Origin of the sequence: Maribacter sp. MJ134 (genome assembly GCF_003970695.1) — a bacterium.
Classification (GTDB): domain Bacteria; phylum Bacteroidota; class Bacteroidia; order Flavobacteriales; family Flavobacteriaceae; genus Maribacter.
This window is the reverse complement of sequence record NZ_CP034570.1, coordinates 576,713-634,383: the sequence shown is the minus strand read 5'-3', so window position 1 is coordinate 634,383 and position 57,671 is coordinate 576,713. Positions and strand designations below refer to the sequence as shown.

Here is a 57,671-nt window from a genome sequence, read left to right as displayed (position 1 = left end):
TTTTGTCGTAGGCCTGTCCTGTGCCCTATTAATTTTTATGCTATCGCTTGCTTTATAATATCGTAGAGGGTGCTATAAATACAAAACGCTCACTTATAGAAGTGAGCGTTTTATCAATCATTAAAAGGGTATTTTCCTATCGAAAGATTAATTACCCTTCTTGTAGTCTTCCAAAAACTTAGCCAGACCACTATCCGTAAGAGGGTGTTTCAATAATCCTTTAATTGCTGATAAAGGACCGGTCATTACATCTGCACCAATCTTCGCACAATCCAAAATATGCATGACGTGTCTAACGGAAGCCGCAAGTATTTCCGTCTCAAAACCGTAGTTGTCATAAATTAATCGGATATCGGCAATCAAACCTAATCCGTCCGTAGAAATATCATCCAATCTTCCAATGAAAGGAGAAACATAGGTCGCGCCGGCTTTAGCAGCCAATAGCGCTTGTCCCGCAGAAAAAACTAAGGTTACGTTTGTCTTGATACCCTTATCCGAAAAATATTTACAAGCTTTCACCCCATCCGCAATCATTGGAAGTTTCACAACGATCTGTGGATTCAATGCAGCTAATTTTTCACCTTCAGCGACCATACCCTCGAAATCTGTGGAGATAACTTCCGCACTAACGTGCCCATCAACCACACCGCATATTTTCTTATAATGCTCTAAAATATTATCCGCACCGGTAATCCCTTCCTTCGCCATAAGCGAAGGGTTTGTAGTTACGCCATCTAAAACACCCATATCTTGGGCTTCCTTAATGTCCTCTATATTTGCTGTATCTATAAAAAATTTCATTTGTTATCTTTTTAAATTGATTCAATTATTTTAAAAACTCCGTTACTTGTTGGTAAACTTGATCTCCCGTGAAACCGAACTTTTCATCCAAGACTTTCGCTGGAGCTGAGTATCCGAAATGTTCTAGACCGAACACGTTTCCATTGGGTCCTGCCAAACCTTGTAAATTTACCGGTAGGCCAGCAGTTAAACCAAAAATAGGCTTGTCGGAAGGTATTACCTTTTCCTGATATGCCTTTGTCTGCTGTCTAAAGATTCCCTCGGAAGGGATTGAGGCGATATTCACTTTAAGTCCGTCTTTCTCCTCGAGCAGTTTTGTCGCGTCAACTAAGGTAGCGACCTCGGAACCGTTTGCGATAAGAACTATATCTGGGTCAGCTACTTCTTGTACCAAATAGCCTCCTTTTTCTGCACCCAAGGCATCTTCATATCGGTTACCTTTGGAGGGTATATCCTGAATACCCTGTCTAGAAAGAATTAAACCCGTCGGAGTTTTTGAATTCTCCATTGCCATTTTCCAAGCCACATTGGTCTCTTGGGAATCTGCCGGTCTTAAAGCTACAAAACTTTGTTCGTGACTATGGTTCTTTAATTTTTCCAATAAACGTATTTGCGCTTCTTGCTCAACGGGCTGGTGTGTAGGTCCGTCTTCCCCTACCCTAAAAGCGTCATGTGTCCATACGAATTTAACGGGAAGTTCTTGTATACAACTTAATCGTATCGCGGGTTTCATATAGTCAGAGAACACAAAGAATGTAGCGACTACAGGGATAATTCCGCCATGTAACGCAATACCGTTAGCTATAGTGGCCATAGTGAGTTCCGCAACACCTGCCTGCAAAAAGGCGCCTGAGAAATCACCCTTTTTAAGCACTGTGGTCTTCTTAAGGAAACCGTCCGTTTTATCACTGTTGGATAAATCCGCAGAGGAAACGATCATGTTCTCAACGTTTTCCGCTAAATATCCGAGAACATTGGAAGAGGCCGCTCTCGTGGCCAATCCGCCTTTATGTTCTATGCTGTCAAAATCCAAATCAGGTAAATCTCCTGAAAGGAACATATCTAATTTGGACGCTAATTTTTCATTGTCGTTTCTCCAAGACTGTATTTCAGCTTTCTTAGCATCTACAGCTTTCTTTTTAGCATCCTTAACGCTGTTATAAAAATCGGAGACCTTAGCGTAGATATCAAAAGGATTGTTCACATCGGCACCGAGGTTGTCCATGGTCTTCTCATAATCGGCTCCGGTATCTCCAATAGGTTTCCCATGAAGTTCGGTATAACCTTCGTACATTTCACCATCCGCGGTTACACAACCTTTCCCCATAATGGTTTCACCAATTATCAGTGTTGGCTTTTCAGTTTCCGCATTGGCGTCCTTAAGCGCTTTCCTGATCTGCTCGTGGTCGTGACCATCAATAGTCACCACTTTCCATCCCCAAGCTTCATATTTTTTTGCCGTATCCTCCGAAGTTACCTCATCCGTTTTTGAAGATAACTGAACGTCATTGGAATCGTAGAACATAATAAAATTGTTCAAGCCTAAATGGCCCGCAATTCTTCCTGCTCCTTGGGATATTTCTTCTTGGACGCCACCATCGGAAATAAAACCGTAAACCTTATGGTTTATCCAATCGCCAAAACGAGCCTTTAGAAATTTTGCCGCTATGGCAGCTCCGACTCCCATGGTATGTCCTTGTCCAAGCGGTCCAGAAGTATTCTCGATTCCCCTGGCAACATCCACTTCTGGGTGTCCTGGAGTAACGGAACCCCACTGTCTAAAATTAGCAATATCATCTTTCTTGAAATTACCGAGCAGATAATACTGAGCATACATCAAAGAGGACAAATGACCGGCATCCATAAAGAAACGGTCCCTGAAAGGCCAATGCATATCAGATGGGTCATAATTGAAAAATTCCGAGTACAGAATATGCATATAATCCGCTCCACCCATTGGACCTCCCGGATGTCCAGATTTAGCTTTTTCTACCATGGCTATGGCCAAGGCTCTGATATTATCTGCGGCTAGTTGATCTAATTCCTTGTTCATTCTATGAAATTACTTAATTTTTAATATGAAAATTGAATATCTATCCTGATGAAATTCAGTTTCAAATATACCTGATTTATCACGCTATTGAAAATTTAAATTCAATTTGAAGTGCCGTTCTTCCTTGTCGTTTAAAACCATTGACCGATTGCGCTTAGGTGTTTCTACCGAAAGGGCTTTCGGAACTAATTTCACGCGACAGAACAAATACTAGTTTTTGCTCTGCCACATAGGTTATCTTAAATAAAATCAGCCCGTGAATTTAGTATCCATCATACTTCTGGAATGGATGAAAATATAGGCTTTTCCATAATATTCATTCATGAAAAATTCAGGTCCGAAAGGTGCTAAAATAATGAATGAATTATTCTCTTTTTTTACTGTTTCAGGGTGGAACAAAAACCTATTCTAGCCCTGCAATTCATTAAGAGTTATAGACCAAATCACAACATTTTGTGTATTACCAACACCTTAATGGCATTTGACAACAAATAATTGTAAACCAATGGTAGTTATTCTTTTTTTGGATTTGGGCTAAACATCCCGCTTTTTAAAATACCACCTTAATGAACCAAAAGTTACTATTTTTTATTCTTGCCATCGGGTTTAGTTTTTCTATTAAAGCGCAATTAAGTGACCTTCATTATCTCCCTCCGATGAAACAGGGTCAGAATAATGCCGGTATCAGGGAACAGGCAGTATATCTATCCACCCCAGAACCAGTGACGTTCACCGTAAATGCTTACAGAGGTACTAATAATACTCCAGTGGCGACTTTCAATATTTCTAATGTAAACCCCGCTGTTTTTAATATGTCCAATGGGGATAACAATATTATCCTTGTAAATAATGCCAATACTGGCGTTGTGTTGAACAATAGCGGATTACGTTTTGAAGCGCCTAGCGGTAATCGTTTTTATGTAAACTATCGTGGAAGTAGTAGTGCTCAATCCGCTTCATTGACCTCAAAAGGTAGGGTGGCCATGGGAACGCGTTTTAAATGGGGTGGTGTTCCAAATAGAGGGTCGCATCCTTCCAAATCCAATACTTTAGGTATTATGGCCACTGAGGACAATACTACCATTGACCTTTTTGGGTACGACCCAGGTTGTGAATTTAGGGTGGGTAATAACAGAGCCGGTATTACGGCGAACTCTCACCAAATTACACTTAATGCCAATGAATCTTTTGTATATGAAACATATATTGGCAATACCCCAACACAAGCCCACGAAGATGGTTGGATAGGGGCATCCATAGTTGCTGACAAAAACATTGTAATTAGTAACGGGTCCATGAATTTTGGTCGCCAAGTTGGTGCGACCAATAGGGATGCAGGAATTGACCAACCGGTACCAGAGAATCGTTTGGGCAAGGAATATGTTTTTGTTCGAGGAAATGGTAATGCTAATGGCTGGACGGAGTTTCCGCTTCTAATTGCCATCTCGGATAATACACAGATTTTTGTGAATGGTTCCGCAACGCCTATAGCAACAATAGACAACGGAGAATTTTTTGAAATACCGAGTAATCTGTATTCCTCAAATACCGTAGGTGCAAATATGCTAGTTCAAACTTCAAAAGATGTCTACGCCTATCAATGTATGGCCGGTGCATCCACCCCTTACACGCAGGGGCTGAACTTTGTAGCTCCCGTAAATTGTTTACTACCAGATGTCATGGACAATATTCCGGACATTAGAAATATGGCCGGGACAACCGTGAGTGGAGGACTCACAATTATAGCAGCGGTAAATACGCCGGATGCAAATATTTCCGTTACCGATGGAAACGGACCGGTTACGCTGCCTGCATCAAATGCAGTAGCGGGTTCAACGGATTGGAAAACTTTTTACATTCCCAATCTTAACGGCAATGTAAGTGTGCAATCAACAGGTCCAATGGCCGTGGGCTTTTTTGGTTACAATGGGGCTAGAGGTGTTGCCGGTTATTTTTCAGGTTTCGATACCGTGCCAGAGGTTACTTTGGAAATAAGAGGAGGATCAGGTTGTTTTGTGGGATCGGAAATCTTCGAGGCCACCGGAAATTTTGATGCCTATCAATGGTTTGAAGACGGTGTGCTGATACCGGGAGCCAATTCTCCAAGCTACGCCCCTTCAGGAGCAGGAGAATTTTTCGTTAGAGGAACCAAGGGACCCTGTACTTATGATTCGCAATCTATCAATGCTTTGTATTGTGACCCAGATGTTGTTGTAGAGAAAACCGTGGACAAATCGGAAATAACCGAAGGCGAAACTGCGACTTTCACCATAAAAGTGAGAAACCTAGGGGTTGGTCCGGTTACAAACCTTCAAATAACGGATAATATTCCTGCAGGATTATCCTTAATCTCTAACTTCACTATAACTGGTAATTGGATCGGAAACAATTGGAATATTGGTACTTTGAACGGTGGAGAAACAGCGTTCTTAGAACTTGAGGTACAAGCCGATGAAATTGATACGCTTCCTCTGTTGAGTTTAACAAATACAGCTACTAATAGTCAAGACCAAGTAGATGCGAATATAACAACGGACACGCCTGCTGCAAGGATAGTGGTCCATAATGATTTTGATAATGACGGTGTTAGGGATATCTCCGATATTGATGATGATAATGACGGGGTTTACGATACTGACGAATGCAACTCCTTAGATGTAAATATTTCAAGCGGAAATCCTTTTAGCGCAACTATAACCAGTACTCAAAATTATCTCGTTTACGATATCTACCGTTTAGATAACTCGTTTAACTTAAATATAAACGGCATTGATATAGCCGGTGAGATACAATTCTATATTCCTGGTACTGGGAACCGTGTACGTTTTGAAGACGGGTTTGGGTATGGACAAAACGGAAACCCTAACATCTGGACCATTACAGGAAGCGCTTCAACCCCTATTATAAGACTAGTCATTGATGAGACGGGCATATTGAGCCTTTACGGTTCAACATCCAGCAACGGACCTCTTAAACCCCTGTTTTTAGAGACACCGGCCAGTACTGTAAATTGGAATACATCAGGAAATAATGCAATAGTCATTGGTCAAGAAGTAGTTGGACCAACAAACATGCGCGGAAATTTCCTGACCGCCAATTGTGATACGGACAGTGACGGAATTCCTGATCATTTAGATCTTGATCGCGACGGTGATGGTTGTACCGATGCCAACGAATTTTACAAGGATGAAAATGCTGATGGTGGAGATGGTGGTGAATACGGTACAGGAGTACCCGTAGTAAACCCATCTAACGGTTCTGTGAACGCAGCCTCGTATGCTCAAGTTTTCGCTCCGGTCATTGCGCTCGGTAATACCACGGAAGATTTAGGAGGTACCGATATTAATGGGAATGATGTAAGTCTAGGCCAAACCATAGAATATGTATTACGTTTTCAGAATACGGGAGATGATAATGCAACCAACTACGTTATCAGAAATGTTTTACCGAATAATATCACAGTAGATAATATCGACATTACCAACGCACCGAATACTGTAATCGATCACGATGTCTCTAACGGGATCATCAGTTTCGAAGTACCGGATAATTTGGTTGAAGTAGGTGATCCTGAATACAGTATACGGATTACCGTTACCATTGATTTAAATTGTTCAAGTTTTATAGACGCTTGTTCTTCACTATTGGAAAACAGGGCATATTCTACTTATCAGGGTATTTTGAACCCTACGGTCTTCTCGGATGAAACGGGAGGTACTACGGCAACACCTTGTGCCGTTACTCCAGAAGTTGCGAGCAATAGTATCTTCAATGACTTGGCCAATTGTAGTCAATCTAGGACGGTACAACTCTGCGGAGACAATGTTATTCTATCAGCAGGTGCAGGCTTTACCACTTATACCTGGGCTTTGGATAATAACAATGATGGCCAAATAGACAGCGGTGACACCGTTATGAACGATGGAGACCCCGATAACGATAGTAGCACATTGTTGGTTACCGCAGTCGGAAATTATATTGTAGAAAAAACATCTAATGGATCCTGTCCTGATCTAACCGAACGCATCACAGTTGAGCGTTTTGGAACCACACAAACCAATCCTATAGTAGACTATTTTAACTCCGTGAACGGTGATGTAAATCCCGATAACAACATACAGGGCGAAATTCTTACCGATTGTACCGATGGAACCACTCAATTTCCCGAAATATTCTTATGTGGTGCTACGGATACCGCTCTTTTACAAATGAATATTTCTGACGGACAGTTATTCTGGGAAAAGTTAGATGAAGCGAGTTGTACAGCTCAACCGGACGACTGCTTGAACAGAAATCTAAGTTGTACTTGGAACCAAGTGGGTACGGGAAGTGATTATACCGTTGATACGGCTGGCAAATACCGACTTTCCATCACTTATTTGAACGGTTGCGTAAGTCGTTTCTATTTTAATGTTTTTAAGAACGACTTAGCCATAACCTATAATACTTCGGATATTTTATGTGACACACCCGGTAATATTAGAATTACCAATATAGGAGCAGGTTACGGTTTTCAGTTATTAGATGCTATAACGAACAATATCGTAGTTCCTTTTTCCGATAACAATGGTCCTAACTTTGATATTACCAATAATGGCTCATACAAGGTACAGATAACACAATTGAACCCTGCTGACAATACGCCCATTACCAATAGTTGTGTTTTTGAAACTGAAGATATTGGTATCGTAGAACAATTGTTCGATGTGGATGTCACGACTACACCTGCAGATTGTAATGAGTTAGGCACGATATCTATTGCTGCACTGAACGCACTGCCAAACTATAGCTACGAGCTCTTTATAGACGACGGAAGTAATGGCGGGGCAGGTTCTTTTGTAACGAGCCAACTTGCCGTCAATGATAATACATATACTTTTTTGAACGTAAACCCTGGGAACTACAAGGTAGTGACCAGTACACAAGATGGTTGTTCAGAATCACGGGATATTACTGTGGCAGCCATACCGGAACTTACTTTAAATGCCGTAACTTCAGAAAACATTACCTGTAATCCAGGAATTGTGAACTTAACGCCTGAAGGTGGATTACCGAGCCCTAACTACCAAATGGCCATTTGGAGTATAGACGGTGTAACCAGTTATACTGATGTAAGCTCCGTTCCAGATTCAGAATTTCGGACAACGGCAAGTTTCCTTTTTGGCGATACCGGAAACCCTAATGGAGAAGGCGATTATGTGTTCATTGTCAAAGATGGCAACGGTTGTGATGCGCTTTCAAATAGTGTACGCGTAGAAGATTTGGGCACCATTACCATCTCAGCATCTGATTCTGGAATTGTTTGTGCCGATAGTGCTACGGCATCGTTGACGGTCACCGCAACTGGAGGAAATGCACCTTATCAGTACAGTTTAGATGGCGGCACCACGTATCAGAATACGGATACCTTCTTCAATTTAGCAGCAGGTATTTATACTATCACGGTTATGGATTCCAGCGGGACTACGGCAACCGGATGTATAGAAAATTTCGATTATGAAATTGTACAACCTTTTAGACTAACCGCATCGGCAACTATTATAGAAGACGCTTCATGTAACCCAGCAGGTGCATTGGTGAAAATCATCAATACTAACGGGGGTCAAGCACCTTATGAATATAGTATTAACGGTGGTACGTTCAGTGGAGTGAATACCACAAATCTCTTACCTGGCAACCATCAATTCACCGTAAGAGATGCTTTGGGTTGTGAATACGATATGGAGTTAACCGTGCCTAGCGCAGCAGCAGACCCAAGTTTTAGCAATACCGTAGAATATGCATGTGATGGTGCTGGGACCATAACCGTGACCCCATCAAACACCAGTGATTTTACGTACACCTACGCTATGAACGGAACGGCAAATGCTCCGATAGCTAATAATGTGTTCACTAACGTTACCTCGGGAACCCAAAATATTACTGTGGAATACTCCAGTAGTATCACGCCCGGCCAAACAACACTTTTCTTTGAGAATTTTGGAGCCGGACCTACCACCCAAATCGGTGAAGTCGGTCCCGGTTACTGTTATGAACCTCAGAACGGAAGCGAAACTACATGTAATCTAGGTCCTGCCGGTATATTGGTAGATGGAGAATATGCTGTGACGAATAATGTTACAAATCCAATTCCTGCCTATAGAAATCCTAATGATCATTCTGCACTGGCGAACGGACGTTTCTTCGCTATAAACCCAAGTAATAATTTGGTGGGCACTACGAGTATCATATGGGAAAGAAATAATATTGAAGTGCTTCCCAATAGGGATATAGAAATCTCTCTCTGGGCCTATAATTTACGATCAACGGGTTCTGCAGGGAATAACCCGGAAATTCAGATTGAATTAGTAGATGGTTCCGGCACTGTAATAAACAGTACTGTATTTCCAGAAATACCTAAGAACAACGATGCGGATGACTGGCATAACAGAACAATCATCTTTAATCCCGGCACAAATACAAACGTTGCTATTGTCCTAAGAAGTTTCCAAGCAAGTGATGATGGAAATGAGCTGATTCTAGACGACATCCAAGCTACACAATTACCGGAGATTTGCGAGAAAACAACAACCTTTGCCGTAGTCGTCGAGGACAATAGAGAATTTTCTGCAAGTATTCTGGGTACTACAGACCCAAGTTGTAGTGGTGCTGCTGATGGTGCCATACGATTTGAAGTGTCCAATTTTGATGCTGCAACCGGTTTCGAATATAGTACGGACGGAACAACTTGGTCCTCCTCATTGGTTTCACCGGTCACCACAACAGCGAACTTAGCCGATGGTACCTACAACGTAGAGGTGCGTAGATTAAATGATACTTCCTGCTCAGTGAATTTTTTTGCCACACTGACCGAACCAACCGCAATAGTACCTTCCTTAAGCCAAACTGCAGATTTCACCTGTTTCAATACAGGAGGGACTTTGGAAGCTTCAGCAACAGGCGGTTCGCCTGGATATTCCTATCAGTTAGAAGATACATCTGCGAGTATAATTGCAGCATTTCAGTCCAATAGTACGTTTCCAAATGTTCCTGCTGGAGATTACGTGGTAAGAGTGCGTGATCAAAAAGGATGTGAAGTGGTTTCAACCGTACCCGTGACCATTACGGAACCCGAGATTATAGATTTTGATCTTGCCGCTACGGCCTGTTACGATGACTCTAATAATGCTAGCATTACCGCCACTGTAAATGCAGGAAATGGAGGATATCAATTTCGAATAGATGGAGGGCCATGGAGAACACCTGCCATTGCAACGGATGTTACCTATACATTTACAGGATTATCCAACGGTAGTTATGATATTGAAGTTACGGATGCGTTTGGTTGTATATCTACCGTAGCATCTACTACCATACAGGCCAATCTTAATGCCACCGTAGATGTTGTGGATATCAGCTCTTGCGCGGACGGTCGTATTACCGTGAACGCAACGGGAGGAGACGGCGATTTTGTATACGCGTTCATGCCTACAGGAAACGTTCCCGTCCTCGCGGACTTCGGAGCTTCCAATACGTTTGCCGTTACTACGGGTAACGATGGGGATTACGATGTTTATGTGTGGGACAATAACGGAATAGACCCACATTGCCAGTATATGGTTACAGAAACGGTTGAACCAGCTGTTACCTTAGCGTACACGGCAACCCCGACTGCTCCAGAATGTCATGATGGATCGGGTTCCATTGCAGTGAACATCACTGCTGGCAATAGTCCGTATACCATTGAAATTATCGATTTGGACAACGGTGGGGCATCCGACCAGACCAATACGAACGTGGTGGCCACTACCCAGAACTATTTTAACCTTGGCACGGGCAACTATACGATTATCGTTACCGATGCAAACGGTTGTGACAGAACAGAAACACCAGTAACGATTACCAATCCCGATGAGCTTACAGCGGATATCATAGCTATTTTACCTGCCAACTGTGACCCTGACCCCAACCTCTATGGTTTTGAGCTAGACAATTATCCGCTGACCTTAGGCACATTAGAATTTAGTGCCGACGGTGGTTCAAACTGGCAATCTAGCGATACGTTCGTCGGAGCCGCCTATGCTTCCGGAACCGAAGTAGAACCATCTATTCGAGTTGTAGGCACCAATTGCCAGACCGATTTACCAAGGTATACCATCCCTTATCCTTTGGACGATTTGGGGATAGATATATCCGCTATAGTTGTAGATTGTAATGACCTACAGGTCACCGTTCAAGGTACGGAGGGCCTAGCACCTTACGAATATACGTATACGGACAATCCGGTCGGGTTTGATCCAAATGATGTTACTACCGTATGGACAGCGGCTACAGCTGGAAACCATGTATTTACCGGACTTGTACCTGGAAGAACCTATGTGTTTTATGTACGTGATTCTAGTCCATGTATTAGACAGAGTAGTGTTAACGTAAATGATTTGGCCCCACCACCAATACAAATTGATGGTGTTGCCGTACCGACATGTGACGGCCTTAGTAATGGGCAGTTAACCTATACGGTAACCGAAAACAACATAGGAGAACTGGGAGGTACATTTGACTGGGATCTATATCGCGTTGCGAATACTTCCGCAGTGGCCCCTACCCTAGTAACTTCTGGTACCGTAGCAACCTTCACCTCTGGAGATTCCTTTGTTGTGCCTACTCCAGCAAGTTTGGTGGAGGGAGATTATTTTATTGAAATAAGTGGCGCAGCACCTAATAATTGTGCTATCGGTAGTGAAAACCTACGTTTAGAACAACTAGACCCCATTACCTTTACGCCTAACGTACTGTCTCATATTACCTGTGCCAACCCGGGATTGGTTGAAATCCAGAACCCACAAGGTGGTGGCGGAACATATACCTATACCTTAAGTAGCGTTAATTTCATTGCGGATATTGTAACAACTGACATGATGGTTGAAGTTCCTATTGCTAACTTAGTCGATGTAACGGCCACACCCTTCAATGTTCTTGTAACTATTGCAGACCAGTTCAGTTGTCCGGTAACCACATTACCGTCTCATACAGTATCCATGGATATTTCGCAAAGCCCTGCGATTGCCAGTGTTACCACTTCCAATTGTGCAACACCCTTTGGAATTACCGTGAACGCAAGCGGTGGTAGTGCACCATATTTATATTCCATTGACGGGGGAACAACATATGTTGATAATGGTGGTACGTTCAATAATGTCGCGGTAGGCTCCTACAGCATTTCTATATTAGATGCTAACGGTTGTACGGCTGTAGATACGGCTGAAATATACCCCACCTTACAAGCCTCCGCGGTACAGACAAAAGCGTTGGATTGCAGCATAGTCACCGTACCAAATCCCTTTGGTCCTGATGCCGTAATCACTATCGAGGCTAATAGTGGTTCAGGATCTTATGACTATGAGATTACCGGGCCGGAAAACGAAACGAGAACAACCCTGACCTCACCGGAAGAATGGACAACGTCTACACCGGGAACGTATACGGTATTGGTGTATGACAACAATAGACCATCATGTCCCGCAAGAACTTTTACTGTGGACGTACCAGATGTGATCAATCCAAATTTCACTTATACTCCTTCGGATGTAACTTGTTTTGGAGGTTCGGACGGTAGCATTTCAATCTCAGAAATAAATAACGGAAATAATCCATTAAGTTATGCTCTGAGTCCTAACGTTTCTCCATTCAATACAAGTACCAATTCGTTCGAGAACCTTCCACAAGGAACTTATGAAATAACAGCAACCGGTCCTAATGGGTGTATCACAACATTTAGCAATATTCCAGTAAGTGAACCAATTGCCATTTCGTTTGATATTCCCACGGTAACACCATTTGGTTGTTCTAGTGACAATACCACCAATAATGCCACAATTACTTTAGATTCTGGCAGTATAGTAGGTGGTTCAGGAAATTATGTTCGCTTTGAATTTGAGGATGATGTTAGCGGAAACATACTTCAAAATGGAACTACAGCGAATTATATTTATACAGATTTTGCCGGTGGAGATGTCATCATAAGAGTTTATGATGATATGGGATGTACGGGAGAAGTAACGGTGACGATACCTGCATACGACCAATTAAATGTTGCTACGGTTCATATTGATGAAGCTATTAGCTGTACTAATTTAGGCGAAGACATTACTATTGATGTAACGGGCAGCCTATCCGATTACACGACTAACCCCGGTAATTATGAGTTTAGAATGTTACCCAGCGGTATTGCCCAAGCTTCGAATATTTTTACAGATTTACAACCCGGTAATTATTCCTTCGTTGTCAGAAATGTAAATACAGATTGCGAAATAATTGCGAATCATATTGTTGATGAACCAAACACTTTCGATTTAATAGTGGAAAAACTTTCGGATGCCATTTGTTTTGGTGACGATGGAAGGATAAGACTTACCATAGTAGATGCAACGTATACCGCAGGTTTCTCTTGGAGCATCTATAACACCAATGGCACACCTGCTGACCGTTCAGACGATGGTACCGCGGTAATGGCGGGTACATCTTCAAATCTAGGACCTACTACGTCCATAGATATTGCGGCCGGTAACTACTTGGTAGAGGTAATCCAAGATGCTTTACCAAATTGTGGTCAAGTAAGGTCATTCACTATAGCAACGCCAAGCGCTCCGATAACTCTTGGGCCAATAAATACTATAGATGTTGGTTGTACCAATGATCAAGGAAGCGCTGCAATAAATCCATTGGGCGGGCAGGCACCTTATGACATTACGCTGACGCATAATGCTTCTGGTACGTCTACAACTATTTCAGGAGTAAATTCGCACCTGTTCAACAACTTGGGTGCTGGTCAGTATAACATCAATATTACAGATGCTTTAGGGTGTCCTAGCACTTTTAATAATGCGTTTGAACTTTTAGTACCAGATGCAATTTCAGGTAATGTTTCTTCCACACCATTAGTATGTCAAGGAGATACGGATGCTGCCTTATCTTTTAGTTTAGATCCTAGAAACGTAAGTTCTACTTATACCTATGTATTACATAGTTTGGATGATGCTGTTGGCTCTACCACGCTCAGCAGTAGCGCTTCACAAAGTGGGTCAACCTTTAATAACCTAGGTTCTGGCTTCTATAGTATTACAGTTTCAGATGCTATGGGATGCACCTATGATTCCGAAATAATTGAAATTTTAGCGCCTACGCAGTCCACAGGTATGCTAGTTACGACCCAGACTTTAACTTGTTTATCAGGTGCAGAATTAGAGTTAAGAGCATCAGGTGGTACCGCCCCGTATAGATGGAGTTCTGACGGTATTTCATTTAATGTTATGAATGAAATAAATGGTCCAAACACACATCTATTTCAGAATGTTAATGCCGGACCATATGAATATTATATTCAAGATAGCTTCAACTGTATCTCAATAATTTCGAATGAAATTACCGTTAACGCTGTTGAAGATTTAAACATAAGCCTAGATACCTCAGCAGCTGTTATAAACTGTAACGGTGATAGTACTGCACTAATATTTGCCACAGCAGATGGTGGTCTTGGAGACTATAGTTATGGCCTGTTCGCGAATCAAGGATTATCTTCACCAATTAGACCTTACCAGAGTTCTGGCACCTTTGCTGATCTTCCCCAAGGAACTTATTACGTTAGCGTGGAAAGTGAGGATTGCCAAACTACCTCAGAAGTGGTTATTATCGATGAGCCCGCTCCCTTAGCAGTAACACCTGCGATTACCAATGTTACATGTAACGATGCCAACGACGGTAGTATTGAATTGGACGTACAAGGTGGTAGTGGAGTTTATCAATATGCTATTTCTCCGAACCTAAATCAATTTGACGATGAGGGTAGTTTCTTTGATCTATCCCCTGGAGACTATACAGTAATAGCACAAGATACGAACGGCTGTTTTGAAATTATTGAATTTACCATGACGGAACCGGAGATTCTAGAAATGGACCTAAGTGCCACCCCGGAAATATGTGCCGGTGATGAGGATGGTTCTATAACGGTAACGATAAGCGGAGGAACAGCACCATACAGTACCAGTATCAACTCCAATAACGATGACGATTTTGTGGAAGGTAGACTTACTTTTGATTCCTTAGCAGGAGATACCTATCTGGTATTTGTAAAGGATGCTATGGGTTGTATCGTAAATCAAACCATAACGGTAGAAAATGGTGCAAATCTGGCCGCCAGCGCCGAAGTAATCTACGAATGTTCTGGTGACACACCCACCAATAGGGTCGTAGTTACACTTGAGGATGATTCCATTGCCTCGGATGTATTATACGCCCTGGATACTGATGATGCCAATGCACTAGTTCTTGAACCGAGCTTTGAAAATATCACTCCTGGTGTTCACTTTATTACCATAGCACATGCCAACGGATGCATAAACACGGTTGAGTTTCAAATAGAACAATTTGAACCTCTAGCGCTAACGGCTGTACAACAAAACCTAAATGAGATTACTGCCGTCGCAACAGGCGGTAAAGAAGGATACACGTTCTATTTTGACGGAACTGACAACGGCGATAAGAACACTTTCTTTATTAAAAGGACGGATACCTATACGGTTCGTGTGGTAGATGAAAATGGTTGTGAAAGCACTACATCGATTTTCATGGAATTCATTGATATTGAAATACCCAATTTCTTTACCCCGGATGGTGATGGCCAAAACGACCTTTGGCTACCTAGGAACATAGCACAGTTTCCTCAAATCTGGATCAATGTTTTTGATAGATACGGCCGTTTGGTCTATCGCCTTGAGGACAGTCCGGAAGGATGGGATGGATTCTATCAAGAGAATACACTACCAACAGGTGATTATTGGTATGTTATTAAGCTTAACGGAGCTGAAGATACCCGTGAATTCGTAGGGCACTTTACTTTGTACAGATAAGCTTTAATTAACACGAAAGAGCACCCCAATAGAAATTATAAATCTATTGGGGTTTCTGCTTCAATTTATCTAAATGCGGATGGTATTATAAAAAGCGTAGTGCACAACATTTAAAGTAGTTTTTACAACAATATATTGTAGTCACAGATGAAATCTGTTTTTTTTGTCAAGTAGTTTCCAATTATGTCAAAATTTAAGTTTTACTTAAAAAATCTCGCCCTTTTTATCTTTCTGTTTTTAGGAAGTAAAAGTTTTGCGCAGTTAAGCGATTTACATTATCTGCCACCGCTAAGGCAAGGGGCGAATAATGCCGCAATTAGAGATCAAGCAATTTATCTATCTACACCACAAACTACGGCATTTACGGTAAATGCCTATAGAGGTACGAATACAACTCCAATAGCCACTTTTTCAATTTCTAACGCCGCTCCGGCTGTTTATACCTTGGCCACTGGAAACAATAACATTACCCTAGTTGACGATAGCAATACAGGAATAATACTTACGAACAGTGGACTACGTTTTGAAGCTCCGGGCGGTGAGAACTTTTATGTGAACTATAGAGGTAATTCTAATTCTCAAGGAGCATCGTTAACCTCTAAAGGTAGAATAGCGCTAGGTAGAGCATTTAAATGGGGAGGGGTGCCTAACTTAGGTTCTGAAAATTCCAAATCGAACACCTTAGGTATCATGGCTACGGAAGATAATACGACCGTAACACTTTCAGGATATGACTCTAATTGCGAATTTAGGGTTGGCACTAATAGGGCGGGAATTACCGATAACAACTATACCATAGTCTTAGATGAAAATGAATCATTCGTCTTTGAAACCTATATTGGGACTTCACCAACCCTTGCCCATGAAAGAGGTTGGATAGGAGCTTCCATAGACTCCGATAAAGATATTGTAATTAGTAACGGTTCTCTTAATTACGGCCGTCAAGCCGGCAGTGGTAATCGAGATGCCGGTATTGACCAACCTGTCCCGGAAAATAGACTGGGAAAAGAATACGTTTTTATCAGAGGAAACGGAAATGCTAACGGTTGGACGGAGTTTCCATTAATCATAGCAACAGAAAATAACACCCAAATTTTTGTGAACGGGTCTCCTACCGCTATTGCCACTATTAACGAAGGTGATTTCTTTGAGATTCCAAGTAGTAATTATTCAGCGAACAGTGTAGGTTCTAATATGTACGTTGAAACATCAAAGGATGTATATGCTTATCAGTGTATGGGTGGTTCAACTGCTGCATATACACAAGGACTAAATTTTGTGGCTCCGGTAAGTTGTCTTTTACCGGACACCATGGATAATATACCAAACATTACTGATGCTGCCGGCATTACCATATCGGGCGGGGTTACTATTATAGCCGCTACAACAACGCCGGATAACAATATCAATGTTACTGATGGAAATGGCGCAGTTACCTTACCGCCCTCCTCAACTGTTACGGGCACATCTGATTGGAAAACATTTTACGTACCCAGTTTAACCGGCAATGTCAGTGTACAATCTACCGGACCGGTTGCGGTAGGTTTTTTTGGTTTCAATGGGGCAAGAGGTGTTGCTGGCTATTATTCCGGATTTGATACCGTTCCTAGTATTGATTTAGAAATTACGGGCGCTAGTTGTTTACCCGGTGCCGTTTTGGAAATCGCCAGCGGAGAAACCTTTGATGCTTATCAATGGTTCGGTGATGGTGTCTTAATACCAGGAGCTACCACCTCCTCATTCGCGGCAAGCGTTGCTGGAGACTATTTCTTGAGGGTTACTCGAGGGCCTTGTACCTATGATTCAAACTCTATTTCCGTTTATTATTGTAACCCCGACATAGAACTTATTAAAACAGCCGATAAAGCCATAATCCAAGAGGGAGAAACCATCACATTCACTATTGAGGCCCAAAACTTTGGAATAGACCCGGCCACCAATCTAGTGATTTCTGATGTGCTGCCCACTGGCTTATCATTAGTTTCGGCCACACCTAGCGTAGGAAGCTGGTCTTCACCAAACTGGTCCGTTGGCACCTTAACGAGCGGTTCTTTAGAATCCATCGATATCGTCGCAGTAGCAGATTTCAACAATCAAACCCTGCCCTCACAATATTTGTTGAATACTGCCATCAATAATCAAGACCAGACGGACAATAATATCACTAGCGATTCCCCGTCCGTTGCTATTACTATTTTAAACGATTTTGATAATGACGGTATAGTAGATATTACAGATTTAGATGACGATAATGATGGGATTCTGGATAGCGTCGAATGTCCCAATGGAGATACCGTACTATGGGTTACCGACGGAACAGCTAGCCTTGAAGAGCAAAATACAATTGACAAATTAATTGTCCTAGGATTTAGCGTTACCGTAGTTGACGATGCCGTAGGTGGCAACGCCGATAACTATGGAGCTACCTTTATCTACGAAGATGCACTAAGCGGAACAGCTCTGGCAAATGTTTCTAACTTAACCACCACTACAAAAGGTATAATTACCAGTGAACCTGCCTTACATGATGATATTTTAGGTGCAGCGGTCGGTGGCAACAGTAGTTCAACCGCAGTGAACATACTTGACAATACCCATCCGATAACCGATGGGCTGTCTCTTGGAAATTATGATATTGGAGATGCTCATTACCATGGTAACGGACTGACCACTGGAACCGTTTTAGCAAGGGATCCTAACAACAATGAAGCATCTATTGTAGTTTGGAAAGAAAACGATGCAATGGAAGTAGGAACCGCACCTGGAAAAAGAGCCATTGTTCCATTTGCCAACGGTAATGGCGGCTTCAATTCGGCAGGAGAAAACCTATTAGTGAAAGCTATTATTTGGACAGCTGCAATCGATACAGATAACGATGGGCTTCCGGATAGTCTAGATTTAGATAGTGATAATGATGGTTGCAGCGATGCTATTGAGGCCTATAATGATGTTAATGCCGACGGGGGTGATGGTGGAGCATACGGCACTGGAACGCCGCCCGTTACCAATGGAGACGGAACCGTTACTGCTGCATCCTATACAACACCTAATGATTCCGATATTAATACAGTATATGATTTTCAAGAAGCTGGTGCCGTCCCAATAATAAATACAGAACCTACCGACCAAAGAGTATATATAGGCAATGATGGCACCTTTACTTTATCCGATTCCGATACAGACCAGTACCAATGGGAAGTAAGTACTGATGGTGGTAGTAATTTTAATACCATTAGTGATGGAGCGGAATACACCGGAACACAAACCAACACCCTTACACTTCTTACTCCAGATTTGAATAAGAACGGATTTATTTACCGTGCTGTACTTCTAAACAACACCTTCATCTGCGGCCAGACCGTATCCAATGAAGTCACATTGACCATAAAACCTAAAACCGTTATTACCAATAGAAGGATAACAGTTCGTGTAAAGAAAAGTTGATACCGTATCGCACGGAGAATTCTATTCAACCTGTCTCCATACCTCTTGTAAGATTAAAAGTGAATTGCTTGTGTGATTCTCTTTCTCACTTAGTAAGAATGACAGGATTTAAATAATCCTATTATATCGCATTAGATGCAAATTAGAGCCCTGCTTTAGAATTATCGAGAAATAACAAAGAAATGTGGTTATAGGATTTTGATAATCCTTTTACATTGCAATTGTTGCAAATTAAAGCAAAAATCCACTTTAGAAAATTTGAATAAAGAATTTACATAATCCCAATAAACCCTCGTTGCAAATAAAGCTTTGCTTTATTTAAAAATAAAAGCCTCAGTTTTCTTAAGAAAGTGAACAAGGAATTTAATAACAATAAAGGATTTTGATAATCCTATTACGTCGCATTTGTTGCAAATTAAAGCGTTGCTTTAATTAAAAGTTAAAGCAAAAATCCGCTTTAGAAAGTGAACTTTCTACGCGGATCTATTACTTTAACTTGTCGGGATGACAGGATTTGAACCTGCGACCACTCGACCCCCAGCCGAGTGCGCTACCGGACTGCGCTACATCCCGAAATAATCTTATTAGTGTAAATAAAACAATAAACCTATAGTTTCTCAAAATAACTCAAAATTAACCGTAGTGCAGTTTATCCTGAGCGTAGTCGAAGGGCTACATCCCCTAAATTTCGAATGCAAAAATAAACAAGTTATTCGGTTTCCAAACTATTCATCCATTCTATTAGATTAAAAGGCCATTTTTTTAGGACAGTATCTCCTTGCGCCAAACCAAAACCATGACCTCCTTTTTCAAATAAGTATAACCTGCAACCAGCCTTAGACTTTAAATTATGCATCGTATGAAAATACTCGCTATTCTCTACCGGCACCACCGTGTCATCCATCGCGTGTATTACATAAGTTGGAGGAGTGTTTTCGGTAATTTGATTTTCAATCGAATATTGCAAGATCAAATCTTGTGCTGCATTTTTTCCCAATAAATTATCTCTCGACCCTTTATGAGTTTTTTCGCGCATTGTAATAACAGGATACAGCAAGGCCATAAAATCTGGCCTTGCACTGATTTTATCAATTTCATCGACGGGCGAGTACATGGTATGACGATATTTAGTGCCCAAAGTGGATGCTAAATGGCCTCCGGCGGAAAAACCGATTATCCCGATTTGTTCTGGGTCTATATTCCACTCACCTGCCCTGCTTCTTACAATTCTTATAGCTCTTTGTGCATCTATCAAGGGAACTTTGTGCTTATCTATCTGCATAGCATCAGAGGGCAACCGATATTTGACCACTATGCCCGCTATACCTCTTTCATTCAAAAATTTAGCAACATCGGTTCCTTCTTTATCATAGGCCAGTATTTTGTACCCTCCGCCAGGAAAAATTAATAACGCTTGGCCAGTGGCAATCGACTTATCCGGTAAAAAGACTTCAATAGTAGGTTTATGAACCTTGCTAATCCTTAATATGTCAGTAAATTCATGAACTTCTTCTATGTTGCTTTCTATTTGATTTGGTATTTTCCCTTCTGGCCACAAATCAATTATTCTTTCTTGGGTAGTACAACTAACTATATTAATAATGATTAACAGACCCAATAATCCTCGTACTGAACTATAAGCCATCACAATCCCATTTAAAGTTTGCTATGGGGTCCTTTGACGCTCCTTGTAAATTATAATGCCACCATTCTGTTCTCGTAGACCAGAAACCGTGTTTCTCCATGGTCTCCTTGAGCAGCTTTCTATTGTCTAATACCTCCTGCGGTAAGTCCATATTATCATGATATGCCCTTTTACCAAAAAAATCAAAGTCAGTTCCCATATCCAGCTCCTCACCCGATAAAGTGACCAAAGTAATATCCACGGCACCACCTTTGTTATGTATTGATCCTTTAACAGGATTTGCCACGTACTGAGGATTTGGAACAATTTTCCACATTTTATACTGCACATCGTTAGGGCGATAGCAATCAAAGAATTTAATCTTAACCCCTTTACTTCTAAATTCTTCATTTACCGCTAATAATGCCTTTACGGTTTTGACCCGCGTATAACATTCCGCACAGTCATAAACCTGAGCCTTTAAAAAATTGTTGTCCGTAGCATAACGCATATCATAGGCAAAACCATCACTAAAGTCTGCTAACCTAACAAAGGTAGAATCTGCTAAACCGTCTAACGACCTAAAGCTTTTTTCCTGTATTTCTTCTTTTTCGGGAACAGTATCCAGGATCTCCATCGATTTAACATCAACTGTATTGCCCTGCTTGTTCGGAATCTTTTCTTTACAAGAAAGTATCATGAATCCGAACACTACTAGAAATGATAAATATTTCATAAACTAATATTTCTACCTTTTAATACGATATTAAAAGTAAGACAATTTGACTTTAATTGTACCGTAAAATAGCAACCATAAACCGCTCTAAACCCGTCCGATAGTTTTAATATATTTAAATACTTATCTTAAACTTTCTAAAAGTAAAACGGCATTACATGCAAAGAACTTTAAATTTCCTGCTTTTGAGCCTCCTTTTATTTTCTTGTAAGGAGGAAGCCAACGTAACGAATTCTACAGCTCAGAAGACAACCACAAAACCAAACGTCATTCTAATTATGACCGATGATCAAGGCTGGGGGGATTTGAGCCTTAACGGAAATCCAAACCTAAGTACTCCTAATATTGATGCCATAGCGGAACATGGTGTTTCTTTCGAAAATTTTTACGTGCAACCTGTATGTTCCCCTACCAGGGCAGAATTATTGACGGGTCGTCATTACACTAGACTAGGTGTTTACGATACTTCCGCCGGAGGTGAACGCCTTAATTTAGGTGAAACTACAATAGCGGACATTCTAAAAAAAGAAGGGTACCGCACCGCTGCTTACGGGAAATGGCATAGTGGAATGCAACCACCGTACCATCCTAATGCCAGAGGCTTTGATGATTTTTATGGATTCGCTTCAGGACACTGGGGCAACTATTTTAGCCCAATGTTAGAGCACAATGGTAAAATAGTAAAAGGAAATGGTTTTTTAGTAGATGACCTTACCGATAAAGGACTAAGTTTCATTACCAAAAATCGTGAAACGCCTTTCTTCCTTTACCTACCATTTAACACACCACATAGTCCTATGCAAGTACCTGACGGCTATTGGAATCGTTTTAAGGACCGTTTGCTGAAAAGAAATTATCAAGGAAGCGGAAAGGAAGAACTAAACTTTACCAGAGCTGCCTTGGCCATGGTAGAAAATATTGATGTCAACGTGGGGCGTATTCAATCCAAACTAAAAGAATTGAATCTAGAGGAAAATACCATCATCATCTTTATGTCGGATAACGGGCCCAACAGCTGGCGCTGGAATGGCGGCATGCGCGGTAGAAAAGGATCTCCTGATGAAGGGGGTGTACGCACTCCGTTTTTTATGCAATGGAAAAATACCTTACCTGCAGGGAAAACTATTAAAGAAATCGCAAGTGCAATTGATATAGTACCAACACTTACGGCGTTAACAAATTCCGAGGGTAAAACTAGTAGAGCTCTAGACGGGAAAGACCTCTCCCCTCTTCTTTTTGACACACCGGAAGAATGGAACTCTAGATTTGTATATAACAGCTGGGGAAACAATACCTCGGTACGTTCGCAGAAATATCGATTAGATCAAGAAAACCGTTTGTACGATATCGAAAATGATAGGGCACAACAAATAGATCTTTCAGCACAACTTCCACAAATAAGGGATTCATTACTCAAAGCCAAAACAAAATGGTTGAAAGAGACCTTGCCCATTTCAAGAGCCGAAGATGACCGCCCTTTCACATTAGGACATCCAGATTTTGAATACACGCAACTACCCGCCCGCGACGGTGTTGCCCACGGTAATATACTACGCAGCAATCATTATCCAAATGACACCTTTTTTACTAATTGGATCAGCCAAAAGGATTCCATAACTTGGGAAATAGAAGTACTTGACGATGGAAAATTCGAGGTAGACCTTTACTATACCCTGGCCGATGGAAATGAAGGAGTAGCCGTTGAATTAATAAATGGACAAAGTACCTTGGTGACCCGTATTACAGCGTCTCACGACCCACCACTTAGAGGGATGGAAAACGATCGCTTTATCCGAGGAGAATCTTATGTGAAAAACTTTAAAAGAAAACGACTGGGGGAAATTTTCCTCAAAAAAGAAATTGGAGTAGTGACCTTGAAAGCACCTACTATCCCTGGTTCTTCAGCTATGGACGTGAGACTACTGAATTTTAAAAGGCTTAAATAACAACTTGGATTTACGTATCTTCAACCTAAAAAAGGTATGAAATATATTTGTCTACTTGCCACGATTATCGTTTTTTCTTGTTCTGGAAATGAGGATACATCAATAACCATAATCCCGGAAAATCCCGAACCAGAGGCTCAAAACCCACCTGAAGAAGAAGTGATTAAAGAACTTCCGGAAGTTTTAGATGCGGGCTTCGATTTGACCGCTGAAGATGTGGTAGGCTGGGAACTGGTTTGGGAAGACAACTTTAATGAAGGTTTATTAGAATGGAATATTTGGGAAGGTGGTGCCTTCAATCAAGAATTACAATTGTATCAAAAAGAAAATCTTTTTGTTGAAGACGGATACTTACTTATAGAACAATCGCGGGAACAGGCATCAGGATTCGTTAATCCTTTTGACCCCAGCCTTAAATCTTTTGATTTTACTAGTGGAAGAATAGAAACTAAAGATTTGTACAATCCCTCTTCCCAAGGAACACTGCGCATTGCCGCTAGAATTAAACTACCTGCTGGAGCAGGTCTGTGGCCGGCCTTTTGGAGTTACGGAGATCCATGGCCTACGCAAGGAGAAATAGATATTCTTGAATTCCGAGGAAACAGGACCAATGAGCATGTTACAAATTTCTTTTACGGTAATGAAGCCAACACCCCAATTACTGATTCATCCTTTACGACCTATACCCATGACGCTGGTACTGATCTTACCACTGAATTTCATGTTTATGAACTGGTCTGGTCTAGAAACAATCTTGTCATTTCTCTGGATGGAGTTGAAATCAAAAACTTTGACAATAGCACGTATATCTTTATTGATGATATGTTCAATAAAAATCAAAAAGTGGTATTGAATTTGGCCGTGGGCGGTGCTTTTTTCAACGGAATGAACTTGAACAGCGCTCAAATTCCTGATCAATCCTATCTTATTGTAGATTGGGTAAGAGTTTACAAGCAATAAAACGCCAAGTCATTATTCCTTTAGACTCTTAACGAAGGCTATGCTTTGGGGTACTTGAGCTACAACCCTTGAGGACTCATCTTCAATGAACATATACTCAATTCCTAGTTCTCTGGCTTTTCGGATTAAACCATCCATATCAATTTGTCCTTTTCCCAAAGTTACATTGGTATCATCGTCCGATAGTCCGCTATCGTCACCAACCAAACCTTGCTCCATATCCTTTAAATGCATTAGCTTAAACTTATCCGGATATTTGTTCAAAAGCACCATTGGGTTGGCACCCCCGTGCTGAACCCAATATACATCCATTTCAAATCCAAAATATTTCGCATTTTTGGCCATGTAGTCAAATAAAGAGCCCTCTTCATAATTTCGAAATTCGTAACCATGGGCATGATATACCAATGTAATGCCCTCTTCTTGTAACCGCTTACCTGCAGTATTAAAAACTGTAGTAGCTTCTTTAGCATTACCGAAATCGAACGTATTACCATCGTGATCTATCCAAGCGCACATCACGTACTTCACATCATAGTCCTTGGCATTCTTTATTACCTTTTCAACATCATTCTTTAAATCTTTATACGCTCCTTGTATGCTGCGCATTTTAAGATTCCTGTCCTTCAACATTGTCTTGAACTTGGCCAAGGGCACGCCGTAACTATCCCCACCCTCGATATTGGTAATACCCCAAGACTGGATAAGGTCTAATGTTCCGGGGACGTCCGTTTTAAACTGATTACGTAAACTGTATAATTGTAAGCCTATTTCTTGCCCGTATACCGTACTACAAGCAAATGAGAATACTAATATGACCACTAATTTTTTCATCAAAAATAAATTAAGAGATTACGTTCACTCTAAAAAATCAGGTAAGTAAATTACCTTTCTCGTCCCATTCTGCTATCACACCTCGTTTACTTTGGTCTACACATTTTGCAATCCATTCCGGGTCATAGGCCATACCATGTTTATCCAAAACTTCTTGTGGTACTCCGTCCCAAACATTGGGCATGTTACCTTTATAACCCAAATCAGCAATACCCACTTTTGAGGTATAGTAGCCTGTAACCGTAAGATTGCGCATTAAGGCGAAGAATTGAATTTCTAGAGGTTGATCATCAATGGGTACCTCAGTGTCATGCCAACAGATTTGATCACATATTTGCTTTTGCTGTTCTAACGACGCCGATTTGAACTCCGTTCCAAATTCCCTGTTGCTTTTATGGTCCAACCACATTAATCCGCCTAATAAAGTTGGTGCCATTTCAGGAATGTCCTTTGACATGAACTCTATTAATTCAGGAACCTCAGCCTCAATAGGGCCTCCATGGGGCTCTTTAGGTGGAAGAATAACAACACTTAGTGCTGCAATGGTTTCCATCTCATGTTCGTTGAAGGTCTGCTCTGCCTTAAGCTTCTCTATGCGCTCTAATTCCTTTGGTGTCCTACCGAAATACTTGGTGTCTTCCGAAGTGATTATTTCCTCATTTGGTGTCCTATCTTCTGTTTTACAGCCATGGAATGCTAGAGCGGAAGCTCCTGCACCAAGTATTAAGGTCTGTATACTTTTTCTTCTATCCATCATACCTTCTAGATATTTTGCTGTTTTAATTGTTCAATTATATAATCCGATGCCCTCCATGACAATGCCATGATGGTCCAGGTACAGTTCTTATCGGCCTGCGAAACAAATACTCCCGCATCTACAATAAATACGTTATCTACATCGTGTAATTGATTGAATTTATTCGTAACCGATGTCTTTGGATCATCCCCCATTCTGGTGGTTCCCACTTCATGTATAATTTCACCTGGTTTGTTCAGCCCATAATCTCTGTCTTTACCCGGCTTTTCACCTAAATAGATACCACCCATGTTATGGATTATCTCCTCGAAGGTATCTTGCATGTGCTTGGCCTGATTTCGTTCAAAATCCGACCATTGATAATTAAACTTCAGAACCGGTATACCATACTCATCTACCGTTGTGGGATCAATTTCACAGTAATTTTCTTTTCTGGCAATACCTTCTCCACGACCACCGAAGCCAATTACGGAACCATAGTATTTTTTCACATCTTCTCGAAGACTATCCCCGTAACCACCTACTTTCATTCCAAAATACTGATTCAGGTCACCTTGGTTCCACCCAAAACCATAATTGGGCTGGCTCATGCCTCCCCATATTTCTATGTGATAACCTCTTGGAAAATCTAGTTTTGAGTTGTCTCCCCACCATGGAGAGTATACGTGCATACCGCCTACCCCGTCTTCGTTATAAGAAACATCACGATTCATTAAACCCGGTATAACACCTGCGGCCCCAGCTCCTGTGGAATCATGTAAATACTTCCCTACTAGGTTACTACTATTACCCAATCCGTTAGGGTGTTGTTTACTTTTAGAGTTTAGAAGAATACGCGCAGAGCTACAGGCCGATGCAGCCAGTACTACGACTTTTCCTCTTAGCTCATATTCTTTTCTATCTTCTTTATTGATGTAGGACACTCCGGTAGCCTTACCTTCGTCATTGGTCAGAACTTCTCTCACCATGGAGTTTACGAAGATTTTAACCTTACCACCGCTCTTCTGTGCCGGAAAAATTAGACAGCTACCAGCAGAGAAATCTGCGTATACTTGACAAGACCTACCACATTGTCCGCAATAAAAACAGACTCCCCTATCGTTATTGATTTTCTTCGTCAACATGGACAATCTGCCAGGAATAACAGGAACATTGGCTTTTTTTGCACCTTCTATGTAATAAAGTTCATGCAATCTAGGCTTTGGAGGAGGAAGGAAAAATCCATCTGGATCATCTTCTAGTCCTTCATTGGTTCCAAAAACACCTATAAGTTTATCTACTTTATCATAATAGGGTTTCACATCATCATATCCTATTGGCCAATCGTCTCCGTGTCCGTCCCTAGTTTTACCTTTAAAATCTTTTGGTCCGAATCTTAAGGATATACGGCCCCAGTGATTGGTGCGCCCACCTAGCATTCGAGAACGCCACCATCTGAAAATTGTTCCTGGCGTATGGGTATAGGGTTCTCCTTCTACTTCCCAATCGCCGTAGGACATATCCCACTCGCCAAAAGCACGATCGGTCCCTGCACCCCTTCTGGGGGATTCATAGGGCCATTTTAGCTGTGTCATGGTTTTGGGGTCCGCTGGGTCAAAAAATGGGCCTGCTTCTACTACGGCAACATTTAAACCAGCATCGGCCAATTGTTTAGTGGCCATACCGCCGCCAGCACCAGAACCGACGATGATTACATCATAAATTTCTGAAGATTCTTTTATTTGCATGAATACTATTTTATTTCTTCTAATTTAATATTTAAAATATAACTACAGCTTATTTTTTATACCAACAACCAAAATTATATGGTTTAGGTGTATAAAACTCTAGGAGAATGACATCATTCGTATGTTGAAAACTCTTCAAATTCTTAATGAAAATTTGATGCAAATCATACCTTGTATCAATTTGAAAGGTGTATCGAAGTGATGGGAAAAATGAATAAAGAAACGCAAAGCCCAGTTCTATGTATAATCACTAGTAAAGCCATGTAGCGCCCACGCACGCTTGCGCAGAAAGGGTGATGCTTAATCTAGTTTCCTCGTGGAATCCCTTACTAGTAAACTTGTTTTAACCACTTTAGTCTCATACGGCAAAGTTTCCATGGACTTATCCATTCGTCGTATTAATATTCTTGCGGCGCATTCCCCAATATACTGTCCGTGTTGACTGACCGTGGTCAAGGCCGGACTTACGTATTTAGAAAGTTGTCCGTTAGTGAACCCGATTATTGAAATATCACCTGGAACGGTATAACCTCTGGACTTTACGATATGAAGAATTTTTATCGCGGTGATTTCGTCCAGCCCCATTATCCCTTGGATAGGCCTGTAATTTAGAAGAAAGGACATCAAGAGATCTAAATCGTCCTTATCTGTAAAATTTACGACAAGTTTCTCATCGTAATCCAATCCGTAATCTGACAGTGCTTTTTTATAACCTGCCAATCGTAACTTTCCCACGCTAGATTGCCCTATGGGAGACACAAAACCAATAGTACTACAACCAATATCTATTAAATATTTTGTTGTCTTGTAACCTGCCTCAAAATCATCTACGATTACCTTATCACAGTCTATTAAATCGGACACGCGATCAAATAACACCATTGGGATTTGATTCTGTGCTATATTCTCCAATGAAGTAATTTTTTCTTGTATCTGGGTCTCTTCTGCCAATGAGATAATTAAGCCATCTACCGTTCCGGAATCTAAGAATTCAAGTGTTTTGGACTCCTTTTCAAAAGACTCGTTACTAATACAGCTGATAATATTATAACCATTCTCATTCGCTATTTTTTCTATACCATATAACACTTGTACAAAAAAGTAATTAAGAATGTTGGGGACTACTACTCCAATAGTGCGCGTACTCCTACCCAAAAGATTCAACGCCAATTTATTTGGTTTGTAATTCTTTTCCTTGGCGTACTGTTGAATTTTTAATTTAAGGGCAACGCTAATTTCATGACTATCGTGTACAGCCTTAGAAACAGTGGATACAGAAACATTAAACTCTGATGCTATATCCTTAAGCGTTATTTTTTTCATTGGATTGAATTAAAAAGGCCTTGATTGTTCACCAAGGCCCTTTATTTTTACTAAGCTAGTTAAATATACTGATTAACAATATTTTCAAATAGTTCTTGCTTACCACTTTGTAGTTCTAACTCACCGTTCTCAACCGCAATGTCATATAAATCGTTCAAATCTAGCTTACCATTTTCAAAATCCTTTCCTTTTCCAGTATCAAAAGAACTATATCTTTTTTCGCGAAGACTTGTGTAAGCTGATGAAGAAATAATCTTATCAGCGGTGAGCAGCGCTCTGGCAAAATTATCCGCCCCACCGATGTGCGCATGGAAAACATCATCCAGATCCGTTGAATTTCTCCTAATCTTAGCGTCAAAGTTGACTCCGCCACCTTGGAGACCTCCAGCTTCCAAGAAAACCAGCATTGCTTCTGTAGTTTCTAAGATATTATTCGGAAACTGATCGGTATCCCATCCATTTTGGTAATCTCCCCTATTGGCGTCTAAACTACCTAACATTCCGGCTTTTGCGGCCACGGCAATTTCGTGTTGAAAAGTGTGTTGAGCCAATGTGGCATGGTTTACTTCAATGTTTATCTTAAAGTCTTTATCTAAACCATACTCTCTTAGGAACCCAATAGCAGTAGCGGTATCAAAATCATATTGATGCTTACTAGGCTCCATTGGTTTTGGCTCAATAAAGAAGTTTCCTTTAAAACCTTGGCCTCTTGCGTAATCCCTGGCCATAGTCAAGAACTGTCCCATATGATCTAGTTCACGACCCATATCTGTATTCAACAAAGACATGTAACCTTCTCTGCCTCCCCAAAAAACATAATTCTCACCGTCCAGGGCCATAGTAGCATCTAAAGCTAGTTTTATCTGCCCCCCTGCTCTTGCAAGTACATTAAAATCTGGATTCGTAGCAGCCCCGTTCATATATCTGGGATTGGAAAAGCAATTTGCCGTTCCCCATAACAACTTAACGCCAGAATCTTTCTTTTTTTCCTTTATATAATCTGTAATGAGCCCTAAACGTTTTTCAGATTCTGCAAATGTTGACGCCTCCTGTATCAAATCAAAATCATGAAAACAGAAGTAATCAAAACCCATTTTGGTGATAAACTCAAAGGCAGCGTCTGCCTTATCCTTAGCCGCTTGTACCGGGTCAGGGGCTTTATCCCATTCAAAATTTTGAGTGCCGGGCCCAAAAGGGTCGGCTCCTTGACCGCAGAACGTATGCCAATAGGCGATGGCAAATTTAAAATGCTCTTTCATCGTTTTTCCGGCAACTACTTGTTCCGGATTATAATATTTAAATGCCAAAGGATTATCAGATTCCTTGCCTTCAAATTTAATTTCGCCTATACCTTTAAAATATTCCTTATCTCCTAATAATGCCATGTCTTATATATTTAAAATTAGTTCTAATTCTTTTTTCCAGTTATCGTAAGCTTTTTGATAGTTATCTTTTTCTTGTAAAGGTGTATACGTCATTACGTAATCATTGTCCATAATACGCTTTCCAAATAATTCAAAATCACCTTTGTGCAAATCGGCAGCCCTGGCCGCTCCAATGGCTCCGGTGGTATCATAAATTTCTATGTCGTGCCCTATTAGCGTGGCAACGGTATTTGAAAATATTTCCGATCTAAATAAATTATCGTTGCCTGCACGGATTACATTTAGCGTAATACCATCAGATTTTAAGATATCCATACCGTACACAAAAGAAAATGCGATTCCTTCTAATGCCGCTCTGCATAAATGAGATTTGGAATGGTTATTTAAATTTAGGTTGACAATCCTTGTGCCGATTTCCCTATTGTTCAACATGCGTTCCGCTCCATTTCCAAACGGAATAATACAGACCCCATCCGACCCTGTAGCGATTTCGGACGCCAGCGCGTTCATCTCGTCATAGTCCGCTACGTCTAAATTATTGAGCAACCACCGATATTGTATACCTGCGCCGTTAATACACAGTAATTTTCCAATTCTTGGAACTTCTCCCTGTCTATAATTTACGTGAGCAAAATTATTTACCCTTGCGCTTTCTTTTACGGAAAGACTATTGGTCACAGCATATACTACACCAGAGGTACCCCCGGTCGCAGCAACCTCTCCCGGTTTAAAAACATTTAGGGATAGGGCATTGTTGGGTTGATCGCCAGCCCTGTACAAAATGGGTGTTCCTTTAGTTAAACCGCTCTCGCCTGCCCCAACGGAACTAAGCCTACACTGCTCGCTGAACGTATCTACGATATCTGGCACCAATGATTTGTCAAAGCCATAATGCTTCATGATCGTATCTGAAACCTCATCGTTCTTAAAATCCCAAAAAATTCCCTCAGATAGACCTGAAACCGTACTGTTGATAGCACCTGTGAACCTAAATGCAATATAGTCTCCAGGGAGCATGAATTTATGAACCTTAGCATAGAGTTCTGGCTCATTTTCCTTGACCCATTTTAACTTAGAAGCGGTAAAATTTGCCGGTGAGTTTAGTAATTGCTCTGAACATTGGTTCTCTCCTATTTCATGAAAGGCATCTTCTCCTATTTTAACTGCTCTACTGTCGCACCAGATGATTGAATTACGTAATACTTCTCCGTTGTCGTCCACTAAGACCAAACCATGCATTTGGTAGGAAATTCCTATTCCTGTGATGTCCTTTGAGGTGACGCCACATTTCTCCTTAATCCTGTCTATACCTTTACAGACATGCCGCCACCAATCTTCTGGATTTTGTTCTGCCCATCCATTGGTTACGGCGAGCATAGACATCTCTGTTTCCGGTTCCTGAACAACTCCAACACTTGCACCGGTTTCTTGGTCTACGAGTGCTATTTTAACGGAAGAACTACCTATATCAAGTCCAAGATTATACATAAATCGGTTTTTAGGATGTAAAAATATTGCTTCTCTAAAATACTATAAAACTGTGGTGCTTACCTATTTTTATCCTAGTTAACTTGATTTATTTAAAGAATAGATGTTAAATGGATGTCTCCCAAATACCATATAACTAATTGAAAACTATTTACTTAACAAATATTTCGTTTAAAACGAAAACTTTCGAAACCGTTTTCGTAAACCTACATAAAAAAAGGCCCTTGGAAACCAAATCATCCAAGGGCCTTCTCAAAACATAAGTAGGTACTTATAATTGTTCAATTTTTGAAAGGGCCTCCGACTTGGAATTTACATCAAGCTTTAAATAGATATTTTGAATATGAAAATTGACGGTGCTGGTGGTCACAAAGAGTTTATGAGCTATCATCTTGTATGTGGCGCCTTTGCATAGGTAATCCACGATTTGATTTTCGCGCTCCGAAAAGAGTTTAAAAGATTTTCTTCTAAAATTAGCTATCACCTTTTTCACGATATCATTGCTCATTACGGCACCTTCTTTCTTTATGCAATTCAGGGCATAGTAAAGTTTATCTGCATCAATTGGTTTTGTGAGATATCCGTTAGCCCCATATTTAAAAGCTTTTTTAATTACTTCAAAATCATTGGTCCGGCTAATCATTATTACTTTTACATTCCAATCCTTCCTTTTATAATAACGTATGGAATCTATGCCGTTCAGTGCAACCAAATCAACCTCTGTAACGATGATATCCGGCTTTGTTTTTTTAAATTCCTTTAATGCGTCGTCAGTATTACAGTAGATGCCTTCAAGAGAAAATTCAAAAAATTTGTCAAAATAATTGGTATAGGCTGAATGGAGCGTTCTGTCACTTTCTATTACAATAATTTTTGAGCGTTTTGTTTTCATAATGGTAGTATTTTATCACATCACAATAACATAAAATGTAATGCAAAGGGTTAGCAATGAGTATGATAGTTAGATGTAAAAACATTAAGACGACTGGTGCGTTCACCTAACCTAATTCGGCTAAGTAAGGCACTACAAGTCATAAGACCCGTAGAATAAGGACTCATTATCCTGACTGAACCAGACCTTACGTTTTTGTCACTTTAATGAATGTTTTTACCAAAAAGGGATTAAGTAGCTATCCCCTGATAAAATGTATACTGGAACCAAAATTAGATTTGTTCAGTGTGAACCTCAGCGAGGAGAGAAAATTAATTAGACTCGTCATAACAAGTGTCTTTACGACCACTTTTAAATGACGTTTTAAGGAAAGTTGTAGGTAAAAATTTTCCATGTTATTGGGGGATTTGGGTTTAACAATGGTGTTCTATTTCATAGCTTAAATATATACAATAAAAAAATATCTTAGTTATATAAGTAAGTTTTTTCGTTCAAATACATAGTTGTATTGCTATTCATCGAGAAAAAATAATTTACCTAGTAGAAAAACAACTTTTTCATTAAACTTAGGTATTATTTTAAATTAAAAAAGGAGGGGACCCAGTTATCCCCCCGGACACCACCCCTCCTTTTATCGACAATATATCAAACCCTATATCGCGCAATCTAAATTTTTATAATCTAATGTTTCAGATTTATTCCTCCCTACTATAAGACGCTTCATCTTCATAGGTGTTAGAGGCGGTTGCAGTAGAATTATCTACCTGCATTATCCATTTTTCATCACTATACTTTCCTTCAAGGTCAGAGACAAAAGCGGTTTGTGCATCTTTTTTAACATCATAATCCGCTAAATAAACATAATAAAGTCCATTTTCCTTATTGTAGAATTTGTTGGCTTTTAATCCTTTCTTTTCAAGAGTTTCCATAAATGCGTTCAGGTATTTCTTGTTCTTGTAGACATTGGCAATGACGTAATAACCAGATTTTACCCCGATTACTTCAGAATCTCCCAACATCTTAATGGGCATTTTATTATAGGTTTCCGTATCAAAATCTTTAAACCTGTCTTCTCTGTTGGATGTAGCATTGTTGCCTGCTAGAACGGTATTCTCTTCGCGACTAAATTCTTCAAGATTTGTTCTAATACTGTTTTTTATATCAGTTCTTAAAAGACGTACAACAGTTTCAAAACGCTGTTCAAATGCTTCGGTGCGGGCCTCTTCTATCGAATCCTGTCTTATAATAAGCTCATCTAGAACTAATTTATTCTGGTAGGCCATATCGTCACTGGTTTCAGAATCTGAATCCGTTTTAGCCACTATACCGTTCTTTCTCTCTTTACGCGCGCTATCTCTTTCTGAAATCAAATCCGCTATTTGTTCTTCATAATTTCGGACAATTCGGTCAATTTTGCTGTCATTGGAACTATCGACGTATCCATTGATTTCTTCATCATCTTTAAACGTATAGGCTAATGAAAGTTCATGATTCCAGCCCAGATTGGTATTATTTTGAGCCAAATTTTTCTCCATCAGATAACCCAGCGACATTTTCTTGCTCAAATTGAAGCCAATTCCCGCAGAGATACCATATTCTTGGTCTACTGTGGTCTGTAACCATCCATAATTTGGTAAATCCAGAACCAATGAGCCTAGATAATACAGGCTGCCATCTATATTTCTACCAAACTGGGCCAAGGGCATAAGGCGTGCATCTTGGAATAGTCCTCTATAAGCATTAAAAGTATGCGTATATTGTAAAGATGCCTTTACGCTTTTTGACGAGAGGTTGGTCAAAAATTCATTTGTAGTTTGATTATATCTTAATAGATCTTCGGCATAAAGTCCAAAATCAAAATTACCTAGAGATAAATTTATTCCCGGTTGTATAGCGATTTTACTCTCTTTTCTAGACTCTAAAATCTCTGGGTCTTCTTGAGACACCACTACCCTATTTCTATCCAAACCCTGATTAAAATACGTGACATTAGCGCCAAAGGTCAATTTACTTTTGTCTCCTAAGCGTACAGCGGTAGCGTAATTCGCATTGAACCCGAACTCCTGTATAACTCCAGACCATTGACTGTATACACCAATGCCCACGGCCGTATTTTCATTGAGTTTATTGCTGAAACCCAAAAAATAGTTTTGACTGTTATCGTCAAATGTGGCATATTGGTTTCTGTGCAAAATATTTAAGTACGATTTATTCTCGCGTACCAAGGAAAACGTAGGGTTGATTAAGAATCTATTAAAAAATAACTGGTTATGGTAGGTATTACCGGTGCTTAAATCAGGATTCGTTTCCTGACCGTTAGCGGATAAGCATCCTAGAACTATCACAAGAACAAGGGGGAAGCCTATCTTTTTGGATATTGTATAAGTATAGTTCATTTTATAAGTTTTAGATTATGAATAAGGGTGTTCAATGAGAAAGCAGTTCAAAAAAGGATGATATCTTCTTTTAGCTACTTTACAAGTCGTCATCAGCTCTTAATGGTTTTCTTTGGGGTGTTAAGAGTATCTTTATATTACTCATCCTCAAATACGGAAGAAGAATAATTGGTCTGTTGACTGTGGTTCAAAGCCTCTAAAAGTTGATAATCTTTGTCTATCTTGGATTTTTGAGTGCCAGTGTACGTGAATGCAACTCTTTGCGCAGTACCCGCTTTTCCCGCTCTGTCCGATACCACGTAGCCCAAACCGGCCTTATCCGACAGGTGAATAGCGAAATCGTCCTTGACACTATTGATTGGGCTACCAAGGTTAATGGCAAGGCCAACGCTTCTCTGGTTTACCTCTACCATATATACATCTAAACCTCCATACCCTTTGTGTCCTTCTGAAGCAAAGACCAAAGTACCTTCTTCTATCATTTTTGGGAATACCTCATTCTCATGAGTATTGACCTTACTTCCAAGATTTTTGGCAATTCCGACCCTACCGTCGCTCTTTAAATCGGACACATATATGTCATATTTACCAAAAGACCCGGGCATGTTAGAGGCAAAAAATAATTGTTTGCCATCTTTAGAAACCGAAGGATGCAAAGCAGAATAATCATTTGGACACAAAGGTAGTTCTTGAATGGTTTTCCATTCTCCGTTAATTCTATTGGCCTTGTACACTCGATGAACCAGGGACTTTTTAGAGAAGATTCCGGTAAGTGGCTTCACATAAACCGCTTTACTGAAATAAGCGGTTTTCCCGTCTTCTGTTAATACAGCTGGCGTTTCATAACTAAATTCATTTTTAAATTCTCCACTATCGTTTCCTTCGATATAAAGATCAGGCCTACTAAGTGTTACCGCCTCTGAATTAGTGTTGAAGTTCAAGGGTTTAAAAGTATCTCTGTACGAGTATTTTTTCTCATCAGAAGAAGTGCTGGTCATTTGATAATCGGATCTAACCAATTCCGTCCAATTTTCATCCTCTTCCGCTACCGTATCACTGCTCTTACCTATTTTTGATAACGCATAGTCATACCTTCTTTGATATGATGACGTAAGTCTGCCATCATCACTAATCTCTATTAGACGCTCATACCAAAAAAGCGCTGTTTCGTAGTTTTTGGATAAGAAATAAGCATTACCCAAATCTTGATAGATTTCTTCTTTCGTAAATCCTTGAGCCCTGAGGTCATCAAAATTTTTGAGTTGTTCGGTGATTTTATCATTTTTTAAAGTAAGCGGACTACGTACCGATTGGGCATTTGTAGTAAAACAAAAGGAGGTAACGATACATCCAAGTGTCATAATGTAGGTCAATGAAGCTTTCATGTGTACTTGTTTTTGGGGGTTAACAAGTCAAAGTTGCGAAAAGAAATTTACCTGATACTTAATAAAAATTCATAGGTTTTTGAATTTTTATTCATAAAACAAAAAATCCAACCACTATAGTGATTGGATTTTGTTGTTCGGATGGCATTCCCGAAGCCTCGGGAGAACCTGATCAACCTTTTTACAATAAAAAAGCCAGCTCAAAAATGAACTGGCTTGTGTCGGGGTGGCAGGATTCGAACCTGCGACCTCCGCGTCCCAAACGCGGCGCGATAACCGGGCTACGCTACACCCCGAATGGTTATCTAAAATATCTGTCTCTCACAGAATTTAGCGGAGAGACAGGGATTCGAACCCTGGGTACCCTTGTTAGGGTACGACGATTTAGCAAACCGCTCCTTTCGGCCACTCAGGCACCTCTCCTAATTTAGTATTGTAATGAACATCGCTCTAAAGCGGTTGCAAATGTACATTTTTACCGCACAATAAAGCAACTATTTTTTATAGTTTTTTAAAAAATATTCCTAACTATAATAGTAATTTACTTCTTTCCAAGTCCAAGTAACTTCTTTTCAATACACTATATTGACTCTGCCCATAGCTCCGGTCTCTGTAATACTGCTTGCTTTGACCAAAATCGTTTCTAAAGGAATGGGAGTGTCAAACTTTATAGAAACTTCCCCAGCCTTGTTGGTAATAAGCATGGGGTCCCAAAAAATCGTATTTATTCTATCTTTAAACTTTTTAGGCTGCTTTTTCATGGTTTTCGCAATAGTGTTAAAACTTTCGGACTGATGGTATCCCTGAAACTTTAAACGACCCTCTTTTCTATTTACGTAATCTTCATTTGACGCACTTCTAGTGTAAACAAGGATAGCCCCTCCCGAAGCTCTGGAACCGTATACAGCTGCTTCAGGACCAAATAGTATTTCCACCCGATCAACATCGATAAAACTTACAATATTCATTACCTCTAACAGGGAATTATCTTGATTCATCATGGGCATACCGTCTATTACCCAAAGTACGGGACCCTGACCTGCCGCAGCCGGCATTCTTAATGTTGGGTTTAATCCGCCTAGATTTGCGACATACATACCGGGAACACCAAGAAATAGTTGGGGCAATGTTCTTGGTCTTTCCATATCTTGATAGATAACCTTACTAGGTTTTACTCCATTGGCCCATGGTGAAGATTTTGATGCGTCCAATTTTTCTTCGACCACCTCCACTTCTTCCAATTCTACTAGCTCATCACTATCCAAATATTCCCAAGGAGAAGGTGTGGCTATCGCCCCTCTTTTTTGAGTTTTAAAATCTAATTTCGCTTTTGTGCTACTATCCAAATCATATTCTTCTTGAAAAGGCACGAACTTTACCAGTCTTGAAGCGCTTTCATCACCTGCCCTTCTAAATATTAAATCCGTTTCTCCGGTCAGCTGTAAATTTTCGATTTTAATTAAACCCGTGTCATCGGTTTCTATCTCTTTTGCAAGAACGTCATTCGCGGATGATCCAATAATTTGAACGGCCGTATTGCGAAGTAGTTCATTATTTAGATTGTAAGCGTAACCGAACAGATTTAAACCTTCTTGAAAAGGAAATTTTATTTTTGTAGGCACGGCTTGTAACTTCTGCTTTCTGGACCCTTCAGATGTAAGGAGTCTTAAATCTTCTTTGAAAAGCTCCCTCCTGTCAATACCGTAAGCTTCATTACCCTTCATTGCTTTCAATTGATAACCACTCTTTTCCATGAGTTCTCCATCAGGTATATTTGTTATGCTAAGGGCCATTTGGGTTTTCACCGGATTCCCATTTTGGTCAGTAACCTTGAATTTAAGGCACATTTCATCTCTATCCTTATTAATCTCACTATCCATCAGAGTAATTGTTAACTTTTCTGATGGTTTTATACTTACCGGACGTTCTGCCAAAATCTCTTCTTGTTGATTTAATATGGCAATTGTCATTATCCCAAAAGGAATGCCTTCTTTAGGAACCTCAATAGTCTCCAATGAGTTCTCTGCATGTATCTCTTTCTTGAAATAGGTAATACCACTCATTTCTCCTTTTATCCAAACCTTTGAATTTAAGAGGCTAGGCGAAGTGGCTATCTGAATATCTAAATCAGTTTTATTCAGGTTGTTAACTTTAAGTGCATATCCTTCTTGCTGTATTGGAGGTAAATCGAATGTTTGTCCGGATTCGACCCTGTACCTATACTTTTTTCCAGGTTGTGGGTTGAATACGACCGAAGTAAGGCCTTCACCATAAGCTGTTGCCGCTACAATCACCTCATTATTTTCGTCAATGATTTGTCCTTTAATATCCAGGTGCTGATTACCTTCCATGGTTGCCTTTATCAAAAGCCAATTATCCAATTGCTCTATAAGTTGATTCCCTTCCGGATAAAATGAAATTTTCAACGATTCCATTTCATTCTTATCAATACTTTCTGAACTAGAAGCCGTTTCGTTTTGAAGCAATGTATGACTATAAAAGGAATCTCCATAGTTCTGCATCCAACGGGTATAGGCCCGAAGGGTATATTCACCTTCATTTAATTTTTTTGGCATTACAAAAGCGCCTACTGCCATACCATCGGTTATTTCGTGATATTGAGTTCGCAGAACTTGCTTTTGATCATCCAGCAGTTCTACTTTTAAAACTTTACTGATGGTAGCCCGTATCCTATTTGGTCCAGTTAAGACATAGGCCTTAAAAAACAGTGACTCCTCTTCCTTAACGAAATTCTTGTCCACATGTACTAAAATCCGTTCTTGCCATTGTACAAGCTTTTGCCTTTCATCTTTTTGCCAGTACGAAGGCTCTTCAGTAAAGACCTGTTGTAGCGCATTTGCATTAGGACCGCTATTTTGACCAAAACAAAAGAAGCAATACATAATAGTTAAAAGAAAAGGTAATTTGGAAACGCTCGAAGATATCATAGTAAAGCTTTTTAGATTAATAGTATTACTCTCTTTTTTAAAATTAAGAACAAAACACTATATAAAGGGCTTATTTACAAATACTTTAACAGATTATCCTTTAATGATATGTGTCTTAATAAACGGAAGTAAATGTGCGCTACTCGGGATACTCCACCCTTAGATGATAGATGTTCGTAAGCTTTTGCTTGAAGACTTTTTTAATCATTTCAATTTCTTTGAACGTTATATTGGCATTCAAAAACTGATTGGCATTCATTTGACCCGCAATAATCTTGTCCACAAATTCATCAATGATTAAAAAGGTTGGGTCTTTAAGGCTTTTAGAAGCGGCTTCAACAGAGTCTGCCATCATTAGAATAGCTGTTTCTTTAGAAAAGGGAAGGGGTCCAGGATATCTAAAATTAGCTTCGTCCACATCTATTTCCAAATCTTTTTGAAGTTTGTAGAAATAATATACCAAGGTGGTACCGTGATGTGAGCGTATAAAGTCAATGACCCTGTCCGGTAGCTTATTTTTTCTAGCTAATTCTATTCCATTAATCACATGGTCTATAATAATTTTAGCGCTTTCACTTGGGCTTATCTCATCATGAGGGTTTACATTGGTAATCTGATTTTCAGAGAAATACGTAGGGTTGTTCATCTTGCCAATGTCATGATAAAGGGCCCCGACTCTTACAAGCATGGCATTTGCCCCTATTTTGTTAGCAGCGGCTTCTGCAAGGTTTGCCACTTGTAGCGAATGGTTAAAAGTTCCTGGAGCTTTATTGGAAAGCTCTTTGAGTAATTTGGAATTGGTATCCGAAAGCTCTAGCAGGGAAACGTCAGAAACTAGCCCAAAAACCTTTTCGTAGATGTAGATCAATGGTTGCACAAAGAGTGTTATCATTCCATTCAAAAGAAATAGACCAAGTGTAAACCATTCTATATTGCCTAGATTTCCCTCATGTATAACATGAAAGGCGAGATAGGCTACACTGTAGATTAAGGTTATCTGACCCACAGAGACAAAAAGATTGGCTCGTTTATATAGTTCCGACACGGTAAGTATTGTTACAATACCGGCAATAATCTGTAGAAAAATATATTCAAAGCTATTCGGTACTACAAAACCCAAAATAAGCACCGTTAAGACATGAACAAATAAGCCAAGGCGAGCGTCAAAAAATGTCTTTAATATTAAGGGCAAAATACACAATGGCACAACGAAGACAAGGGCGTCGTTGTATTTAACGACCATAGTGGTTACAAAAACTAAAAGGAGAATATTAAAAATTATGAAGGTAATCTTAGTATTATTGTTGTATACTTCCTTCCTGTATTTCTTCAGAAATAAAAATAACATCATCAAAACCAAGGCTACTAAAACCGTATACCCTATTAGGATGTAATAGTAATTACTCGCTGTCCACAGTTCAGATTCATATTCTGAACGTAAGGAATCTAGGACCTTCAGGTTTTCCCCCTCAACTACTTCTCCCTTGGCTATAATTAGTTTTCCCTCGTCTACAGTTCCTCTTGTATAGGATATTTTAGATAAGGCATCCTCACTTGATTTTCTTGAAAGTTCCTCGTCAAAGGAAACGTTCGGCGTAATAAGGTCGAAAAAAAGCGACTCAAATTCTTTCTCGAAAACCGAAAAACCACGATCACTTAAAACAGACCGGATGAGATTATTGATTTCATTTAAACCATAAAATTCAGAAGTATCTGTCCGCGTAGCCTGATTGTTCCTTACCAGAAATAAGCTATTGCCTCTAATCTTATTTTGTGTATTATTTAAGATGCCATTTTTATAAATGGAATCAAGAATAACTTTCCCCGTATTCTTCAGTCGCACTTTAGTGGAATTCCCCAATTCACTTCCGGCTACGAGTTCATCAAAACTATTATTGTACTTAACTTGAATATCATCTACTATTTTTTGATCATATCTGAAGTACTGGGGTTGATTTTTTTCAATTTCCTGCCTTTCTAGCTTTAGCTCCTCCTCTGATTTCTTGATAGAAAAATCAAACGGTGCATATAAGTTTTCAAACTGCCAAGGCTTCCCTTTTTGAAATTCATACTTGAACTTACCGCCTTTTGGAAAAAAGAACACTATGAAACCAACAGCCAAAATATAGAGGAAGTACTTATAGATAAGCGACTGTTTTTTATATAGGTTCTCCAAAAGGTATTTTTAACTATGAATAATTCAAAAATAGAAAAATATAAACTGATAAACAGGAAATGGTTACATTACCATTAGGTTGCATCATAATTTAGTAATTTCGCTTTACTAACAAATTTGATTTATGAAAGAGGTAGTTATCGTTTCCGCAGTTCGAACACCAATTGGTAGTTTCATGGGTGCTTTATCCTCCGTTACCGCACCCAAATTAGGTGCTGCGGCCATTAGCGGAGCTCTAGAAAAAATTAAGCTCGACCCTAAGTTGGTCGATGAAGTACTTATGGGCAACGTAGTGCAAGCTGGCACAGGCCAAGCTCCTGCCAGACAGGCTGCAATCTTTGCAGGAATTCCTGATACCGTTCCCTGCTCAACAATTAATAAAGTTTGTGCTTCTGGAATGAAAACGGTTATGCAGGCCGTGCAATCCATAAAACTGGGGGACGCCTCAATAATCGTTGCAGGTGGAATGGAGAACATGAGTATGATTCCCCATTACGTTCACATGAGAAACGGCACTAAATTTGGTCCCGCTTCACTAATAGACGGTATGCAAAAAGACGGTTTGGTAGATGTATACGACCAAAACGCTATGGGAGTATGTGCAGATGCATGTGCTGAAAAATACGAATTCTCAAGAGCTGAACAGGATGATTTTGCGATACAATCGTACAAAAGGTCGGCTACAGCTTGGGAAAAAGGTAGCTTCAACAATGAAGTTGTTCCCGTAACCGTACCTCAGCGCCGAGGGGAACCCTTAGTCATAACTGAAGATGAAGAGTACAAGAATGTTAAGCTAGAAAAGATTCCGAATCTGAGACCTGCATTCTCAAAAGATGGTACGGTCACCGCCGCCAATGCTTCCACCATTAACGATGGTGCCGCCGCATTGGTTCTCATGAGTGCTGAAAAGGCCAAGGAATTGGGCATAACACCTATAGCAAAAATTACCGGATATGCAGATGCCGCGCAGGAACCAAAATGGTTTACCACTGCTCCTGCCAAAGCCCTGCCTAAAGCCCTAGCGAATGCAAAAGTTGACCTAAATGAGGTGGACTATTTTGAATTTAACGAAGCTTTTTCCGTAGTTGGTTTGGCCAACATGAAAATACTTGGTTTAAAGGATGGCAATGTAAATGTTAACGGTGGTGCCGTTTCCTTGGGCCACCCCCTTGGTTGCTCTGGAGCAAGAATTCTAGTGACACTATTGAATGTTCTTGAACAGAATAATGGAAAAATAGGAGCTGCAGCTATCTGCAATGGTGGCGGAGGAGCTTCTGCGGTAATCTTGGAAAGAAATTAATTCCTGCAAAAGCATCCATGCAATACGGTATTTGTCCTTTAAGCACTGTTCCTGTTAAGATTTCACCTGAAGAATCCTCGGAGATGCTCTCTCAACTTCTGTTTGGAGAACACTTTAAGATTTTGGAATCCCGGAAATATTGGTCTAAGATTAGAGTCGCTTTCGATAAAACCGAAGGGTGGATTTTAAATAGGCAATTGGCTTTCATTACTGAGGAGGAGTATCATCAAATTGACAAGTCACCATGTAGTTATACGGCCGATTTAATATCTTATGTTGAAAATAGAAATCAACTTTTAATACCGATTCTACTAGGCTCTTCTATAACTGATTCTACTACTCTTGACATAAAATTTGAAGGAAACGCCGTTAAATCAACACAGAACAAGGCCCAGCTCGTAAAGACGGCCTTGTTATATCTTAATTCACCAGAGTTACATGGCGGCAAAACACCTTTTGGCATCGATGCATCAGGTTTTACCCAAATGGTTTATAGAATTAACGGGTACGACTTGTTGAGGAAAGCGGTAGACCAAGCTGCTCAAGGAGACGCTTTGAGTTTTGTTGAAGAGAGTGAAGCCGGCGATTTGGCATTTTTTGACAATTCTAATGGTATTATTGACCATGTAGGTATCATCATGGACAACAATTATATCATACATGTAAACGGTATGGTAAGGATTGATCGCCTAGACCATACCGGTATATTTAACAACGACTTAAGAAACTATACGCACAAGCTAAGGGTTATCAAAAAAATCATATAAAAAAAGCCCTCCAAAGAGGGCCTTCTTGTATGATGTAAGAAGACTACTACTCTCCCAATAATTTCTTTACTCTCATAAAGTTTTCGTTATCACCCATGGCGCCATAAATGTTCTTTAACTGGGTAAGTACACCTTGGTTATCTGGATTAGTTTTTAAAGCCTGCTCCAATACCGTAGCGCCCTCCGTAAACAAATCGTCCTTTTTCGTTTTCAATTCTTCGTATTTTGCTATATCAGCTCTAGAATTACCTAAGGAATTCATCTCATCAATCAAACCATTTCCTTCGTTTACATAGGTTGTGGACAAATTTAAATAAGCATTGGTATAACCGGGATTAAGCTCTAAAGCCTTTTTGTAGGAAGTCCTAGCCGCCTCAAAATCTCCCTGCTCCATGTTAATTACACCAACATTATAGTGCAAGTCTGGATTATCCGGTGCCACCGCTATGGCTTCTGCCATCAAAGACTTAAATTTCTCCTTATCACCCATCTTAAAATAAAGATTAGCTTCATTAAGAATTAGGTTTACATCTTGTGGGTCGTTTGCCCTTGCGGCCTTATAAGCTTCGAGTGCCTTATCATCTTGACCTAGTTGCGTGTAAATCAAAGCCGTGTTCTTTACGATTTCGGCAGTTTTTGAAGGAGTTTTTTCATCCAACGGCTCTTTATAGGTACCGGACTTTACCATCAAATCTCTTTGGGTTTTATCCATTTCCTCAACTTCTCCAGTAGCGGTATTCGTAGCCTTGTACACTATGGCACTACCATCATAACCTACTTCCTGTAGCTCATTATAATACTTTAAGGCATCTTCATAATGACCACCGTTTACGGCACTGCTTGCAGCATAGTATAGATAAGAAGTATCCTTAGGGCTTATTTTATAACTCATATACAACTTTTCCGCTGCCTCCTTAAACTTCTTATTCCCGTTGTCCGTCACCGCTGAGTTTACTAAATCCGCTGTCAAACTTGCTATATACTGATTTGTTTCTGCCGTGTATTTTTCTTTTCCCATTTGGGTTTCAATTTCCAAAACTTTTTGGAATGATTCTACAGCGGGTTCAAAAGCAGTATTATCTCCCTTTTTAGCCAAATCACTATAAACCTTACCTCTAGTGAAATAATATTGGGCTTGTAATTTTTCATCAGCACCGGAAATTAATCCAGAAGCTGCCTCTAAAGAAGTTTTGGCCGTAGCCGTATCTTTACCCTTGAGCGCTTTTTCTGCAGCTTTTATTTCATTTTTCTGAGCAAACCCAATCATAGTAAACGATAGGGCTACTACCATTAAAATTCTATTTTTCATTTTTAAATTATATTTAATATTAGTGTTTAAATTTTAAGATTCTGTTTCTTCGGTATCACCATTATCAATTCCCGTGCCATCTTCCTCAGTAGTCACATCAATGTCCCTTAGTTCCACTTCATCCAGCTCTTCGTCATCCTTCATCACCTTGGCTACTGCGGCAATCGAATCATCTCCTTTTATGTTGATCAACTTAACTCCTTGAGTTGCCCGTCCCATTACCCTTAAATCTTCAACACTCATACGTATGGCGATGCCCGATTTATTGATGATCATTAAGTCATCTGAGTCCGTTACGTTTTTAATGGCTACGAGATTTCCTGTTTTATCCGTAATACTGATGGTCTTGACTCCTTTACCTCCCCTGTTCGTAATACGATAATCTTCAATGCTAGAACGTTTTCCATAACCGTTTTCCGACACTACTAAAAGTTCGTCTTCAAAATTATGAACGGAAACCATTCCTATTACTTCATCATTATCGCTGGCCAATGTAATACCTCTTACACCAGAGGCATTTCTACCCATGGGCCTTGTTTTACTTTCCTCGAAACGAATGGCCTTACCAGATTTAAGTCCTAAGAATATTTGGCTGGTTCCTGTAGTCAGTTTAGCTTCTAGAAGTTCATCGCCTTCCCTTATCGTAATGGCGTTGATACCATTTTGTCTAGGCCTAGAATACTGCTCTAAGGAGGTTTTCTTGACCGTACCCTTTTTGGTAGCCATAATTACATAATGACTGTTCACGTACTCCTCATCCTTCAAATCTTGTGTACAGATAAATGCCTTAACCATATCGTCCTGTTCAATGTTGATAAGGTTTTGTATGGCCCTTCCTTTTGATGTTCTGCTACCTTCCGGTATTTCAAAAACTCGCATCCAAAAACATTTTCCTTTTTGCGTAAAGAACAACATGTATTGATGATTTGTTCCTACGAAAAGATGCTCCAAGAAATCTTCGTTTCTGGTAGAGGATGCTTTCTGACCTACACCTCCCCTGTTCTGGGTTTTATACTCGGTAAGCGGTGTTCTTTTTATATAGCCTAATCGAGAAATTGTAATTACAACTTGCTCATTAGGAATCATATCTTCCATGCTCAAGTCTCCACCGGCGAAGTTAATTTCAGAACGACGCTCATCACCATACTTATCTTTTACTTCCTGCAACTCATCTTTGATGATCTGCATTCTGCGTTCTTTCTTTTCCAGAATATCCTTTAAATCGGCTATAGTCTTGACGATTTCGTCATACTCGGACCTTAGTTTGTCTTGCTCCAGTCCTGTTAGCTGACGTAAGCGCATTTCTACAATGGCTTTGGCCTGAATTTCTGTCAACTTAAAGCGCTCCATCAAATTTTCACGAGCTTCATCCGCATTGGACGAGGCCCTGATTATGGCAATTACCTCATCAATATTATCAGAAGCAATAATGAGACCTTCCAGTATATGTGCACGGTCTTCAGCCTTCTTAAGCTCAAATTTTGTACGCCTTACCACTACTTCATGACGATGTTCCACGAAATAATGAATCATCTCCTTTACGTTCAGCAATTGAGGCCTGCCGTTAACCAAAGCAATATTATTGACGCTGAAAGAGGTCTGTAGCGCGGTATACTTATATAGCGTGTTTAAAACGATGTTAGGAATGGCATCTCTCTTTAAAATATAAACGATGCGCATACCATTACGGTCAGATTCATCTCTTATCGTAGATATCCCTTCTATCTTTTTATCATTGATCAAGTCCGCCGTTTTCTTGATCATATCGGCCTTATTTACCTGGTAAGGTATTTCCGATACTATAATGCATTCCCTACCTTGAACCTCTTCAAAAGTAGCTTTGGCACGCATCATTACACGTCCTCTTCCTGTATGGAAAGCTTCTTTTACGCCATCATAACCATAAATGATACCACCGGTAGGGAAATCCGGCGCTTTAATGTGGGTGATCAGTTCGTCTATTTCTATATCGTTATTATCAATATAGGCCATGGTGCCATCTACAACTTCCGAAAGGTTGTGTGGCGGCATATTAGTGGCCATACCTACGGCAATACCCGAGGCCCCGTTTACAAGAAGATTTGGAATTCTAGCAGGTAGCACGGTAGGCTCCTGTAGAGAATCATCGAAATTCAGCTGATGATCCACCGTATCCTTATCAATATCTGCCAACATGTCGTCGGCTATCTTACGCATACGCGCTTCCGTGTAACGCATGGCCGCAGGGCTATCCCCATCTATAGACCCAAAGTTACCCTGGCCATCAATTAACATGTACCTAAGACTCCACTCTTGGGCCATCCTTACCATAGTATCGTATACGGAAGTATCTCCGTGCGGGTGATACTTACCCAAAACCTCACCGACTATACGCGCAGATTTCTTATGAGAACTACCGCTCCTAACACCTAGTTCGTGCATCCCGAACAATACCCGCCTATGAACAGGTTTTAGTCCATCCCTGACATCTGGCAGGGCTCGTGACACAATGACCGACATTGAATAATCAATGTAGGCAGATTTCATTTCCTCTTCTATGTTAATAGGAATTAATTTTTCACCTTCCGCCATTTTAAAATCTTATGTTTTTTAATTAGTAAAAAAGCATGACAATTTACGTAAAATCGATGCCTTCCAAGAACAACCAAGGGTATTTATTAAAATATTTATTAACACTTTACTAAGTAATAATAGTTAATAATTATACGTTGAAATACTTTGATCCGGTTCTCTTTTCTATCATTTAGAACAACTTTAACGAATATAGGTACGGTATTTGCCAATGATTGGAGGAGATTTAGTAATTTTATAGTTGATAATATATTTTATGGATGATAATTTTTCGCCTAGAGTAAAGGATGTTATAGCATATAGCAAAGAGGAAGCGTTACGCCTTGGTCATGATTTCATAGGTACCGAGCACCTAATGCTGGGGCTTTTAAGAGATGGAAATGGCAAAGCGATAAGTATACTCGATGCTTTGTCCGTTGATTTGGACCACCTAAGGAGAAAAGTAGAAATACTTAGCCCTTCAAATCCAAATGCTACAGCCGTACAAAAAGATAAGAAGAACTTACATTTAACCAGACAGGCAGAGCGAGCGCTGAAAACAACTTTTTTAGAAGCGAAACTTTTTCAGAGTTCCTCCATTAATACCGCACATTTATTACTGTGCATTCTGCGCAACGAGAATGACCCTACTACAAAACTTCTTCATAAGCTAAAAGTTGATTATGATAGTGTTAAGGAGCAATTTAAATTTATGATAACGAGTGATGACGATATGGTAGACGGTCCTACCGCTGAATCTTTCCCTAGCGACTCCGAAGAAACCAATGAAGGTAAAGAAAATACTTTTGGTTCTACCTCTAGCCAGAAAGGTGCTAAAAAATCCAAAACCCCAGTGTTGGACAATTTTGGTAGGGACCTCACACAAATGGCAGAGGAAAATAGATTGGATCCCGTTGTGGGAAGGGAAAAAGAAATTGAGCGGGTATCTCAAATCCTAAGTAGAAGAAAGAAAAACAATCCGTTACTTATTGGGGAACCAGGTGTGGGTAAGAGTGCTATCGCGGAAGGTCTTGCTTTACGTATTATCGATAAGAAAGTATCCAGAATATTATACAACAAAAGAGTAGTAACGCTAGATTTGGCTTCTTTGGTTGCAGGCACAAAATACCGCGGTCAGTTTGAAGAGCGTATGAAGGCCGTTATGAACGAGTTGGAGAAAAATGATGACGTTATACTTTTTATTGACGAAATCCATACCATAGTCGGCGCTGGCGGAGCCACAGGTAGCCTTGATGCTTCCAATATGTTTAAACCAGCACTAGCTCGTGGTGAAATCCAATGTATCGGAGCAACGACACTTGACGAGTACAGACAGTATATTGAAAAAGATGGGGCGCTAGAAAGAAGGTTCCAAAAAGTGATCGTAGAACCTACTACAGTAGAGGAAACCATTGAAATACTTCATAATATCAAAGGTAAGTACGAAGACCATCACAATGTTAGTTATACCGACGAAGCTATAGAAGCTTGTGTAAAACTAACAAACCGTTACATGACGGACAGGTTTCTTCCGGACAAGGCCATTGATGCCTTGGATGAAGCTGGTTCTCGGGTTCATATCGTAAATATGGACGTTCCTAAACAAATCTTGGAACTGGAGAAAAAGCTAGAGGATGTTAGGGAACTGAAAAACTCCGTCGTCAAAAAACAGAAATACGAAGAAGCGGCAAAGCTAAGGGATGACGAAAAGAGTCTTGAAAAAGATTTGGCGATTGCGCAAGAAAGATGGGAGGACGATAGTAAACTGAACAAAGAGACCGTTACAGAGGATAATGTGGCCGATGTAGTTTCTATGATGAGCGGTATTCCCGTAAACAGAATTGCACAAACGGAAAGTAACAAGCTATCCGAATTACCCGCTTTGATCAAATCGAACGTAATAGGTCAGGACGAAGCCGTTTCTAAGGTCTCCAAAGCCATACAACGTAACAGAGCTGGCTTAAAAGATCCCAACAAACCTATTGGATCCTTTATCTTCTTAGGACAAACGGGTGTGGGTAAAACGCAGTTGGCAAAGGTAATGGCAAAAGAGCTATTCGATTCCGAAGACGCGCTTATACGTATAGATATGAGTGAATATATGGAGAAATTTGCCATTTCCAGACTGGTTGGTGCTCCTCCCGGATACGTAGGTTATGAGGAAGGCGGACAATTAACGGAGAAAGTACGTAGAAAACCGTATTCCGTTATCTTATTGGATGAAGTAGAAAAAGCGCATCCAGATGTCTTTAATATGCTCTTGCAAGTTTTGGATGATGGTTATTTAACGGATAGTTTAGGTAGAAAAATTGATTTCAGGAATACTATCATTATAATGACAAGTAACATTGGTGCCCGTCAGCTTAAGGATTTTGGACAGGGCGTAGGTTTTGGAACATCGGCTAAGAAAGAACAGGAAAGCGCACACCAGAAAGGTGTAATAGAGAATGCACTTAAAAAGGCATTTGCTCCGGAATTTTTGAACCGGATTGACGATGTCATTGTTTTCAATGCTTTAGAAAGAGAACATATTCATCAAATTATAGACATTGAGTTGTCCAAGTTGTTCAAAAGAATCAATGATATTGGTTACGACTTAAACCTTACCGAAGCAGCGAAGGACTATATTGCCGAAAAAGGTTTTGATAAGCAATATGGGGCAAGGCCATTGAAAAGAGCAATTCAAAAATACATTGAAGATGCTCTAGCGGAAGAGATTGTCAACTCCAAACTCGAGGAAGGTGATAGTATTTTTATGGACCTTGACAAGAAGAATGAGGAACTGACCATAAAAATCAAAAAAGCTGAAAAATCCTCTAAAAAGCAGGATTAACAAAGCTATAGGTATTACAAAAGAGCCCAATACGGGCTCTTTTTTTTAGTCTATTATTTTTCATTTCGTAAGAATTGATTCACAAACCAATTGCAGTATTAGCAGTACGAACGATATTTGAGCTTTTAATCTAATATTTTATCGGAAAGCGTTTGATACTTCTACTTTCGTCCCAGACACACTATAATACACAAGGCAATGAGCGTTGGATCGGCGAAGAAAAAAGTAATCGTAAGAGAGTATCAATTAGAAATAGGTAAAGTTCAGGTTTTTGACGATTACATGGTTTCAATTTTTGATGAAGGAGCTACCCTAACATTAGAAAGAGCTTATCAGATAATTGGTATTTCGGAAATACATTTCAGGAATAAGAGTTTTGGATTTATTAGTCTACGTAAAAACTCTTACGCTATAGATCCCACCATTTACAACTACCTAAAAGAACTAGAAAACTTAAAAGCATTCGCCATAGTCTCGGTCAAAGAGATAGACATGCATAATTTTAAGATTGAAAAGCTGTTTTACAAAAAACCGATGAAATTCTTTATCGAATACGAGAACGCTTTAAAATGGGTAAAGCGTAGGGTTAAATCTAAATAAGCTACTCTGAAGATTCTTCAGTTCCTTGCGTCTGATTCTCAGGAACTTTAAAGAGATCAAGATAAGCAAGCCCCAAATTATCAATTATATCGGAAGCTATCAAGGCCTGATAAGCTTTGGTCTCAATGGCCAAGTCACCAGACTTACCGTGTAAGTAAACTCCAAAAATTGCAGCATGTAATGGGTCATAACCCTGCGCGATGAGTCCAGCAATAACTCCTGTAAGAACATCTCCACTGCCTGCGGTTGCCATGCCGGGATTCCCCGTTGTGTTTACATAACCCTTTTTGTTGAAAACGGTAATGGTATGGGCTCCTTTGACAACTAAAATACAGTTGTACTTTTCAGAGAATAATTTCGCTTTTTCAAGTTTATCAAAATCATCTTTCCATGCTCCAATTAAACGCTCTAGTTCTTTCGGATGCGGTGTAAGGACGGTTTTCGGTGGTAACAATTTTAAAAGTGATTTCTTAGATGCAAGAATATTCAAGGCATCGGCATCAATAACTAAGGGTAATTGGTTGATTTTTAAGAACTCGGTGAACGCATCTACAGTCTTTTGCGCTGTACCCATACCTACACCAATTCCAATAACTGATGGTGAAATGTCAAAACTGATTTTGGATATGGATTGTTCTTCATCGGTTATAACCATGGCTTCCGGTAGTGCGGTTTGCAAGCTTTCATAACCACATTTAGGAATATACGCAGTTACTAATCCACTTCCTATTACCAAAGTAGCCCTTGAAGCCAGTTGTACCGCTCCCACTTTGCCGTAACTTCCCCCAATTATAAGTGCTTGGCCGTAGGTGCCTTTGTGCGAAAACTTTTTTCTAGGGATGTACATGGGTAGTACTTCATTTTTCCCTATTAATTCGTAATCGGTTTCTTCATTCATTAAAAATTCCGCATCCAGACCTATATCCAAAACCTCCCATTGGTCTACAAAAACTCCTGTTTCCGGTAAAAAGAATATGAGCTTTGGTGTTTGAAAACTTAGGACATAATTTGCCTTTACTACTGCTTCCTTATGCTCGGGAACTCTGTCCGCATAAAGTCCAGAAGGTATATCCACAGAAAGAATAAAGGCTTGAGAGGCGTGTAAATGGCCTATTAATTTGACAACCCAATCGGCAGGGGGCCTATTAAGACCAATACCGAATATAGCATCTACTATAATATCATCTCTACCAATTTCAGGGAACTCACAGTCAGAATCCATAAAATTTGGCCATATTTTTCTATCCTTTAACCTATCTAGGTTTATCAAAAAATCCTTAGAACGTTTTTCGCTATAATTCACCACATGAACGGCAATATTATAGCCATGTTCCTGTAAGTGTCTGGCTAAGGCAATTCCGTCACCGCCGTTGTTACCTATACCACAGAATAAATGTATTTTAACCGGTGCTCCTTGCATGCGTAAATGCATCCAGTTAAAAATCTGTATTGCAGCTCTTTCCATCAGCTCTTCTGTACCAATTTGTTGTTTCTCCGTTGTGAATTTATCAGCAGAATAGATTTGTTTTGCGGTAAAAAGCTTCATTTTTTAGTTTTAGTTGGGTAAAATTAACGATTCGGTAAAAATTTGTGGAATCATTTGATTAGCTCATCAAATGTACTACTTTTGGTTTTTAAATTTTACAATGAACTTCGCAATCACAGGCCTTGAATTCGATTTCTCTAGACTAATTATTCTTTCTAGCACAACTTTGGTATGTGGCACCCCTATGGGGTAAAAGCTACTATTTTCCGTCTCCCATTCAAACACACTCAGCGTTTTTAAGAAGTCAATATTCCATTCAAATGAAAGTATTAAAGTTTGGCGGCTCTTCAGTTGCCAGCCCTGAAAACATAATAAAGATCAAAGATATCATCTCTCGATATGATGATAGAACAATCATTGTAGTCTCCGCCTTTGGGGGCGTTACAGATGATTTGATAGCAGCTGGGAAATTAGCTGAAAATCAGGATGATTCCTATAAAAAAATCTTAGAAAAAATTGAAATTCGGCATTTGGCCGCAATCAAAGCGCTATTGCCAATTGAAGAGCAAAGTAAAGTCTTAAGTAGTGTTAAAAAGGAGCTTAATGTTCTAGAAACGCTATTGGACGGTGCTTTTTCCATTGGAGAACTAACGCACAAACTCTCCGACAAAATAGTTTCTTACGGAGAATTGTTATCCTCTTTTATCATAAGTGAATATCTTATAAGTCAAGGAATTAACTGCGCGTATAAAGATAGTAGAGACCTTATCATAACTACAAATAGAAACGATAGAACAACGGTAAACACTGAGAAAACAACTGCAAACTGTAGGGCTTATTTTGGTGATTCTACGCATGAGGTAATCGTTTGCCCAGGTTTTATATCTAAATCAGAAAATGGAGATGCTACGACCTTGGGAAGAGGCGGTTCTGATTATACGGCAGCTTTATATGCGGCAGCTATAGATGCCGAAATATTAGAAATTTGGACGGACGTTAGTGGCATGTATACCGCAAATCCAAAAATGGTAAAACAAGCTAAGCCCATTGCTCATATATCCTATGAGGAAGCCATGGAACTATCTCATTTTGGAGCTAAGGTATTGTACCCGCCGACCATACAACCTGTATTGTCCAAAGGTATTTCTATACGCATAAAGAATACATTTCTCCCGGAGGCCGAGGGAACCTTAATCACAAAATCCAAGAACGAAAAAGGCAAGACCGTTCGAGGAATAAGCCACATAAGCAATATGGCTCTATTGTCTTTGGAAGGTCCTGGAATGGTTGGTATTCCAGGTATATCCAAACAGTTTTTTGAAGTACTGTCACAGGCCAATATAAGTGTGGTCCTTATCACACAGGCCTCATCAGAGCATTCTATCTGTATAGGAATTTCGGCAGATGATGTAAGCAAAGCGGTGGCTATCGTGAATGAGGCTTTTGCCTTTCAGATAGGAAGAGGCCGTATAAAACCGGTAATTCCTGAAACAAATTTGGCCATTGTTGCCCTAGTTGGGGACAATATGAAAAATCATCAAGGGCTTAGCGGTAAAATGTTCAGCACACTTGGGAGAAACAACGTAAACATTAGGGTTATCGCCCAAGGAGCATCGGAGAAAAACATCTCATGTGTTATCGAGGAGAAGGACGTTAAGAAAGCATTGAATGCCTTGCACGAAGAATTTTTTGAAGAGAATATTAAGCAGTTGAATCTCTTTGTCATGGGTGTTGGTAATGTAGGCGCTAAGTTCTTAAACCAAGTCAGGCAACAAAAAAAGTATTTAAAGGAGAACTTAAAACTCAACATAAGGGTCATTGGTATCTCCAATTCTAGAACAATGGTTTTTAATGAGAACGGCATTTCATTAAAAAACTGGGAAACGGAATTGTCAAATGGAGAACAAGCGAATAAATCCACGTTTTTTGATACGGTGAATACACTTAACTATAGGAATAGCATTTTTGTTGATAATACCGCTAGTGATGAAGTAGCCGGCACGTATGACATGTATCTAGGAAATAGTATTTCTGTAGTGACCTGTAATAAAATTGCTTGTTCTTCGGAGTATGAAAATTATAGCCATCTAAAAGAACTGGCGCGTACTTACAACGCCCCGTTCTTATTCGAAACCAATGTTGGGGCGGGACTTCCAATTATAGACACTTTAAAACACTTGATAGTTTCTGGAGATAAAATTCTAAAAATACAGGCGGTGCTTTCTGGAAGCCTAAACTTTGTATTCAACAATTTTAATGATACTACGACCTTTCATGATATTGTGAAACAAGCTCAGGAAGAGGGATATACGGAGCCCGATCCAAAAATAGATTTAAGTGGTGTAGACGTTATGCGAAAAATTCTGATTCTTGCTCGCGAAAGCGGATATCGACTGGAAATATCAGATATAAAGAACGAATCCTTCCTTCCGCAGGAGAGTTTGAACACCGACAACAATGAGGATTTTTTCACCTCGCTAAAGAAGCACGAAGCAGATTTTCAGAAAATGTATAATGAGGCTGCCACCAAAGGAGCCAAACTTAAATACGTAGCACAATTTGAAGATGGAAAAGCTAGCGTGGGGCTTCAACAAATTCCTAAGGGTCACGATTTTTACAACTTGGAAGGTAGCGACAATATAGTCCTATTTTACACAGAAAGATATCCAGACCAGCCCATGATCATTAAAGGTGCTGGAGCTGGAGCAGATGTTACGGCATCCGGTATATTTGCAGATATTATTAGAATCGGTAATTTCTAAAAAAATGGAATCGATAAAAGTATTTTGCCCGGCCACCATTGCTAATATCTCTTGTGGATTTGATGTTCTAGGTACGGCCTTAGATGCTGTTGGTGATGAGATGATTGTTCGTAAAACCAATCAAAAAGGCGTACGTATCACAAAATTGGAAGGTCAAGACCTCCCTATGGAAACCCTTCAAAATGTGGCCGGTGTTGCAGGCTTGGCGTTCTTAACAGCCAGTGATTATACTGGTGGTTTCGATATAGAGATTTACAAAAAAATTAAGGCAGGTAGCGGAATAGGCAGTAGTGCCGCTAGTTCGGCAGGAGCGGTTTGGGCAATGAACACATTGCTAGGCAATCCCTTTACAACATTAGAACTGGTAAAGTTTGCTATGGAGGGTGAGCGGTTGGCAAGTGGTGTAGCCCATGCCGATAATGTTGCCCCTGCGCTGTACGGAGGTTTTACACTTGTGCGAAGTTACAACCCCCTAGACGTCATAGAAATTCCCAGTCCCGAGGAACTGTACGCAACGGTAATACATCCTCAAATAGAAATAAAGACCTCAGACTCTAGAAAAATTTTAAAAACGACCCTAAGTCTTGAGGACGGTATTAAGCAATGGGGTAACTTGGGTGGACTGATTGCTGGTCTCTTCAAGGAAGACTATGCATTAATAGGACGTTCATTGGAAGACCATATCGTTGAACCCATACGGTCTATACTAATTCCCGGCTTTGATACCATCAAAGCTATTTCCATTGAAAATGGTGCTTTAGGTTGTGGTATTTCGGGTTCGGGTCCATCTATTTTTTCCTTTAGCAAAGGTGAGGAGAATGCCAAAAATGTTGCACGGGCAATGCGGGAGGTGTATGACAAAATCGGGATAGATTATGACGTTCATATATCAAAAATCAATAGGGAAGGAATTAAGGTGATAGCGTAATGAAATATTATAGTTTACATAAAGAAGCTCCGGAAGTTACCTTTGAAGAAGCCGTAGTTAATGGAATTGCCCCTGATCGTGGCTTATATTTTCCAGAAAGTATAACTCCCTTACCCGACTCCTTCTTTAAACATATCCAAGATTTATCCGACCAAGAAATAGCATTTAATGCCATACATCAATTCGTAAGTGAGGTCATCCCCAATGAAAAATTGAAGGAAATTCTTGCTAATGTGCTTGATTTTGAATTCCCGTTGGTTGAAATCGAAGAGGATGTGGCTGTGTTAGAATTATTTCATGGTCCCACTATGGCTTTTAAAGATGTTGGTGCACGCTTTATGGCCAATTGTCTTGGATACTTCTCAAAAGAAAATAATGATGTAACTGTTTTAGTAGCGACATCCGGAGATACCGGAGGTGCAGTAGCAAATGGATTTTTAGGCGTAAAAGGTGTTAAGGTTGTAATTCTTTACCCTAGCGGGAAAGTGAGCGATATTCAAGAAAGACAGCTCACTACTTTAGGACAGAACATTACCGCCCTTGAAGTTGACGGTACCTTTGACGACTGTCAAAAGATGGTTAAAACCGCCTTCTTAGACCAACAACTTTTAGAACATATGCAACTGACCTCCGCCAATTCAATTAACGTAGCGCGTTGGTTACCGCAGTTATTCTATTTTTTGTTCGCTTACAAACAGGCCAAGTCAAAGGGTAAAGAAATTGTTTTTTCTGTACCTAGCGGAAATTTTGGTAATATCTGTGCCGGCATTGTAGCGCAAAAACTGGGAATGCCGGTAAAACACTTTATTGCGGCAACAAATATCAATGACACGGTTCCTGAATTCATGAAGACAGGAAACTATAATCCAAAACCTTCTTCCGCGACCATATCTAACGCCATGGATGTGGGCGATCCCAGTAATTTTATCCGTATTCGTCATTTGTTCCAGAACGATTTAGAACTATTGAGAAGGCACCTCTCCTCCTACTCTTTTAACGATACCAGAACGCGAGAGACACTATTGAAAATTTATAAAGAGACAGGATATGTTGCAGATCCCCACGGGGCTGTGGGCTATTTGGGTCTTAAAAAATACCAAGATAATTTCCCTGATACGTACGGTATATTTCTAGAAACGGCACATCCGGTTAAATTTTTGGATGTAGTTGAAGAAACTGTGTCCAAGAAATTAGAAATTCCGGTACAAATTCAAAAAGTAATGGATAAAGAAAAAGAATCTATATCTATTAGCTCTTACGAACAACTAAAACAATTCCTACTAAATCCTTAATCCAAAGCCGGTAATTTAAAATCATCTAGTGGACTTGGCTGTTTCATCATTTCCTCTATGGCAGCCGTAGTTCGGGGAGCCATAG

At 40.0% G+C, this 57,671-nt stretch carries 31 protein-coding genes and 3 tRNA genes (2 of these 34 running past the window's edge); 12 read left to right on the top strand and 22 right to left on the bottom strand.

Annotated features, from left to right (window positions below):
• On the top strand, nucleotides 1-58 hold the 3' end of the coding sequence (locus EJ994_RS02640) for a GntP family permease (protein WP_126591076.1). It extends 1,277 nt beyond the left edge of the window; 58 of the gene's 1,335 nt are visible here — the last part of the coding sequence; its start codon lies beyond the left edge, outside the window; the stop codon is at nucleotides 56-58.
• A gap of 89 nt (nucleotides 59-147) precedes the next feature.
• On the opposite strand, the gene fsa is transcribed toward EJ994_RS02640, so the two are convergent.
• Both fsa and EJ994_RS02630 read right to left on the bottom strand, forming a co-directional pair.
• The gene (gene fsa, locus EJ994_RS02635; protein ID WP_099573345.1) at nucleotides 148-801 is read right to left on the bottom strand and encodes a fructose-6-phosphate aldolase; all 654 of its coding nucleotides are present in this window, start codon (nucleotides 799-801) and stop codon (nucleotides 148-150) included.
• 25 nt (nucleotides 802-826) lie between these two features.
• Nucleotides 827-2,854, bottom strand: coding sequence for a transketolase family protein (locus EJ994_RS02630; protein ID WP_126591075.1), 2,028 nt, complete (start codon nucleotides 2,852-2,854; stop codon nucleotides 827-829).
• 566 nt (nucleotides 2,855-3,420) lie between these two features.
• On the opposite strand from EJ994_RS02630, the gene EJ994_RS02620 reads away from it, so the two are divergent.
• Nucleotides 3,421-15,738, top strand: a complete 12,318-nt coding sequence (locus EJ994_RS02620; RefSeq protein ID WP_241240832.1) for a T9SS type B sorting domain-containing protein — start codon at nucleotides 3,421-3,423, stop codon at nucleotides 15,736-15,738.
• A 183-nt stretch (nucleotides 15,739-15,921) separates the two neighbouring features.
• A complete protein-coding gene (locus EJ994_RS02615; RefSeq protein WP_126591074.1) occupies nucleotides 15,922-19,182 on the top strand; it encodes a DUF11 domain-containing protein in 3,261 nt (1,086 codons plus the stop codon).
• A gap of 499 nt (nucleotides 19,183-19,681) precedes the next feature.
• On the opposite strand, the gene EJ994_RS02610 is transcribed toward EJ994_RS02615, so the two are convergent.
• From EJ994_RS02610 to EJ994_RS02600, 3 genes are all read right to left on the bottom strand, one after another.
• Nucleotides 19,682-19,755, bottom strand: a tRNA-Pro gene (locus EJ994_RS02610).
• 136 nt (nucleotides 19,756-19,891) lie between these two features.
• Complete coding sequence (locus EJ994_RS02605) at nucleotides 19,892-20,827, bottom strand: alpha/beta hydrolase (RefSeq protein WP_126591073.1); 936 nt, start codon at nucleotides 20,825-20,827, stop codon at nucleotides 19,892-19,894.
• Nucleotides 20,817-21,542: a M15 family metallopeptidase gene (locus tag EJ994_RS02600; protein ID WP_126591072.1), complete on the bottom strand. Its 726-nt coding sequence runs from the start codon at nucleotides 21,540-21,542 to the stop codon at nucleotides 20,817-20,819. Before EJ994_RS02600 ends, EJ994_RS02605 begins: the two co-directional genes overlap by 11 nt.
• A gap of 158 nt (nucleotides 21,543-21,700) precedes the next feature.
• Between EJ994_RS02600 and EJ994_RS02595 the strand changes: the two genes are divergently transcribed.
• The gene (locus tag EJ994_RS02595) at nucleotides 21,701-23,488 is read left to right on the top strand and encodes an arylsulfatase (RefSeq protein ID WP_126591071.1); all 1,788 of its coding nucleotides are present in this window, start codon (nucleotides 21,701-21,703) and stop codon (nucleotides 23,486-23,488) included.
• 36 nt (nucleotides 23,489-23,524) lie between these two features.
• A complete protein-coding gene (locus tag EJ994_RS02590) occupies nucleotides 23,525-24,448 on the top strand; it encodes a family 16 glycosylhydrolase (RefSeq protein WP_126591070.1) in 924 nt (307 codons plus the stop codon).
• 12 nt (nucleotides 24,449-24,460) lie between these two features.
• Here the strand turns inward: EJ994_RS02590 and EJ994_RS02585 are convergent, their stop codons facing one another.
• The 13 genes from EJ994_RS02585 to EJ994_RS02525 all read right to left on the bottom strand — a co-directional run bounded on the left by EJ994_RS02585 (nucleotide 24,461) and on the right by EJ994_RS02525 (nucleotide 41,759).
• Complete coding sequence (locus tag EJ994_RS02585; RefSeq protein ID WP_126591069.1) at nucleotides 24,461-25,282, bottom strand: sugar phosphate isomerase/epimerase family protein; 822 nt, start codon at nucleotides 25,280-25,282, stop codon at nucleotides 24,461-24,463.
• 37 nt (nucleotides 25,283-25,319) lie between these two features.
• On the bottom strand, nucleotides 25,320-26,036 hold the full coding sequence (locus tag EJ994_RS02580) for a gluconate 2-dehydrogenase subunit 3 family protein (RefSeq protein ID WP_126593632.1): 717 nt from the start codon (nucleotides 26,034-26,036) through the stop codon (nucleotides 25,320-25,322).
• A gap of 8 nt (nucleotides 26,037-26,044) precedes the next feature.
• On the bottom strand, nucleotides 26,045-27,766 hold the full coding sequence (locus EJ994_RS02575; protein WP_099574621.1) for a GMC family oxidoreductase: 1,722 nt from the start codon (nucleotides 27,764-27,766) through the stop codon (nucleotides 26,045-26,047).
• Between the two features lie 300 nt (nucleotides 27,767-28,066).
• Nucleotides 28,067-29,089 (bottom strand): LacI family DNA-binding transcriptional regulator, encoded by a 1,023-nt coding sequence (locus tag EJ994_RS02570; protein WP_126591068.1) that lies wholly within the window; start codon nucleotides 29,087-29,089, stop codon nucleotides 28,067-28,069.
• A gap of 59 nt (nucleotides 29,090-29,148) precedes the next feature.
• Nucleotides 29,149-30,474: a xylose isomerase gene (xylA, locus tag EJ994_RS02565; protein ID WP_126591067.1), complete on the bottom strand. Its 1,326-nt coding sequence runs from the start codon at nucleotides 30,472-30,474 to the stop codon at nucleotides 29,149-29,151.
• 3 nt (nucleotides 30,475-30,477) lie between these two features.
• A complete protein-coding gene (locus EJ994_RS02560) occupies nucleotides 30,478-31,962 on the bottom strand; it encodes a xylulokinase (protein ID WP_126591066.1) in 1,485 nt (494 codons plus the stop codon).
• Nucleotides 31,963-32,233: 271 nt separating this feature from the next.
• Nucleotides 32,234-32,854, bottom strand: coding sequence for a response regulator transcription factor (locus EJ994_RS02555; RefSeq protein WP_126591065.1), 621 nt, complete (start codon nucleotides 32,852-32,854; stop codon nucleotides 32,234-32,236).
• A gap of 695 nt (nucleotides 32,855-33,549) precedes the next feature.
• Complete coding sequence (locus EJ994_RS02550) at nucleotides 33,550-35,250, bottom strand: PorP/SprF family type IX secretion system membrane protein (protein WP_126591064.1); 1,701 nt, start codon at nucleotides 35,248-35,250, stop codon at nucleotides 33,550-33,552.
• A 137-nt stretch (nucleotides 35,251-35,387) separates the two neighbouring features.
• Entirely contained in the window at nucleotides 35,388-36,635 is a 1,248-nt protein-coding gene (locus EJ994_RS02545; RefSeq protein ID WP_126591063.1) for a tetratricopeptide repeat protein, read from the bottom strand.
• Between the two features lie 221 nt (nucleotides 36,636-36,856).
• Nucleotides 36,857-36,931: transfer RNA gene (locus tag EJ994_RS02540), tRNA-Pro, on the bottom strand.
• Between the two features lie 38 nt (nucleotides 36,932-36,969).
• A tRNA-Ser gene (locus EJ994_RS02535) sits at nucleotides 36,970-37,058 on the bottom strand.
• A 149-nt stretch (nucleotides 37,059-37,207) separates the two neighbouring features.
• Complete coding sequence (locus tag EJ994_RS02530; RefSeq protein ID WP_126591062.1) at nucleotides 37,208-39,583, bottom strand: TonB-dependent receptor; 2,376 nt, start codon at nucleotides 39,581-39,583, stop codon at nucleotides 37,208-37,210.
• Nucleotides 39,584-39,722: 139 nt separating this feature from the next.
• Complete coding sequence (locus EJ994_RS02525; RefSeq protein WP_126591061.1) at nucleotides 39,723-41,759, bottom strand: HD family phosphohydrolase; 2,037 nt, start codon at nucleotides 41,757-41,759, stop codon at nucleotides 39,723-39,725.
• A gap of 124 nt (nucleotides 41,760-41,883) precedes the next feature.
• Between EJ994_RS02525 and EJ994_RS02520 the strand changes: the two genes are divergently transcribed.
• Together EJ994_RS02520 and EJ994_RS02515 are read left to right on the top strand one after the other, a co-directional pair.
• A complete protein-coding gene (locus EJ994_RS02520) occupies nucleotides 41,884-43,059 on the top strand; it encodes an acetyl-CoA C-acyltransferase (RefSeq protein WP_126591060.1) in 1,176 nt (391 codons plus the stop codon).
• Between the two features lie 17 nt (nucleotides 43,060-43,076).
• Nucleotides 43,077-43,826 carry an NlpC/P60 family protein gene (locus tag EJ994_RS02515; RefSeq protein ID WP_126591059.1) on the top strand — a complete coding sequence of 250 codons (750 nt, stop codon included), beginning with the start codon at nucleotides 43,077-43,079 and terminating at the stop codon, nucleotides 43,824-43,826.
• Between the two features lie 46 nt (nucleotides 43,827-43,872).
• On the opposite strand, the gene EJ994_RS02510 is transcribed toward EJ994_RS02515, so the two are convergent.
• Both EJ994_RS02510 and gyrA read right to left on the bottom strand, forming a co-directional pair.
• On the bottom strand, nucleotides 43,873-45,135 hold the full coding sequence (locus EJ994_RS02510; protein WP_126591058.1) for a tetratricopeptide repeat protein: 1,263 nt from the start codon (nucleotides 45,133-45,135) through the stop codon (nucleotides 43,873-43,875).
• Nucleotides 45,136-45,168: 33 nt separating this feature from the next.
• Nucleotides 45,169-47,706 (bottom strand): DNA gyrase subunit A, encoded by a 2,538-nt coding sequence (gene gyrA / locus EJ994_RS02505; protein WP_126591057.1) that lies wholly within the window; start codon nucleotides 47,704-47,706, stop codon nucleotides 45,169-45,171.
• 256 nt (nucleotides 47,707-47,962) lie between these two features.
• Here gyrA and EJ994_RS02500 point away from each other — a divergent pair, with 256 nt between their 5' ends.
• Both EJ994_RS02500 and EJ994_RS02495 read left to right on the top strand, forming a co-directional pair.
• Nucleotides 47,963-50,518 carry an ATP-dependent Clp protease ATP-binding subunit gene (locus EJ994_RS02500; RefSeq protein ID WP_099572931.1) on the top strand — a complete coding sequence of 852 codons (2,556 nt, stop codon included), beginning with the start codon at nucleotides 47,963-47,965 and terminating at the stop codon, nucleotides 50,516-50,518.
• A 198-nt stretch (nucleotides 50,519-50,716) separates the two neighbouring features.
• A complete protein-coding gene (locus tag EJ994_RS02495) occupies nucleotides 50,717-51,118 on the top strand; it encodes an STAS/SEC14 domain-containing protein (protein WP_126591056.1) in 402 nt (133 codons plus the stop codon).
• A gap of 1 nt (nucleotide 51,119) precedes the next feature.
• Here EJ994_RS02495 and EJ994_RS02490 read toward each other — a convergent pair whose 3' ends face one another.
• On the bottom strand, nucleotides 51,120-52,664 hold the full coding sequence (locus EJ994_RS02490; RefSeq protein WP_126591055.1) for an NAD(P)H-hydrate dehydratase: 1,545 nt from the start codon (nucleotides 52,662-52,664) through the stop codon (nucleotides 51,120-51,122).
• Between the two features lie 260 nt (nucleotides 52,665-52,924).
• On the opposite strand from EJ994_RS02490, the gene thrA reads away from it, so the two are divergent.
• The 3 genes from thrA to thrC are packed head-to-tail and all read left to right on the top strand — an operon-like array spanning nucleotide 52,925 to nucleotide 57,586.
• Complete coding sequence (gene thrA / locus EJ994_RS02485) at nucleotides 52,925-55,366, top strand: bifunctional aspartate kinase/homoserine dehydrogenase I (protein ID WP_126591054.1); 2,442 nt, start codon at nucleotides 52,925-52,927, stop codon at nucleotides 55,364-55,366.
• A 4-nt stretch (nucleotides 55,367-55,370) separates the two neighbouring features.
• Nucleotides 55,371-56,294 (top strand): homoserine kinase, encoded by a 924-nt coding sequence (locus EJ994_RS02480; protein WP_126591053.1) that lies wholly within the window; start codon nucleotides 55,371-55,373, stop codon nucleotides 56,292-56,294.
• On the top strand, nucleotides 56,294-57,586 hold the full coding sequence (gene thrC / locus EJ994_RS02475) for a threonine synthase (protein ID WP_126591052.1): 1,293 nt from the start codon (nucleotides 56,294-56,296) through the stop codon (nucleotides 57,584-57,586). The genes EJ994_RS02480 and thrC overlap by 1 nt, the downstream gene beginning before the upstream one ends.
• Here thrC and EJ994_RS02470 read toward each other — a convergent pair.
• Nucleotides 57,583-57,671, bottom strand: the final stretch of a protein-coding gene (locus EJ994_RS02470; protein ID WP_126591051.1) for an aminopeptidase P N-terminal domain-containing protein. 1,528 nt of this gene lie beyond the right edge of the window; the window shows 89 of its 1,617 coding nt (coding positions 1,529-1,617); its start codon lies beyond the right edge, outside the window; it ends in the stop codon at nucleotides 57,583-57,585. The genes thrC and EJ994_RS02470 overlap by 4 nt on opposite strands.

What these genes read in the sequence shown, in the direction of transcription:
- xylA (WP_126591067.1), bottom strand. Translation starts at nt 30,474, where the DNA reads ATGGCATTATTAGGAGATAAGGAATATTTTAAAGGTATAGGCGAAATT.
- EJ994_RS02500 (WP_099572931.1), top strand. Translation starts at nt 47,963, where the DNA reads ATGGATGATAATTTTTCGCCTAGAGTAAAGGATGTTATAGCATATAGC.
- EJ994_RS02580 (WP_126593632.1), bottom strand. Translation starts at nt 26,036, where the DNA reads ATGGATAGAAGAAAAAGTATACAGACCTTAATACTTGGTGCAGGAGCT.
- EJ994_RS02510 (WP_126591058.1), bottom strand. Translation starts at nt 45,135, where the DNA reads ATGAAAAATAGAATTTTAATGGTAGTAGCCCTATCGTTTACTATGATT.
- gyrA (WP_126591057.1), bottom strand. Translation starts at nt 47,706, where the DNA reads ATGGCGGAAGGTGAAAAATTAATTCCTATTAACATAGAAGAGGAAATG.
- EJ994_RS02555 (WP_126591065.1), bottom strand. Translation starts at nt 32,854, where the DNA reads ATGAAAACAAAACGCTCAAAAATTATTGTAATAGAAAGTGACAGAACG.
- EJ994_RS02595 (WP_126591071.1), top strand. Translation starts at nt 21,701, where the DNA reads ATGCAAAGAACTTTAAATTTCCTGCTTTTGAGCCTCCTTTTATTTTCT.
- EJ994_RS02575 (WP_099574621.1), bottom strand. Translation starts at nt 27,766, where the DNA reads ATGCAAATAAAAGAATCTTCAGAAATTTATGATGTAATCATCGTCGGT.
- EJ994_RS02490 (WP_126591055.1), bottom strand. Translation starts at nt 52,664, where the DNA reads ATGAAGCTTTTTACCGCAAAACAAATCTATTCTGCTGATAAATTCACA.
- EJ994_RS02560 (WP_126591066.1), bottom strand. Translation starts at nt 31,962, where the DNA reads ATGTATAATCTTGGACTTGATATAGGTAGTTCTTCCGTTAAAATAGCA.
- EJ994_RS02570 (WP_126591068.1), bottom strand. Translation starts at nt 29,089, where the DNA reads ATGAAAAAAATAACGCTTAAGGATATAGCATCAGAGTTTAATGTTTCT.
- EJ994_RS02605 (WP_126591073.1), bottom strand. Translation starts at nt 20,827, where the DNA reads ATGGCTTATAGTTCAGTACGAGGATTATTGGGTCTGTTAATCATTATT.
- EJ994_RS02480 (WP_126591053.1), top strand. Translation starts at nt 55,371, where the DNA reads ATGGAATCGATAAAAGTATTTTGCCCGGCCACCATTGCTAATATCTCT.
- thrC (WP_126591052.1), top strand. Translation starts at nt 56,294, where the DNA reads ATGAAATATTATAGTTTACATAAAGAAGCTCCGGAAGTTACCTTTGAA.
- thrA (WP_126591054.1), top strand. Translation starts at nt 52,925, where the DNA reads ATGAAAGTATTAAAGTTTGGCGGCTCTTCAGTTGCCAGCCCTGAAAAC.
- EJ994_RS02545 (WP_126591063.1), bottom strand. Translation starts at nt 36,635, where the DNA reads ATGAAAGCTTCATTGACCTACATTATGACACTTGGATGTATCGTTACC.
- EJ994_RS02520 (WP_126591060.1), top strand. Translation starts at nt 41,884, where the DNA reads ATGAAAGAGGTAGTTATCGTTTCCGCAGTTCGAACACCAATTGGTAGT.
- EJ994_RS02515 (WP_126591059.1), top strand. Translation starts at nt 43,077, where the DNA reads ATGCAATACGGTATTTGTCCTTTAAGCACTGTTCCTGTTAAGATTTCA.
- EJ994_RS02585 (WP_126591069.1), bottom strand. Translation starts at nt 25,282, where the DNA reads ATGAAAAAATTAGTGGTCATATTAGTATTCTCATTTGCTTGTAGTACG.
- EJ994_RS02590 (WP_126591070.1), top strand. Translation starts at nt 23,525, where the DNA reads ATGAAATATATTTGTCTACTTGCCACGATTATCGTTTTTTCTTGTTCT.
- EJ994_RS02615 (WP_126591074.1), top strand. Translation starts at nt 15,922, where the DNA reads ATGTCAAAATTTAAGTTTTACTTAAAAAATCTCGCCCTTTTTATCTTT.
- EJ994_RS02630 (WP_126591075.1), bottom strand. Translation starts at nt 2,854, where the DNA reads ATGAACAAGGAATTAGATCAACTAGCCGCAGATAATATCAGAGCCTTG.
- EJ994_RS02495 (WP_126591056.1), top strand. Translation starts at nt 50,717, where the DNA reads ATGAGCGTTGGATCGGCGAAGAAAAAAGTAATCGTAAGAGAGTATCAA.
- EJ994_RS02600 (WP_126591072.1), bottom strand. Translation starts at nt 21,542, where the DNA reads ATGAAATATTTATCATTTCTAGTAGTGTTCGGATTCATGATACTTTCT.
- fsa (WP_099573345.1), bottom strand. Translation starts at nt 801, where the DNA reads ATGAAATTTTTTATAGATACAGCAAATATAGAGGACATTAAGGAAGCC.
- EJ994_RS02530 (WP_126591062.1), bottom strand. Translation starts at nt 39,583, where the DNA reads ATGATATCTTCGAGCGTTTCCAAATTACCTTTTCTTTTAACTATTATG.
- EJ994_RS02550 (WP_126591064.1), bottom strand. Translation starts at nt 35,250, where the DNA reads ATGAACTATACTTATACAATATCCAAAAAGATAGGCTTCCCCCTTGTT.
- EJ994_RS02620 (WP_241240832.1), top strand. Translation starts at nt 3,421, where the DNA reads ATGAACCAAAAGTTACTATTTTTTATTCTTGCCATCGGGTTTAGTTTT.